A 57,671-nucleotide genomic window follows, 5' to 3' on the forward strand; every position below is an offset into this window, starting at 1 on the left:
CGCCCCGACGACCGGTGCGGTCAGCGCAGCCAGCGCGGCCCGGTGCCGTCAGCGCGGCCGGTGCCGCCGGTTCGGCCAGGGCAGCCACTTCGGCAGGGGGAGTGGAACGCAGCCCCCCGTAGCCTTGTACCGTCTCCCTCTCGCCGACCGTTCCGCCCCGGAGGAGCCCGATGACCGGCCAGCACGGCGACCACCACGCCGACCGCCCGCACGAGGTCCGGGCGTTCTTCGCGCCACGCGCCGCCGGCTGGGACGCGAAGTTCCCCGGCGACGGTCCCGCCTATGCGGCGGGCACCGCCGAGCTGGGCCTCAGGGAGGGCGACCGGGTGCTGGACGCCGGCTGCGGTACGGGGCGTGCGCTGCCCGCGCTCCGGGAAGCCGTGGGAGCGCGCGGGACGGTACTGGGCGCCGATCTCACGCCCGAGATGCTGCAGGCCGCCGTACGGGCCGGGCGCGACCGCTACGCGGCACTGCTGCTCGCCGACGTGACCCGGCTGCCGCTACCCGACGCCGCGCTGGACGCGGTCTTCGCCGCCGGGCTCATCTCCCACCTGCCGGACTCGGCGGGCGGCCTCACCGAACTCGCCAGGACCGTACGTCCCGGTGGCCGGCTGGCGCTCTTCCACCCCATCGGGCGGGCGGCCCTCGCCGCCCGCAAGGGCCGCCCGATCACCCCCGACGACCTGCGGGCCGAGCCGAATCTGCGGCCCCTCCTGGCGGAGTGCGGCTGGGACCTGATCCGGTACGAGGACCGCGACTCCCGCTACCTGGCGCTGGCGGTACGCCGGGCGTAGCGGGCCGCCAGACGTACCGGTTCAGCGGGCGTACCGGGCCAGTGGGCGTACCGGGCCAGCGGGCGTACCGGGCATACCGAGCCACCCGGGGGAACTGCCCGGGAACCGGCTGCCCGGCGGAGGGGCCCGGGTCCCTGCCGCTCAGGACGCCGCCGGGCCCTCCCCATGGGGCACCGGGCAACTGCCCGTGCGGCGGGAGGGGAAGGTGCCGAGCTCGGCCACCCGGAAGCCCTTCGGGTAACCCTTGATCTCGGGATTCTGGCGGGCGTAGTGGGGAGTGCGGCGAGGCGGCAGCAACCGCACGGCCTTGGCGCGCAGCTTCAGAGCGGTGCGTACCGCCTTTTGGACCGCCGGCTTGGGCCGCTCGTACCGGAACGCCTCCAGCAGTGCGTCGTCCAGGAGGGCCATGCTCGCTCCGCGCACCACCGGAGCGAGCGGGCCGTACCACCCCGCCATCAGGTCCAGCGTGGCGTCCGACACCCTTCGCGCGCCCTCGTCCCAGCCGAAGTGCGCCTCCTCGTAGGCGTCGAGGCACCGCTCGAAGTCCTCGTAGGTCTGCGGGAGTCCGGTGATTCCCATATGGCGGCCCAGGGTGCGGTAGTAGACGGCGATGGCATGCCGTTCCCGCGCGGTCAGCCGTCGCCAGCCGAAGGCGTCGAGCCACCGCTTGGGCGTCACCACGAACGTGCAGAGGACATAGCGCATGTCCTCGTTGCTGATGTCGTAGCTGCGGTGCATCTGGTTGATACGGCGGATCGCCGTCCGGCCGTCCTCCCCGTCGAAGCCGTGCTCGACGACGGCGTCCAGGAGGAGCGCGGTGTCGTCATAGCGCTTTTGCGTACGGCCGGTCAGTTCGGCGGTCTCGGCCAGCAGCCGGCCGATGCTCGGCACGGCGTAGGTGCGGTAGAGCGCCAGCTCCAGGGCCCTGGTGATGTCCCAGGGGAACTCATGGGTCGCGATGATGCGGTAGATCCGCAGGAAGTCACGCTCCGGGTCCAGCCGCCGGATCTCCCTCAACCAGTCGTAGCGCCGCACCTGATATCCGTCCCTTCGTTCGCCGACGTGCGCCGACGTACGCCGACCCGCCAATTTTAGGGGCGTGGGCGGTTGTTAAGGGGTGTGACGGGCGTCAGATCGCGCCGTGCGGTGGCCGGATTCATGGTGTTGCTGTCAGGAGATCTCGCGTGCGCGGCGGGGCACACCGGTCGCGCGCTGTGCGGTGCGGGTGCCGCGCCCCGGGGTGCGTGCGTCGACGCCGTAGCGGTCCGTGCGTGTGGGATCCGCCACGGCCAGCGCCTTGTTGAGCGGCATCCCGGTGCGGCCGGCGAGCGCCAGCCGTTCCCGGACCTCGCGCGGGGTGCGCGGGCGGTAACCGGGCCCCGTACCGCAGCAGCCGCCGTGGAAGGTCAGTCCCGCACGCAGGACGGCCTCCAGAGCCCGCCAGCCTGCTGTGTCGCGCCGCCTGGGGACCGCCAGGTCGGCGCCCGCGTCGATCAGCTCGGCGCGGCACTGCGGGCAGCGGCCCGGTCCCCGTGAGGTCACCGTCTTCTTCCACGCGGCCCGGCAACCCAGGCACACGAAGTGCATCCGGCTGCTGTAAAAACACATCTGCGCAGCGTACGGCTGGTGACAAGGCCGTACCAAGCCAATTAAGGTGCGCCGACATACTCCGCGATGGATTGGATGGGGAGGCTCGCGTGCCCACGACCGAGAGCGCCGACAACGACCAGTTGTTCGTGCTGACGGCGGTGCTGCTGACGCCCGCGCAGTTCCCGAGCGTACTCGGCGACGACTACCCCGAGGTGTGTGCGGGCCTCGGCCTCGAACCGTACGCGGAGGGCTACGGGCTGGTCCTCGGTCAGGACAGTGACGGCGCGCGCTGGACCGTGGCGACGGAGGACGTGTCGCTGGTGGCCTGTGCGATCGCAGCCTGGGACTGCGGGATGGAGTACGACCTCTCCCCCGGGGAGCACAGCATCGTCGGGGCGCTTCCCGGCTGGCCGCTCTCGCTCGCGGTGGCGGCCCCGGGGGTGCCGCAGCCGCACGATCCGGAGCCACAGGAAGGCGACCCCGCGCCGCTCACGCCGCCGGATGCCGAGGAGTGGGGGCCTGCGCAACGGCGGCTCGGCGCGGACGAGATCGCCATGCAGTGGGCGGCGTGGCGCGAGCAGGTGGATGACGAGGACACCTTCGCCGAGCCGGGGGATCATGCACACAAGGGGGTGCGGAGGGTGCTGGAGGAGGCGCGCGGCTATGTGAGCGAGCCGCCGCCGCCCGGGCGGGTGCGGTCGTCGTTCGCGGCCGGTAAGGCGCGGACCCTGCGGGTCGACGGCCCTGGCTGGAGCATGGTCGCGCGTACCGATGACATTGCGTTCGTGCTGCTGGACGACGAACCGGGTGAGGTGCATCCGGTGGGGCGGGGGCCTGCGCTTCCCGCGCTGCTGTCGTCGCTCGACGAGTTGGCGGCGCGGCCGGTCTGAGGCGGACCGCTTCGGTGGACCGTTGCGCGAGGGGACGGGGGGGGAAGGACGGGACAGGGGGGACGGGACGGACGGCGGCGGGAGACGAAGGGAGACGCCGGAACGGGCCAAGGCCTCTTCCCTCCCGCCAGGGCCTGTGCCCCCTCCCGCCAGAGCCGTTCCCCTCCCACCAGGGCCCTTCCCCTTGCGCTGGGGCGAATGCGCCGCCGGTCCCGGTGCCGCGGGGCACGAGGAGGACGGACGGCGCGGCGCGGGAGTCCGCTCGGGCGCGGTCAGCGGCCGATCTGTTTGCGGCTGACGCGGCGGAGCCGGCGTCGTTGGGAGGAGTCGAGCGTCAGATACGCGACGGCCGGGACCCCGACCATGACCAAGAGGGCCGCCCAGAAGGGCAGCAGCCACAGCAGGATCACTCCCACCGCGACGCCGCCGACCGCGACCTTCGCCTGTGTGGACATCCTTCACGCCCCTTCCGCGGCCTGCGCCGCGCTCTGTGTACTCCATTGAACGCCGTTTTTGCGCAACAGGTTCCAGGTATCCGTGTGCCGTCCTGTACTCTCGGGCGCTTCAGACGCCAGTAGTCAAACTTGAGGAGCCATGTTCGGTGACACCACTCCCGGCGATCACGCCCGCTCGGATCTCCGCCCTGTCCCGCTGTGCGGCGGTTTTCCTGCCGTCGGATCCGCCACGTGCCGGGCGGGTGGCCTTCTGGCGCCCCGATGGCGGACCCGTGGAAGAGTCACACGGCGCGGACGGTGCGACGGACGGCGAAGGCGGGGCTCCGGGCGGCGACGGCGGCGCGGCGGACGGGGAGGGCGGGGCGGCGGAACGGCTGGCGGTGGTCCTGCCGGACGAGGGCGGCGGGGTATCCCTGTGCGAGGTCCCGGCGCTGGTCCTGTCGGTTGCCGAGGCGGTGCCGGTGCTCACCCGCGCGCGGGCCGCCCGGGGCACCCATCCGGCCGCCGCCTTCTGGGGGGCCGCGTCCGTGCTGGCGCTGCAGCTCGCGGCACGCGGCCGGCTGCTGCCGGGGGTGAGTCCCGGCGGGTATGACGCCTGGCGGCTGGGGCCGCTCGACCCGGTGGACGTCGAGCGGCTGCGCGATCTCGCCGCCGCGATGCCGCCGTACGCGCACGCCGTCCCGCTGCCGGATTCCGCACCGCCAAAGCTGCCGGACCCCGAGCGGCAGGTCCGGTCCTTCCTCGACGCGGTGGCGGACGGGCTGCCGCGCTCCCCCGGGGCGGCGCTGGTCACCGGAGCGCCGGCCTTCGCGGTGCAGGCACCGCAGCACATCCCCGAACAGCGCGCCTGGGCCGCGGAGGTCGCCGCGGGCCACGACGCGGGCGTACGGATCTCGCTGCGGGTGGAGGTGCGGGGCATGGAGGACGCGGGGAGCACCGAGACCTCGGGGGCCGCCCAGGCCACCCAAGCCACCCGGTCCAGCCACACCACCGAAAGCGCGGACCCCACGGACGGCCCCGACATCACCTTCACCGGCGTGCTCCAGCTGCACAGCCTCACCGACCCGACGCTGGTCGCCGATGCCGCCGAGGTGTGGGCGGGGGCGTCGCCCGCCGGGCAGGCCTTCGGGTCGCAGGCACGGATGGACACGCTGCTGGCGTTGCGTCGTGCGGCGGATGTCTGGGCGCCGCTCACGCCGTTGCTGTCCGCCGCGGTACCCGGGGCGCTGGATCTGGCCGAGGAAGAAGTCGCCGAACTGCTCGGTCCGGCCGGTCGTGCGCTGGCCTCCGCCGGGGTGCAGGTGCACTGGCCGAAGGACCTGGCGCGCCGGCTGACCAGCCGGGCCGTGGTGGGCTCGCCCGAGGCGGGCGACGGCAGCGGGTGGCAGAGACCGGAGTCGGGGCTGCCTTCGCTGTTGTCGGCGGATGCCTTGCTCTCCTTCAGCTGGCGGTTCGCGGTGGGCGGCCAGGAGGTGGACAGGAACGAGCTGGACCGGCTCGCCGAAGCGGGACGGCCACTGGTGCGGCTGCACGACCAGTGGGTGCTGATCGACCCGGAGGCGGTGCGGGCCGCCCGGGACCGGCCGGACCGTAAGATCACGCCGCTCGACGCGCTCGGCGCCGCGCTCACCGGATCCGCCGAGACCCCGGACGGCGACCGGGTGGAAGTGACGGCCTCCGGGTGGCCGGCCCGGCTGCGCGAGCTGCTCGCCGACCCGGAGACCAACGGTGCCGCACCTGTCCGGCAGCCGGCGGCGCTCACCGCGACGCTGCGCGACTACCAGGTGCGCGGACTCGGCTGGCTGCACCGGATGACGTCGCTGGGGCTGGGCGCCTGTCTCGCCGACGACATGGGGCTGGGGAAGACGATCACACTCATCTCCCTGCATCTGCACCGGCAGACCCACCCCGCCTCGGCCGGCCCCACACTGGTCGTGTGCCCCGCCTCCCTCATGGGCAACTGGCAGCGCGAGATCGAGAAGTTCGCGCCGGGCACGCCGGTGCGCCGCTTCCACGGCGGGCGGCGCAGCCTGGCCAAGCCGGCGGACGACGAGTTCGTGCTCACCACCTACGGAACGATGCGGCTCGACGCCGGGAAGCTGGCGCAGGTGGGCTGGGGGCTGGTCGTCGCCGACGAGGCGCAGCACGTCAAGAACCCCTTCTCCGCGACCGCCAAGGCACTGCGCACCCTGCCCGCCAAAGCCCGGGTGGCACTGACCGGCACCCCGGTGGAGAACAATCTGTCGGAACTGTGGGCGATCCTGGACTGGACGACGCCCGGATTGCTGGGGCCGCTCAGCCGGTTCCGGACGCGCTATGCGCAGGCCGTCGAGGGCGGTGCGGCGGCGTCCCCGGAGGCGGGCGCGGCGGCCGAGCGGCTTGCCCGGCTGGTGCGGCCTTTCCTGTTGCGCCGCCGTAAGTCGGATCCGGGGATCGCGCCGGAGTTGCCGCCCAAGACGGAGACCGACCGTGTGGTGGCGCTGACCAGGGAGCAGGCCGGGCTCTACGAGGCCGTGGTGCGCGAGGGGCTTGCTGAGATCGCCGGGACGGACGGGTTCGCCCGCCGCGGGCTGGTGGTCAAACTGCTGACCTCGCTCAAGCAGATCTGCAACCACCCCGCCCAGTACCTCAAGGAAGGCGGCGGCCCGGCGGACCGGGGGCAGGCGGCAGCAGCGGTGCGGATCGCGGGCCGTTCGGGGAAGGTCGAGCTGCTGGACGAACTGCTCGACACCGTCCTGGCCGAGGGTTCGAGCGTGCTGGTGTTCACTCAGTATGTGCAGATGGCGCGGCTGCTGGAGAGCCATCTGGCGGCGCGTGGGGTGCCCACGCAGTTCTTGCACGGCCAGACGCCGGTGGCCCGCCGCGAGGAGATGGTGCAGCGCTTCCAGGACGGCGCGACGCCGGTGTTCCTGCTGTCGCTGAAGGCGGCGGGTACCGGTTTGAACCTCACCCGGGCGTCGCATGTCGTCCACTTCGACCGGTGGTGGAATCCGGCCGTCGAGGCGCAGGCCACCGACCGCGCGTACCGCATCGGGCAGACCCGGCCGGTGCAGGTCCACCGGATCGTCACGGAGGGCACGATCGAGGACCGGATCGCCGACATGCTCGCCCGTAAGCAGCAGTTGGCCGACGCGGTGCTGGGATCCGGTGAGGCCGCGCTGACCGAACTCACCGACGCCGCGCTGGCGGACCTGGTCGCACTGCGAGGGAGTGAGCGATGACGAGGCCCGGAGGGGAAGAAGCGATGGACCCGGCCCAGGAGTTGTATCCCGACGAGAGGGAATCGGCGCAGGAGAGGCATCCGGACGGCAGGGACCCGGCGGCCGGTGAGCGGACGTTCGGCGCCTTGCCCCCGGCACGCGGGCGGGCCTTTGCGCGGAGTTGGTGGGGGCAGGCGTGGCTCAAGGCGCTGGAGGACACCGCGCTGGACGGCGAGCAGCTGAAGCTGGGCAGGCGGCATGCGCGGGCCGGTGCGGTCGGCGCGGTCTCGGTGCGTTGCGGCCGGATCACCGCGGTCGTCCAGGACCGCGACCATACGCGGCACCGGTCCGACGTCCTGTTGCAGCAGTTGGGCGTGGCGGACTGGGACCGCCTTCTCGACCTGGTCGCGGACCGGGCCGGGCATATCGCGGCGCTGCTGGACCGTGACATGCCGCCAGTACTCGTCGGGGACGCGGCAGCCGCCGGGATCGAACTGCTGCCGGGCATCGGTGACCTGGAGGCGGAGTGCAGCTGCGGCGCATGGGACCACTGCGCGCACACGGCCGCGCTGTGCTACCAGTTGGCCCGGCTGCTGGACCAGGATCCGTTCGTCCTGCTGCTGTTGCGCGGCCGGGGTGAGCGGGAACTGCTCGACGCCTTGCAGGCACGCAGCGCGGCGCGGGCGCAAGGGCCGGCGGGCGAGGCCGGAGCAGCGGGCAGAGGCGGGGCAGCGGGTGGGGACGGGGCGGCGGAGCGTCCCGGTTCGGGGGTGCCGGCGGTGGAGGCCTATGCGGCGCGCGACATTGTGCCGCCGCTGCCCGCGGCACCGCCGGTCGCCGCACCGGGCGTCCCGCCGGTGCTCGCCGGCGCCACCCCGCCCGCGCCCGGGGTGGCGGCGGCGGCGCTGGAGTTCCTGATCGGGGACGCGGCGGGGCGCGCCCGGGGGTTGCTGGCGGATGCGCTCTCCGCCGGGCATCCGGACGCCCCGCTGCAGCCGGTGCTCACCCCCGCTCAGGACGCGGTCCGGCTGGCGGCGGCCGGCCCCGGGGAGGCCATAGCGGCGCGGCTGGCGGCCGGTTCGGGGCGTGATGCGCGGGCGCTGTCGCTGGCCGTACGGGCCTGGGAACTGGGCGGCCCGGCCGGGCTCGCGGTCCTGGAGGAGGACTGGACACCGGAACCGGAGGAGCTGGCGCGGGCCACCGGGCGGCTCGCGGCCTCCTGGGAGGACGGCGAGGCCCGGCCGCGGCTGCGGGCCACCCGCAACCGGTGGACGGAGGCCGGCGGCGAGGTCCAGCTGCGCTACGGGCGGGACGGCCGCTGGTGGCCGTACCGCAGGGAGAGCGGGCAGTGGGCGCCCGCGGGCACGGCCACGGACGATCCGGCGAGCGCCTGGGCGGCGTTGTCGGCCGAGGGGTGAGGGGAGGGAGGGGGCGGAGCCCGGGGGTGCGGGGGAAGGGCCCGCCAGGGCGGCGGCGCGGGTCAACGCCCGCTGCTGACGGCTCAGTTCCGCCGCCGGGGTGGGCGCTGATTCCTGGTCCGGGCGGCCGGCCGGGCAGCACTCCCCCGGCGCTCCGGCCCCATCCTCCGCATCCGGCTGCGCCGTGCCGCCGCACATGATTCGCTGAACTGATCCCCCCACGGCCAGGCACGTCGCCCGCAGCAGGAGGACCAGTGACCGGCACCTCGCCGCACGCGCCGCACCACACGTCGTACGGACCGCCACCCCGGACCGCCGACGCACCGCCGATCCGCGCCGCCGACGCACCGCCACCCCGGAGCGCCCACGGTACGGACACCGCCGCACCCGCAACCCAGCGCGCAGACGGGACGGAGAACGCACCGCCGCCCCGGACCGCCGACGGGACGGAGAACGCACCGCCGCCCCGGACCGCCGACGGGACGGGCAACGCGCCGCACCACCCCGGCCAGGACCAGCACCCCCCGTACTACGAGGACCGCTCACCGGGAAGCGGGGCCCTGCCGCCGCGCGCCTGGTACCCGAGGTCGGATGCCGTCCGGCTCTCGCTGCACGGCCGCTGGCGGTTCCGGCTCTCGGCGAGCGCCACCGCCGAGGACGACTCGTTCGCCCGCCCGGACTTCGACGACGCGCACTGGCCCCAGCTGCGGGTGCCGGGCCACTGGGCGCTCCAGGGACGCTTCGCCTCGGAAGGCTCCTACGAGGGCCGCGGCACCGCGCAGCCGATCGGGGCACCCGCCTACACCAACACCGCCTACCCCTTCCCGGTCGATCCGCCGCGGGTGCCGGACGAGAACCCGACGGGCGATCACCGGCAGGTCTTCGATCTGCCCGGGGGATGGGGCGAGGGCCCCGCGGTGCTGCACTTCGCCGGGGTGGAATCCTGCGCCCGGGTCTGGCTCAACGGCCAGGAGCTGGGCCACTTCAAGGGCAGCCGGCTGCCGCACGAATTCGAGGTCGGGCCGCTGCTGCGGCCACGCGGCAATGTACTGGCGGTACGCGTCCACCAGTGGTCGTCGGGCAGCTATCTGGAGGACCAGGACCAGTGGTGGCTGCCCGGCATCTTCCGGGAGGTCTCGCTGCACCGCCGTCCGGCGGGGTCGGTTGCCGACCACTTCGTCCACGCCGGCTTCGATCACGTCACGGGCCGGGGCACCCTGCGGGTGGAGTCCGAGCCGGAAGGCCGGGTGACGGTCCCGGCCCTCGGCCTCGATCTGGCGACCGGTCAGAGCGCGACGGTGCCGGTACGCCCCTGGACGGCCGAAGCGCCGCACCTCTACGACGGGGAGCTGGTGACCTCCGGTGAACGGATCCCGCTGCGCATCGGATTCCGTACGGTCCGCGTCGAGGGCGGGCTGCTGAAGGTGAACGGACGCCGGATCCTGCTGCGCGGCGTCAACCGCCACGAGTTCCATCCGCGTTACGGACGGGCCCTCGACCCCGAGACGATGCGCCGCGATCTGCTGCTGATGAAGCAGCACAACATCAACGCGGTGCGCACCAGCCACTATCCGCCGCACCCCGCCTTCCTCGACCTGTGCGACGAGTTGGGCCTGTGGGTCGTCGAGGAGTGCGATCTGGAGACCCATGGGTTCGGCGGGCAGGGCTGGCGGGACAATCCGGTGGATGACGCGCGCTGGGAGCCGGCGTTGCTCGACCGGGCCCGGCGGATGGTCGAGCGGGACAAGAACCACCCCGCCGTCGTGCTGTGGTCGCTGGGAAACGAGTGCGGTACGGGGCGCGGGCTGTCCGCCATGGCCACCTGGATGCGCGAGCGCGACCCGTCCCGGCCGCTGCACTACGAGGGCGACCCCAGCTGCGCCGACACCGACGTCTACTCCCGGATGTATGCCGACCACGCCGAGGTGGAGCGCATCGGGCGGCGCGCCGAGGCGCCGCTGTCCGATCCGGAGCTGGATGCCCGGCGGCGTCAACTCCCCTTCCTCCTCTGCGAGTACGCGCACGCGATGGGGAACGGGCCGGGCGGGCTGAGCGAGTACCAACGGCTGTTCGAGCGCTATGCACGCTGCCAGGGCGGCTTCGTCTGGGAGTGGATCGACCACGGGCTGCGGCAACGGACGCCCGCCGGTGAGGTGTTCCACGCCTATGGCGGAGACTTCGGGGAGGAGTTGCACGACGGGAACTTCGTCTGCGACGGCCTGGTCTTCCCCGACCGGGTGCCCTCCCCGGGCCTGCTGGAGTTCAAGAAGGTCGTCGAACCGGTACGGATCGAGGCCGGGACAGACGAGACCGGGGACGGGGCAGGGACCGGTACCGGGACCGGGACCGACGAGGACGGCGGGGCGGGCGCGGTCCGGATCACCAATCTGTACGACTTCGCCGGCCTGGACCGCCTCGGCTTCCGGTGGAGCTACGAGGTGGACGGTCAGCTGCGCGGTCACGGCCGGCTCACGGTGCCGCCGTTGGGGCCCGGCGAGTCGGCCGTGGTGCGGCTGCCGGCGCCGCCGGTCGAGCCGGACGACAAGGACCACGAGAGCCACGCGGGCCACGAGGGGGACGAGGGCGAAGCGCTCTGGACGGTCCGGGCGGTGCTGGACGAGGACACCCCCTGGGCATCCGCCGGGCACGAGATCGCCTGGGGCCAGCTGCCGGCCGCCCCGCGCCCGGCCTTCACGCCCCCGGCGGCCACCGCCGCTCCGCGCCGTGGCGAGGGCAATGTGATCGTCCTCGGCGCTGGGACCTTCGACGCGGGGACGGGGGCGCTGGCCTATCTGGACGGGGTCCGGATCGGCGGCCCCCGGCTGGACGTCTGGCGGGCGCCGACCGACAACGATGAGGCCGCGCCCTGGCAGCCGGGGCCGCGGCCCGCCACCGAGTGGCGGCGGATCGGCCTGCACCGGATGCGGCACCGCGTCGATGCCGTCGAGACCGGTCCGGACACTGTGGTCGTACGGTCCCGGATCGCCCCGGCCGGGTCGCCGCTGGCACTGCGCACGGTCTACCGATGGACGGCTCAACGGGATCTGCTGCGGCTGGAGTTGTGCGTCGACCCCGAAGGCGACTGGCCGGTTCCGCTGCCCCGGCTCGGAGTGCGGATGCGGGTGTGCGGCAGCCTGGTCCTGGCCCGGTGGTTCGGCGGCGGGCCGGGCGAGGGCTATCCGGACACCCGGGCGGCCACCCGGGTCGGCCGCTGGTCGATGCCGGTGGATTCGCTGCAGACGCCGTATGTGCGGCCGCAGGAGAACGGTGCCCGGGCCGGCGTGCGCTGGGCCGAGCTGACCCGTTCGGACGGCTCGGGCCTGCGGATCGAGGGCGATCCGGACTTCTTCCTCACCGCCCGCCGGTGGACGACCGAGGAGCTGGCCGCGGCCCGCCACACCACGGATCTGCGGCCCGGCGAGGATCTGTGGCTCCATCTCGACCATGCGCAGCACGGCATCGGCAGCCAGTCGTGCGGACCGGGGGTGCTGCCGCAGCACCGGTTGGAGGTGGCGCCGGCGCGGTTCTCGTTCGTGTTCTCGTCGCTGGGCTGAACCCCGCGCCGACCGTGCGCCGGCCGCCGTGCCGTGGCGGCCGGCGCACCCCTGCCGCACGTCGGCGCCCCGCTGCGGCCAGGGGTGTTGTCACCGGCCGGCGATACGATCCGGGGTGAGGCGTGAGCACCCACGCGTCCCGCAGCACGAGAGGCTTTGCACCATGATCAGCACGTCCCCGCCGCTCGCCGGCGCCCTCGCCGCGGGGCCGGTCGTCCTCGACGGCGGGCTGTCCAATCAGCTGGAGGACGCCGGGCACGACCTCGGTGACGCGCTGTGGTCGGCGCGGCTGCTGGCCGAGGAGCCGGAGGCGGTGGTGCAGGCGCATCTGGCGTACTACGAGGCCGGGGCGCAGGTCGCGCTCACCTCCAGCTATCAGGCGACGTTCGAGGGGTTCGCGCAGCGCGGTATCGGTGCGGAGCGGGCCGCGGCACTGCTGGGCCGGAGCGTGGAGCTGGCCCGCGAGGCGGCCGGGCGGGCGCTGGCCGGCGGGGCTGCCGGGCCGCTGTACGTGGCCGCGTCGGCGGGCCCGTACGGGGCGATGCTGGCGGACGGGTCCGAGTACCGCGGCCGGTACGGCCTGTCGGTGGACGAGCTGGAGCGTTTCCACCGGCCGCGGCTGGAGGTGCTGGCCGCGGCGCGGCCCGATGTGCTGGCGCTGGAGACGGTGCCGGATGCCGAGGAGGCCCGGGCGCTGCTCCGGGCGGTACGCGGACTGGGTGTGCCGGCCTATCTGTCGTACAGCGTGGCCGGTGACCGCACCCGGGCCGGGCAGCCGCTGACGGAGGCGTTCGCAGTGGCGGCCGAGGCCGATGAGGTGATCGCGGTGGGGGTGAACTGCTGCACACCGGACGATGCGGACCGGGCGGTGCGGCTGGCGGCGCAGGTCACCGGCAAGCCGGTGGTGGTCTACCCCAACAGCGGGGAGAGCTGGGACGCGGGGGCGCGGGCCTGGTGCGGCGAGGCGGCGTTCCGCGCGGACCGGGTCGCCGCCTGGGCCGCGGACGGTGCCCGGCTCATCGGCGGCTGCTGCCGGGTGGGTCCGCAAGCCATCGCCGAGCTGGCGGCGGGGCTCGGCCGCTGAAGGGGCGGCCCGGGGGCGGCGGCCGGGGTGGCAGCAGCGGCGCGTGAGCGGCGGCCGGGGCGCCGGCACGGGCGTGTGAGCGGCGGCCGGGCGCGGGCCCTGCCGCCCGTTCACGGTCCCGGATGCGGGCCGAAGGCGTTACACAGACGCAACCGCCGCGGCGGCGACAGAGCCCAGGACCGGTGGCAGGATGCAGCCACATCGCAGCACGCACGGCTTGGTTGATGTTCATCCTGCCCCTGGAGGGCCTGTGTCCGCTCGCTCCGCGTTGCCTGTCATAGCCGTCGCCGCAGCCACAGCCGTCGCCGTTCTGGCGGGGTGCAGCAGCACCACGTCCGGCGGGAAGAAGGGTTCCGGTGGCCTGGAACTGGTCTCCTCCGGGACCTTGAAGACCTGCACCCACCTTCCCTACGCGCCGTTCCAGGTGAAGAAGGACGGCAAGGTCGTCGGGTTCGATGTGGATCTGGTGGACCTGGTCGCCAAGGGACTGGGCGTCAAACAGGAGATCGTCAACACCCCCTTCGAAGGCATTGAGACCGGCCAGGATTTCACGATCCGCAAATGCGATCTGGCCGCCGCCGGTATGACGATCACGTCCGCGCGGGACAAGGTCATGGATTTCTCCGACCCGTATTTCAATGCCACTCAGGCGCTGCTGACGAAGAAGGGCAAGCCCTTCAAGAAGGTCGAGGACCTCAAGGGCAAGAAGCTCGGCTACCAGAAGGCCACCACCGGCGGGATCTACGCCAAGAAGCACGGCAAGGGCGTCGAGCTGGTGGAGTTCGAGGATCTGGGGCTGCTGCTGACCGCCGTGAAGTCCGGCCAAGTCGATGCCGGCATCAATGACAACGGTGTGCTCTTCGACTATGTGAAGCAGAACCCGGACACCGCGGTCACCGCGGAGTTCAATACCGGTGAGCACTACGGCATCGGTGTGCGCACGGGGAACGACGCACTGCGGACGAAGATCAACGCAGCGATCAAGAAGGCGAAATCCGACGGGAGTTACGACCGGATCTACAAGAAGTGGTTCGGCACCACCCCGCAGAGCTGAGGACCGCCGTCATGTCTCTGTCGAAACGACAGCGCGCCCGGGTGATCCGCGGCGTGCAGTACGGCGTGCTGGTCCTGGCCGTGGTGGTCTTCGCGCTGATCGCCGACTGGCATCAGCTGCGGATGGCGTTCTTCGACGTGGAGGTCGCGAAGGCGCTGTTCCCCGACATCATCACCACGGCGCTGGTCAACACCGTCCTCTACACCCTGCTCGGCTTCGGTTTCGGTCTGGCGCTGGGACTGGTGCTCGCCCTGATGCGCCTCTCCTCGGTGCCGCCCTACCGCTGGATCGCGGTCACCTATATCGAGTTCTTCCGCGGGATTCCCTGTCTGCTGGTGTTCATCGCGCTCGGCTTCGGTGTGCCGCTGGCCTTCGAGGTCGCACTCGATATGAACGTCACGGTCATGCTGTCGCTCGGGCTGGTGGGCGCGGCGTATATGGCGGAGACCATCCGGGCCGGTATTCAGGCGGTCCCCAAGGGCCAGACGGAGGCGGCGCGCTCCCTGGGGATGTCGCACGGCCGGGCGATGATCTCGATCGTCATTCCGCAGGCGTTCCGTATCGTGCTGCCGCCGCTGACCAATGAACTGATCCTGCTCACCAAGGATTCCTCGCTGGTGTATCTGCTGGGGCTCTCCCTCACCCAGTTCGAGCTGGCCAACTTCGGGCGCGATGCGCTCAATGAGCACAAGAGCCTGACCCCGATCCTGATCGCCGGGCTGCTCTATCTCGTGATCACCCTCCCGCTCGGCCAACTGGTCCGTCGGCTGGAGGCCCGTACGGCGAAGGCCAGGTGAGCGGCGTGACGACCGACCAGGCGGTACCGGGGACGACGGACGCGAAGGCCATCGACGTACAGGGCCTGCGCAAGGCGTTCGGTGAGCTGGAGGTGCTGCGCGGGATCGACTTCTCGGTGGCGCGCGGCGAGGTGGTGTGTGTCATCGGGCCCTCGGGGTCCGGGAAGTCGACCTTGCTGCGCTGTGTGAATCTGCTGGAGGAGCCGAGCGCGGGCCGGGTCATGGTGGCCGGCACCGAGGTGACCGACCCGGACGTGGACATCGACCGGGTCCGGCAGCGGATCGGGATGGTCTTCCAGGCCTTCAACCTCTTTCCGCATCTGACCGCGCTGGAAAACCTGACGATCGCCCAGCGGCGGGTGCTGCGCCGCGACCGGGACGAGGCGGAGCGGATCGCCCGCGCCAACCTCGAACGGGTCGGGCTCAGTGACAAGGCGACCGCCTATCCGGCGCAGTTGTCCGGCGGGCAGCAGCAGCGGGTGGCCATCGCCCGTGCGCTGTCCATGGACCCCGAGCTGATGCTCTTCGACGAGCCGACCTCGGCGCTGGACCCGGAGCTGGTCGGCGATGTGCTGGCGGTGATGCGGGCGCTGGCGCAGGAGGGGATGACGATGCTCGTCGTCACCCACGAGATGAGCTTTGCGCGGGAGGTCGCCGACCGGGTGGTGTTCATGGATGGCGGGGTGATCGTCGAGCAGGGCACTCCGGAGCAGGTGGTGGGCGCCCCTCGGCACGAGCGGACCAGGACGTTCCTGGCGCGGGTGCTGGATCCGGCCGCCGCCGAGGTGGGTGAGGTCACGGACACCGGCGCGGCGGGCAAGCGCATCGATCGCTGACCTACCGCTGCCGTCGGAGGTCGTGGGCGGGCGCCGGCGGGTGTCGGCATGCGGCTCTCGAAGCCGCCGTCACCGGTGCCGGCCGGGCCAAGCCCCATCTGAACCGTCCCGCCCGTGAACACCGCCTGCGACAGGCAGCAGCCACCTACGGCTCGGAGGTTTTCTGTGTTCACCGACCTGCCCCTGGACGAGTTGCACAACTACCGCCCGCCGCGCCCCGAGCCGGCCGGTTTTGACGCCTTCTGGCAGCGCACCCTCGACGAAGCCCGTGCCCATGACCTCGATGCACGCTTCACCGAGGTCGACGCGGGGCTGACGCTGCTGCGCACCCATGATGTGACGTTCTCCGGCTTCGGCGGGCACCGTATCCGCGGCTGGTTCCTCTTCCCGCGCGCGGCCGGCGGGCCGCTGCCGTGCGTCGTGCAGTACCTCGGGTACGGCGGCGGCCGGGGGGCGGTGCACGACTGGCTGCTGTGGCCTTCCGCGGGGTACGCCGCCTTCGTCATGGACACCCGTGGGCAGAGCGGCCCCAACCGGCCCGGTGACACCCCCGATCCGGTCGGCTCCGGCAATCCGGGTGTGCCCGGCAAGATGACCCAGGGGCTGCTCGATCCCGAGGGCTACTACTACCGGCGGCTGTTCACCGACGCCGTACGGGCCGTGGAGGCGGCGAGGGGGCACGAGGCGGTGGACGCCGGCCGGATCGTGGTCGCCGGCGGCAGTCAGGGGGGTGCCGCCGCGCTGGCGACGGCGGGGCTGGTCCCCTCTCTGGCGGGGGCGTTGATCGATGTGCCGTTCCTGACCCACATCCGCCGGGCCGTCGACCTCACGGATTCCGGGCCGTACGGGGAGCTCACCCGCTACTTCGCGGGGGCCCGCGGCCATATCGACACCGCCTTGCGCACCCTGGACCACTTCGACGGCCTGAACTTCGCGGCCCGCGCCACCGCGCCCGCGCTCTTCGGCACGGCATTGCGGGACGAGGTGGTGCCGCCGTCCACCGGCTTCGCCGCACACCACCACTACGCGGGCGAGAAGGAGCTGAAGGTGTGGCGGTTCAATGCCCATGAGGGAGGTGGCGGCGAGCAGCGGGCGGCCGAAATAGCCTTTGTGCGCCGGCTGTTCGGCGGCTGAGTCTTCCGGCCGCCCGGTCCGGCCGGAAGGCGCCGGGCCAGGTCGGCCGGAAGGCGCGCCGGGCCAGGTCGGCCGGATGGGGCCGGGCCGGTCGGATGGGGCCGGGCCGGTCGGCGGTTCTCAGACGGTCCCCAGCAGGTGCTCCAGCGCGAGCTGGTCCAGATGCTCGAAGGCCATCCCGCGGGCGGCCGCCGCCTCGGCGTCGAAGTTCTCATAGGCGGTGCCGTCGGCGAGCAGCCCGGCGAGGCCGTCCTCGGCGGTGGGCCGGCTCAGCTGGTCCAGGCGCGCGGCGTGCAGCGCGTCCTGGACGGCCGGGTCGGCGCGGAAGGCCGCGGCGCGCTCCCTGAGGATCAGATAGTTGCGCATACAGCCGGCCGCCGAGGTCCAGACGCCGTCCAGGTCCTCGGTACGCGGCGGCTTGAAGTCGAAGTGCCGCGGCCCGTCGTATCCGGCCGTCTCCAGCAGGTCGACCAGCCAGAAGGCGGACCGCAGATCGCCCGCGCCGAAGCGCAGGTCCTGGTCGTACTTGATCCCGCTCTGGCCGTTGAGGTCGATGTGGAAGAGCTTGCCCGCCCACAGCGCCTGGGCGATGCCGTGCGGGAAGTTGAGCCCGGCCATCTGCTCGTGCCCCACCTCGGGGTTCACGCCGTAGAGCTCCGGGCGCTCCAGCCGCTCGATGAAGGCGAGGGCGTGGCCGACGGTGGGCAGCAGGATGTCGCCGCGCGGCTCGTTGGGCTTGGGTTCGATGGCGAACCGCAGGTCGTAGCCCTGCTCGACGACGTACTGGCCCAGGAGGTCGAAGGCCTCCTTCATCCGGTCCAGGGCGGCCCGTACGTCCTTGGCCGCGCCGGACTCCGCGCCCTCCCGGCCGCCCCAGGCGACATAGGTGCGGGCGCCCAGCTCGGCGGCGAGATCGATATTGCGGAGCGTCTTGCGCAGGGCGTAACGGCGGACGTCGCGGTCGTTGGCGGTGAAGGCGCCGTCCTTGAAGACGGGGTGGGTGAAGAGGTTGGTGGTGGCCATCGGCACGATCAGGCCGGTGGCGTCCAGCGCCTTCCGGAAGCGGGTGACGGCCGCCTGGCGCTCGATGTCCCCAGCCCCGGACGGGATCAGATCGTCGTCGTGGAAGGTGACGCCCCACGCGCCGAGGCCGGCGAGGCGGTGGACCGATTCGACGGGGTCCAGGGCGCGGCGGGTGGCATCACCGAACGGGTCACGGCCCTGCCAGCCGACGGTCCACAGACCGAAGCTGAACTTGTCCTCGGGCACGGGCTGGTGACTCATCGCGACTCCCGGTGATTTCGTCAACGCACTTTACAAATTACGCCGCGGCCAAACTAATATGCGGCAGCACGCCGGGGAACCCCCTGGACCCAGGCCGTGGAGCAGGGCCACCGAGGGAGAGAGTGCACGATGGGCACACAGTCAGCGGGACCGCTGGTCGTCGGGGTGGACAGCTCGACACAGTCCACCAAGGCGCTGGTCGTGGACGCGGCGACCGGTGCCGTCGTCGCCCGGGGGCAGGCGCCGCACACGGTCGGCGGCGGCGACGGCAAGGAGAGCGACCCCGCGCAGTGGTGGCGGGCGCTGGGCGAGGCGCTGGCGCAGTGCGGCGACGCGGCGCGGCAGGCCTCGGCGGTGTCCGTCGGCGGACAGCAGCACGGGCTGGTCACCCTGGACGCGGCCGGTGAGCCGGTGCGCCCCGCCCTGCTGTGGAACGACGTCCGTCCCGCGCCCCAGAGCGAGCGGCTGATCGCGGAGCTGGGCGGCGCGCGGGCCTGGGCCGAGCGGGTGGGGAGCGTGCCGGGGCCGGCGCTCACCGTGGCCAAGTGGGCCTGGCTGCGGGAGCACGAGCCGTCCGCGGCCGCCGCCACCGCCGCGGTGCGGTTGCCCCACGACTACCTCACCCAGCGCCTGACCGGCGAGTCGGTCACCGACCGCGGCGATGCGTCCGGGACGGGCTGGTGGGCGTCGTCCACCGGGGCCTACGACCCGGAGATCCTGGAACACGTCGGGCTGTCCCCCGAGGCGCTGCCGCGGGTGGCGCTCCCTGGCGAGGCCGCCGGGACGGTGCACGCCGGTGATTTGCCGTTGCCGCAGGGCGCGTTGGTGGCTGCCGGGACGGGAGACAACATGGCCGCCGCCCTCGGGCTGGGCCTGCGTCCCGGGCAGCCGGTGCTGAGCCTGGGCACTTCGGGGACGGTCTATGCGGTCTCCACCCACCGGCCCGCCGACCCGACCGGCACCGTGGCGGGGTTCGCCGATGCCCGCGGCGACTGGCTGCCGCTGGCCTGCACCCTGAACTGCACCCTCGCCGTGGACCGGGTGGCGGGACTGCTGGGGCGCGAGCGGGAGGCCGTGGAAGGGGGCGGCGAGGTGGTGATGCTGCCGTTCCTCGACGGGGAGCGCACCCCGAACCTGCCGGGTGCCTCGGGCCTGGTCCACGGGCTGCGGCACGACACCACCGCCGGGCAGTTGCTCCAGGCGGCGTACGACGGCGCGGTGTTCGCGCTGCTGCAGGCCCTGGACCGGGTGCTGGACGCGGATGCCGCGCCCGATACGCCGCTGCTGCTGATCGGCGGCGGAGCGAAGGGCCGGGCCTGGCGGGAAACCGTCCGCCGGATGTCGGGCCGCCCGGTGGTGGTGCCCGAGGCGCAGGAGCTGGTGGCGCTCGGCGCGGCGGCGCAGGCGGCCGGGCTGCTGCTGGAGGAGGACCCGGCGGCGGTGGCCCGTCGTTGGGGGACGGCGCGCGGCGCGGAGTACGAGGCGCAGCCGCGGGACGGCGCCGCCTGGGACCGGCTGGCGGCGACGCTCGCCGACGGCGAGGCACTGCTGCGGCGGTGACCGCGCCACCGCAGTCGTCCACCGGGAGGGACCGCGCTCCCGCCCGCACCCCGAGGAGACCCCTGTGACCGAGCCCGGCGGCGACACCCAGCACGGCATCCGGCGGCGGAATCTGGTCCGGGTGCTGCGGACCGTGGCCGCGCAGGGGCCGCTCTCGCGTCCTGCGGTCGCGGCGCGGATCGGGCTGACCCGGGCGGGGGTGGCCCCCCTGGTCGACGAGTTGCTGCGGGCGGGCCTGCTGGTGGAGGCGGGGCGGGCGGCCACCGGTGGCCGGGGCCGGCCGGGCAGCGAGCTGGCGGTCAGCGACCGTGGCCCGGCCGGGCTCGGTGCCGAGATAGGCGTCGATCATCTGGCGGTGTGCGCGGTCGATCTGCGCGGGCAGGTCCGGGCCCGGGTGGCGGCCGGTGCGGCGAACCGGCACAGCGCTCCCGGGCCGGTGCTGCGGCGGCTGTCCACGCTGCTCGCGGAGGTGACCGACGCGATCGCCGCCGAGGGGCTGCGGCCGGCCGGGCTGGCGGTGTCCGTACCCGGTCTGGTGGCCCGCGGTGCGACGACCGTGCTGCACGCCCCCAACCTCGGCTGGCGGGCCGCCGATCTCGCACCGGGGCTTGCCGGGGCGACGGCCCCGCGGGACGGCTCCCCGGCCCTTCCGCTCACCGTAGAGAACGAGGCCAACCTCGGTGCGCTGGCCGAACTGCGGCTGGGCGGGGGCGACTCACGGCCGGGCCCGCCCCCGGACTTCGTGCATGTGTCGGCGGAGATCGGTATCGGTGCCGCGGTCGTCGTGGACGGTCAACTGCTGCGGGGGGCCCGGGGGTTCGCGGGCGAGCTGGGGCATGTGCCGGTGTATCCGGACGGCCCGGTGTGCGACTGCGGCGGCCGGGGCTGTCTGGAGCAGTACGCCGGGGAAGAGGCCGTGCTGCGCGCGGGCGGGCTCGTCCCCGGGCGGGCGGCGGCCGCTCATCCGGGACCGGGTGCCCGTACCGGACTGCTGGCGCGGCGTGCCGCCGACGGGGACACGGCCGTCGTACGGGCGTTGCACGAGGCGGGGACGGCGCTCGGTATCGCGCTCGCCGGGGCGGTCAATCTGCTCGATCCCCGGGCGGTGGTCCTCGGGGGCGCGCTGGCCGGGCTGGCGCCTTGGATTCTGCCGTCCCTGGAGCGGGAGTTGGCGCTGCGCACGGCCGTCGCGGCGGATCCCGGGCGGACCGGCGGGCCGTTGGTGACGGTGTCCCGCCTGGGCGCGGACGGACCGCTGCTGGGGGCCGCGCACGCGGCGCTGCAGGCCGTGCTGGACGATCCACTCCGCTCCTGCGCCCCGGCACACTCTCCCCGGAATGGAACCCGCTAAACCTATCCATGGAAAGAGAATTCCATGCCACTCCATCGAGCGATTGTGTCGATAAAAACAGCACCACTATCTTCGGTTCGGCGGGCTGCCGCGGAACTCCCGTGAAAGGGTGCTTCGGAGGCGGTCCGCATCGCGCCCTCCGAAGAGACAGGTGGCATTGTGACGATTGCCGACGAATCACTGCCCGGCAGTGCGGAAGAAGCTCAGAATTCCAGTCTGAGTACCACCGCCGCGCGGAATCTGGCGACCACCACCAAGACCGCGCCGCAGATGCAGGGCATCACTTCCCGCTGGCTGCTGCGGCTGCTGCCCTGGGTGCAGGTGTCCGGTGGCACCTACCGGGTGAACCGCCGGCTGACGTACACCCTGGGCGACGGGCGCATCGATTTCGATATCAGCGGCAGCGATGTCTCGATCATCCCCGACGAGCTGCGCGAGCTGCCGGCCCTGCGGGACTTCACCGATACCGAGGTACTGGCCGCGCTCGGCGAGCGGTTCACCCAGCAGGACTACGCACCCGGTGAACTGATCGCCGAGGCGGGTACCCCGGGCGACCGGCTCGTGCTGATCGCACACGGCCGGGTGGACCGTATCGGTACCGGCAAATACGGCGACGAGTCGGTGCTCGAGGCGCTGGCCGGCGGCGATCACCTCGGCGACGCGCCGCTGACCGACCCCGGGGCAACATGGGAGTTCAGCTATCGCGCGGTGACCCGGGTGACCGTGATGGCGCTGTCCCGGCAGGCCGTGGCGGAGATCACCGACCGCTCCCCCGGCCTGCGCGACCATCTGGCGGAGGCCGGGCAGGACGCCGCACTGCCGACGAACACCACGGGGGAATCGGCGGTCTCCATCACCTCGGGCCACCACGGCGAGCCGTCCCTCCCCGGTACCTTCGTCGACTACGACGTAACGCCGCGGGAGTACGAACTCAGCGTCGCGCAAACGGTGTTGCGCGCCCACAGCCGGGTCGGCGACCTCTACAGCGACCCGATGAACCAGGTCGAGGAGCAGCTGAAGCTGACCGTCCAGGCGCTGCGCGAGCGCCAGGAACACGAGATGATCAACAACCCCGGCTTCGGGCTGCTGCACCACGCCGACCTCAAGCAGCGCATCCACACCCGCACCGGCCCGCCCACCCCCGACGACCTCGACGACCTGCTGGCGACGGTGTGGAAGGACCCGGGCTTCCTGCTCGCCCATCCCCTCACGATCGCCGCGATCGGGCGGGAGTGCAGTGCCCGCGGTCTGTATCCGGCCGCGGTCGATTTCATGGGGCATTCGCTGCCGTCGTGGCGCGGGGTACCGATTTTCCCGTGCAACAAGATTCCGGTGACGAAGGAGCGGACGAGTTCGATTCTGCTGCTGCGCACCGGCGAAGAAAAGCAGGGAGTTGTCGGTCTGCACCAGACCGGAATTCCTGATGAATACGAGCCGAGCCTTTCGGTGCGTTATATGGGACTCGACGATCGCGCAGTTATCAAATATCTCGTCAGCGCCTACTATTCGGCGGCCATTCTCGTGCCGGATGCGCTGGGCGTTCTCGACGACGTACAGATCGGCCACTGACCGGCCCGCACAACGTCACGGCGCGCCCGCGGGCGGCCCGATCCCCGCCCGGCCGCGCCGCCCGTACGCACCTGCAGGCCTCGCACGCACAGCACAGCACGCACCGACAAGAACAGGTGAGCCTTCTCCATGACCACATCGGTGGATCCGACGTCCGGCCCGCAGTCCCCGGTCGAGCAGAGCCGGTCCAGCCTGGACACCGCGGCCGCCCGCAAGCTGGCGACCACGACCAAGACCGTGCCGCAGATGCAGGGGATCTCCTCCCGCTGGCTGCTGCGCATCCTGCCCTGGACGCAGGTCTCCGGCGGTACGTACCGCGTCAACCGCCGCCTGACCCACACCCTCGGCGACGGCCGGGTGGAGTTCACCTCGACCGGCTCCGAAGTCCGGGTGATCCCGGCGGAGTTGCGGGAGCTGGCGCCGCTGCGCGGGTACACCGACGCCGCGACATTGCGGACGCTGGCGGACCGCTTCGTCCAGCGGGAGTTCGCCCCCGGCGAGGTGCTGGTCCGGAGCGGCGCGCCCACGGACCGGGTCATCCTGATCGCCCACGGCAAGCTCGACCGTATCGGCGCCGGCAAGTACGGCGACGAGACGGTCCTGGGGGTGCTGGCCGACGGTGACGCCCTCGGCGCCGCGGCGCTGCTGACACCGGACGCGGAGTGGGAGCACTCCGTGCGGGCGGTGACCCGGGTGACCGCGCTGACCCTCTACCGCAGCGACCTCGAAGAGGTGCTGGGCCGGTCGGAGTCGCTGCGCAGCCACCTGGAGGAGTTCCGCGAGGCGCTGGTCCCCGCGCAGAACAAGCACGGTGAGGCGGCCATCGAGCTGACCGCGGGCCATGTCGGCGAACCGGCCCTGCCGGGCACCTTCGTCGACTACGACCTGGCGCCGCGGGAGTACGAACTCAGCGTGGCCCAGACCGTGCTGAAGGTGCACTCGCGGGTGGCCGATCTCTACAACGACCCGATGAACCAGCTGGACCAGCAGCTGCGGCTGACCGTGGAGGCGCTGCGCGAGCGCCAGGAGCACGAGATGATCAACAATCCCGAGTTCGGGCTGCTGCACAACGCCGACCTCAAGCAGCGCATCCACACCCGCAGCGGCCCGCCGGCCCCCGACGACCTGGACGAGCTGATCTCCCGGCGCCGTAAGACGCAGTTCCTGCTGGCGCATCCGCGCACCATCGCGGCGATCGGCCGGGAGTGGAACGCCCGGGGGATCTACCCCACCACCGCGGAGTGCGAGGGCACGGCGGTGCGTGCCTGGCGGGGCATCCCGCTGCTGCCCTGCAACAAGATCCCCATCACCCCGGACCAGACCAGCTCGATCCTGGCGCTGCGGGTGGGCGAGGAGAACCAGGGCGTGGTGGGGCTGCACCAGACCGGCATCCCGGACGAGTACCGGCCCGGGCTGTCGGTGCGCTTCATGGGGATCAATGACCAGGCCGTCATCAATTACCTGGTCAGCGCCTACTACTCGGCGGCCGTGCTGGTGCCGGACGCGCTGGGAATCCTGGAGGACGTAGAGATCGGTCACTGACCGGCGGGGGACCTCGGTCCGGGTGCCACGCCCGCGTTCGGCCGTCAGGGCCGGGGGCGCGGCACCCGGGTGACGTCCGATCAGGTATCTCCGCTCTCCTGACCTGCGCCGTTCCTGCCTTTGGTCGAGCCATTGGCGAAGCGGCCATTCCCTTGGCAGGGCGTGCCCTGTTGCGCATCATGAACGCACCGCAGTGTGTGACATGTACGCGACCACGCCCCCCATGGTCCCTGTCAGGAGTTCATATGGAGCCCGACCGCCGCTGCCCGGACCGCCGTCGCCTGCTCACCGGTGCGGCCGCGCTCGCCGCGTCCGCCGCACTCGTTCCTCTCACCGCGTCCGGGGCCGGGGCCGCCGCGCACCGGCAGGCTCCGGGCGGCGGCGCCTACCCCCCGCACCAGTGGGTTCCGGCCAGCTCGTCCAACTACACCGCCGCCGACCGCCCGACGCAGTATCCGGTCGAGAAGGTCGTGGTGCATGTGACCCAGGAGACCTACAAGGACACCCTCAAGCTGTTCCGGGACCCCCGGCACAAGGCGGCCGCGCACTATCTCGTGCGGTCCGCCGACGGCAAGCTCGCGCAGTGCGTCAGGGAGCGGGACGTCGCCTGGCACGCCGGGAACTGGGACTACAACACCCGCAGCATCGGCATCGAGCACGAGGGCTGGATCGACGACCCGACGTGGTTCACCGACCCGCTCTACGAGCAGTCCGCCAAACTCACCGCCGCCATCTGCGACCGCTACCGGATCCCCAAGGACCGCGAGCACATCATCGGCCATGTCGAGGTGCCGGGCACCGACCACACCGACCCCGGTGAGTTCTGGGACTGGGCGCGCTATCTGATGCTGGTCCACGAGGCCTCCTGGCGGGGTGTCGGATGACGCGGGCGCCCCGCGGCACGCCCGGCGGCACGCCCAGCGGCACGCCCAGCGGGACGGGTGTCCGGGTCGGCGCGATCCGGCCCCCGGCGGAGACGGCGACACGACGGCCGTGGTGCGGGTCTACGGATTGATGACATCTCCGGGTCATAGTGAACGTCTCCGGCACCTGGGACAGTTGGCACGACGTCAGGGGGGATCGTGAAGCGGCGATTCGGTCGAGTGCACGCGGCGCTGACGGTGCTGGTGACGTGGGGGGTGCTGGCCGGCGGAGGGATGGCGGGCGGGGCACGGGCCACCGCCGCGGACAGCGCTCTGCGCCGCTCTTCCACCCGGCTGGTGGCACCCGGTGTGGCCTACGGCGAATTCCGGATGACGGTGCCCCGCGGCCTCGTGCACGGGCATCTGCTGACGGTCGATCTGGCCGATCCGCGGGTGTCGGTCGATCTGCTGTACCCGGGGGCGGTCGGCGCGCGGTCGCCGGTGTCCGTGCTGGCGGCCGAGCGCGGCGCGGTGGGGGCCGTCAACGGCGACTTCTTCAACATCACCGAAACCCAGCATCCGGGCGTGCAGGCGACCGGCGCCTCGGTCGGCCCGGCGGTGGCCTCGGGGCGGCAGCTCAAGGGCGCGGTGCCCGATGGTCAGCGGTTCGGTCCCGCCATGCCGCCGGGCGCGACCACCGAGGACGTCATCGGCGTCGGCTACGACCACCGGGCCCGGCTGGACCGGCTCACGCTGCGCGGCACGGTGCTGACCGCCGAGGGGACGCTGCCGCTGCGCGGTCTGAACCAGTACGCCCTCCCCGTCGGCGGCATCGGCGCCTACACCCCGCGGTGGGGCACGGTGTCCCGGATGCGCGCCACCTGCGGCACGGACACCGACCGGGCGGCACCGTGCAGCAGGGACACCACGGAGGTGACCGTCCGGCACGGCCGGGTGACGGCGGTGGAGGACGTCCCGGGCAGCGGTGGGGTGCCCGGGGGCAGTGTGGTGCTGGTGGGCCGGGAGGAGGGGGCGCGACGGCTGCGTGCCCTGGAGCCCGGTGAACCGGTACATCTCGTCTCCCGCCTCGTCGGCCGGGGGCCCTCCCCCCTGCGGTTCGCGGTGGGCGGCTTCCCGATCGTGCGGGACGACGAGCCGGTGGCCGGTCTGGACGGCGTCGCGGTGGCGGTGCGTACGTCCGCGGGGACCGGGGACCGCGGGCGGCTGCTGTATCTCATGGCGCTGGACGGGGCACCCGGCCAGACCGGGCTGACGGTGCGCGAACTGGCGGACCTGATGGTGGAGTTGGGCGCGCGGGACGCGATGGACCTGGACGGCGGCGGGTCATCGACGCTGGTCACCGGCGACAGGTACGGGGCCACGGTCCGCAACCATCCGTCGGGCGGGGCGGAGCGGCCGGTGCCCAACGCGATCGGGGTGTTCTCCGCCGGGTGAGCGCCGGGGCAGCCGCCCGCGGCACCCGGCCGCAGGCCGCCACCGTCACGGTCGCACGCTGCTCACCACATCCGCGGCGCCGGAGAGTCCCTGGTGGATGTCCGGCGCGAGGCTGCTGTTCGCCAGGTAGAAGCCGAGCAGCGCGCACACCAGAGCGTGCGAGATCTTGAGCTTGCCACTGCGCAGGAAGATCACGGTCAGGACGACCAGCAGCAGGACGACCGAGATGGAAATGGCCATGGGACGCACACCTCCTCAACCGCCGCCCGAACGGGCAGCAAGGGGTGGCCAGTTTGGCGTATTTCGGGGTATGTCAGGTTCTCCTCCGGGTGCTCCGATCAGGTGATCACTGCGGGTCACCGCGGGACACCGGGCGGACGCCGGCGGGGCGCCGCGGGCAGATGCCAGAGGCGGGGCAGGGGCGGCCGGCGACCGGCCCGTGCGGAATCAATCGCCTATATCACCGCAAGCTCCCGGCGCCGGTCCGCCACCCCGCACCGCCACGGCCGGTCCACCACTGTGCCGTGGATCACATCACTCCCTGCAACGAGGTATGGCGATTCCTCGTCTTAGCGGCCGACAGTGCCGCCCCTCCCCCCACGCCCCCACGCCCCCCACGCCACCCCCTCCCCACCGCAGACGGAAGCACCCGACATGAGCCAGCCCCCCTACCGCCGCCGACGGCCCTCCCGGCCGCGGCGCGTCGCACTCGCGCTGCTCCCGGTGATCGCCACCGGCACGCTCACCGGGTGCGGGGGCAGCGCGGAGGCGTCCCCGCAGGGCGATCCGGTGCAGGTGGCGCTGGGCGCGGCGGACGGGGCCAGGACCGTGCAGGCCGGCGACCGCCTGCAGGTAACGGCGGAGGGCGGCGTCCTGACCGAGGTGTCCGTCACCGAACCCAGCGGACGGCAGCTGCCCGGCGGACTCGGCCACGGCGGGGCGAGCTGGACGTCCAGGGCGAAGACCGCACCGGGCACCAAGTACTCCGTCGTCGCCAGGACCAGGAACGCACAGGGCGGTGTCGGTGCGGTCAAGGAGTCGCTGACCACCGCGACCGCGGCCAGGCACAACACCCTGATGCTCGATCCCCGCTCGCCGGACGCGGCGGCCGGCGCCGTCCGGCCCCTTACGGTCCTCTTCAACTTCCCGGTGGCCGACAGGTCCGCGGTCGAGCGACGGCTCAGCGTCACCGCCGACGGCCGGATGACCGGGTCGTGGGAGTGGGGACAGGACCGCGACGGCGGCGACCGGGTGGACTGGCGGCCCGCGCGGCCCTGGAAACGGGGCACCGAGGTCACGCTGCGGGCGGCTCTCGACGGCGTGGACTCCGGCGGCGGCCGCTACTTCGTCCGCGACTATGACCTGAAGTTCACCATCGGCCGGAGTTGCACCGACTCGGACCTGGAGCCGGTTTGTGGCAAGGTCCACAGGAGTGGCCCCATAGAGGCCACCGCACCCTCCGTACGAGGGGAAGACAACAGGGCCATCGGGATCGGAGACTGGAATGACGGCTGATCCCCGTGGCAGAGTACCCGCGCCGCGCGGCGCGCAGCTGAACCCTTTCCAAGCCTAACGTGACGGAATGAGCACCGTGCAGGACCAGGATCAACTCACGGGGTGGCAGCGCTTCCGGCGCCGCGTCCCCAATGGCTTCGCCATCATCTTCAGCGTGTTGGGGCTCTTCTGTGCCCTGATGGCGCTGATCGGGCCCCTCCGGCGCGGATTCCACCCGGTGATCTACTGGCTGAACACGCTCACCATCCCGGTGGTGCCGAACTTCGCCTATGCGGTGTTCCTCTTCCTCCTGGCCGCGGCGATGACCGCTCGCAAGCAGGTGGCGCTGTGGTTCGTGGTGACCTACATGGTGTTGGTCGCCCTGGCCGACGCGCTGTTCCTGGCCGGGGGGTACTGGGAGTACGCGTTCTCCCTGGTGCTGTGCGCCGGGGCGCTGGTGCTGCTGCTCGTGGCGCACCGCGAGTTCTATGCGATCACCCGGCGCGGTGCGTTCCTGCGCGCGATCCTGGTGCTGGTCGGCGGGCTCGCCGGGGCGGTGCTGATCGGCTGGGGCCTGGTCTCGCTGGTTCCCGGCACGCTGGAGGCCGGCGCCGGCAACCGGCTGCTGTGGGCCGCCAACCGCGTCTGCGGCGGACTCGTCGGCGGTCGGCTGATCGAGGGCCATCCGCCGCACTGGACCAGCGCCGTGCTCGGCCTGCTCGGGGCGCTGGCGCTGCTGAACGCCGCGGCCACCCTGTTCCGTTCGCAGCGCATGGAAGCCGCGCTGCACGGCGACGAAGAGGCCCGCATCCGGGCGCTGCTGGACCGCTACGGCAGCCAGGACTCGCTCGGCTACTTCGCCTCCCGCCGCGACAAGGCCGTGGTCTTCTCCCGCAGCGGCAAGGCCGCCGTCACCTACCGCGTCGAGGCCGGCGTCTGTCTGGCCAGTGGCGACCCGGTCGGTGACCGGGAGGCATGGACCCAGGCCATCGAGGCCTGGCTGGAGGTCGCCGGACGGTACGGCTGGCAGCCCGCCGTCATGGGGGCCAGCGAGAGCGGCGCCAAGGCGTTCGCCCGCAGCGGCCTCGGGGCGCTGCAGCTCGGCGACGAGGCGATCTTGCACGTGAAGGACTTCGACCTCGACGGCCGGGAGATGCGGGTGACCCGCCAGGCCGTCAACCGCGTCGAGCGCACCGGCGCGACCTTCCGCGTACGGCGCCACTCCGCTCTGAGCGACGAAGAGATGCAGGAGGTCATCCGCCGGGCGGATGCCTGGCGGGACACCGAGACCGAGCGCGGCTTCTCGATGGCGCTGGACCGGCTGGGCGACCCGGAGGACGGGGACTGCCTGCTGGCCGAGGCGTTCGACGGCGACGGCAACATGATCGCGCTGCTGTCCTTCGTGCCATGGGGCAAGGACGGCATCTCGCTGGACGTCATGCGCCGTGACCGCACCGCGCCCAACGGCGTCATGGAGTTCATGGTGGCCCGGTTGTGCGCCCAGGCCGGTGCCATGGGCGTGCGCCGGATCTCGCTGAACTTCGCGGTGTTCCGGTCCGCCTTCGAGGAAGGCGCCCGGATCGGTGCCGGGCCGGTGCTGAAGTTCTGGCGCCGCCTGCTGCTGTTCTTCTCCAAGTGGTGGCAGCTGGAAGCCCTCTACCGTTCCAACGCGAAGTACAACCCGGAGTGGTACCCGAGGTTCCTGTGCTACGCGGACGCCGGTGCGCTGGCCCGGATCGGTCTGGCCTCCGGTATCGCCGAGGGCTTCGTGGCCGTGCCGAGCCTGGGCAAGCTGTGGGGCAAGGGCCACCAGAAGCGGGTGCTGGCCCCGGCGAGCACCGCGGGTCTGCCGTCGCTGGACGAGCTCGGCCTGGTGCAGACCGGACCGGCCACCGAGGAGGAGCTGCACGAGCGGGAACTGGCCGCGCTGCCCGAGCAGGTGCGGGTGCGCCACCGGAAGCTGGAGCGGCTGCGGGAGTCCGGCACCGACCCGTACCCGGTGGGCGTGGAGCGTACGCACACCCTGGGCGAGGTCCGCGACGAGTACCCGGACCTGACGCCCGGCGCGCGGACCGGCAAGACCGTCAGCATCGCCGGGCGGGTGCTGCTCACCCGCGACCACGGCGGCGTGCTCTTCGCGGTGCTGCGGGACTGGTCGGGCGATCTGCAGATCGCGCTGACGCGGGAGGGCAGCGGCAAGGAGCTGCTGGAACGCTTCGGTGCGGACATCGACCTCGGTGACCATGTCGAGGCCGAGGGCGAGGTCGCCACCAGCGACCGCGGTGAGCTGACGGTGTTCGTGACCCGGTGGCGGCTGACGGCCAAGTGCCTGCGGCCGCTGCCGGACAAGCGGCGCGGGCTGACCGACCCGGAGGCCAAGGTCCGCCAGCGGTATGTGGACCTGGTCGTCTCGCCGGATTCGCGGGACAACGTACGGGCGCGCAGCACGGCCGTACAGGCACTGCGCCAGGGTCTGATCGAGCGCGGCTACCTCGAGGTCGAGACGCCGATGCTGCAGCAGATCCACGGCGGCGCCAACGCCCGTCCCTTCCAGACCCATATCAACGCCTACGACCTCGATCTGTATCTGCGGATCGCGCCGGAGCTGTATCTCAAGCGGCTGTGCGTGGGCGGTATGGAGAAGGTCTTCGAGATGGGGCGGACCTTCCGCAACGAGGGCATCTCCTACAAGCACAACCCCGAGTTCACGATGCTGGAGGCGTACCAGGCGTTCGCCGACTACGACGTGATGCTCGACCTGACCCGGGAGCTGATCCAGGGCGCGGCGGTCGCCGCGTTCGGCAGCGCCACCGCCCGTAAGGCGGACGAGAAGGGCCGGCTGGTCGAGCACGACATCTCGGGGATCTGGCCGGTGAAGACCGTATACGGCGCGATCTCCGAAGCGCTCGGCGAGGAGGTCGACGCGGACACCGCACCGGAGGCGCTGCGCCGGCTGTGCGCTGCCTCGTCGGTGCCGGTGAAGCCGGAGATGGGCCGGGGCGACATCGTGCTGGAGATGTACGAGCGGCTGGTGGAGGAGCGGACCGAGCTTCCCACGTTCTACAAGGACTTCCCCACCGATGTCTCGCCGCTGACCCGTCAGCACCGGCGGGACCCGCGGCTCGCCGAGCGCTGGGACCTGGTCGCGTTCGGCACCGAGCTGGGCACCGCCTACTCGGAGCTGACCGACCCGGTGGAGCAGCGGCGGCGGCTCACCGCCCAGTCGCTGCTGGCGGCCGGCGGTGACCCGGAGGCGATGGAGCTGGACGAGGACTTCCTGCAGGCCCTGGAGTACGCGATGCCGCCGACGGGTGGTCTGGGCATCGGCGTGGACCGGCTGGTCATGTTCCTCACGGGGCTGTCGATCCGCGAGACGCTGCCGTTCCCGCTGGTGCGGCGCCGCTGACGGCAGCGCGGGCCCGCTCCCTGCGGGCATGACGGCGAAGGCCGCCCCCACCGCACGGTGGGGGTGGCCTTCGCCGTTCGCGCGCGCCTGCCACGTCCGGGCCCCCGATTCCGGCGGGGCCGAAGGGGCTTGCCCGCCCGCGGGTCAGCCCGCCTCGGGGGCTGGGCACCCGGCCGGGGTCGCCGCCGCCTGCTGGGAGTACTTCCACTCCGGGTCGAGCAGTTCGGTCTTGAGCTGCTTCGCCGCGGCCGGGCTCTCGACGATGTAGCCGAAGTCCTGCAGCCAGGCCGGGTAGAGGTTCTTGGAACCGATGTAGAACGCCGAGTCGTCCACCGACACCAGCTTGTGGTGCAGCGCGTACGGCTTGCCGTCGGCCCACTTCGCGGCATCGGAGCTGCGGAACGAGGCGAGCTGCAGGTTGCCGCACAGCGCCCGCGACGCCTTCTCGTTGTCGCCGGTGAGCGCCACCAGACGCTTGCGGAGGGTGTCGCTGATCTCGTCCAGGGACTTGATCTGGGAGTAGCCCCCGCTGCCGACGGCTCCGCGGTTGGCGGGATCGCTGACGACGATGCGGACCTTCACCCCGGCGGCCAGCTTGCCCGCGAGGGTGTCGTAGGTCCGGATGTCGTAGCGCGGCAGCGGCGGACAGGTGCCGTTGAGGTCCTGCTGCGAGATCTCGACGTGGCTGCGCGCGCTCGCGAGGAGCGAACGCAGGGCGTTCTCCTCGGGGTTGACGGTGTCGTAGTCGCGGTCGCCGTTGGTGTGGTCGTGCAGCCCCACGGTGCACTTGGTGTCCGGGGCCGTGGGCAGGTCCGGGTGGTATCCCGAGGAGGGGTCGGATTCCTTGATGCCCACGCCGAGACCGCCGACCGCGATGACGGGGACGTCACCGGTGGGCTCGGCGGGGACGGAGCCCGCCTCCTCCTTCTCCATCGACGGCATGCAGGAAGAACCGTTCGACGTGGCGAGCCACACCTTGGCCGGGTCGGACGCATTGCTGCAGGTCCAGTCCCACAGCGTGTCGAGGTACTTGCCCGCCGAGCGGGCGGCCGGCCCGCTGAGCGCCATGTCCACGTCCGACACCGGGTGGGCGGTGTCGAGGTAGTCGTCCTTCCAGCCGTTGATCCCGCCCGTGATGGCCGTCTTCCCGTCGACCACAAGGAGCTTGGAGTGATTCCAGGAGAGCGACGTCTTGGACGTGGTCATCGAGGCGACGTTGAGCGTGACCTTGCCGGCCGCCGCGCCGAGCTTGTCGATCAGGTCGTCCCGGTAGCGGGACGGCACCACATTGAGGTGGTAGATCGGGGCGGCGCCGACCAGGATGCGCACCCGCGGGGAGTGTCCCGCCTTGACGGACGCCTTGAGGCCGGCGACGACGGCTTCCTCGAACCCGCCGTTGGGGAAGGGGGCCAGCGAGGAGATGTCCACCGTGCGCCGGGCGCCGGCGATGTTGCGGGTCATCTTGTCGAGCAGTTGCCGGGTGCCCGCGCGCTCCTTGCAGCCGGCGTCGCCCCAGCAGCCGGGCGTCTGCAGCAGCCAGCCGGAGGGGTTGTCCGCCGGGGCGTCCAGGCGGTTGCCGTTGGTGCGCTCCCAGACCGAGCCTTCGAGGCCGGGGGAGGTTTCGCGGAGCGACCGCTCGATGGAGTCGAGATGAGGGGTGGACGGTGTGTCCGCGGCGTATGCCGCCGAGGTCGGCAATGTCGCGCATACCGTCGTCAGGGCGACGGACACCGGTATGAGCCGGTGGAGCCGGTGGGGAGCCAAGAGCTTGCCTTCTTTGGATGATGAGGCGAGCCGGGCGCTGATCACATGGCACCGACCGCACGCCCGGCTGCGGTTGCCCTCAGAAGGTATCGGGCTCCCTCCTGTGCGTTTCGCGCAGGAGACGATCTCCGCTACAACTGCGGCTCCCCTGTGGCGGCGTCCGCGGCCCCCCTGTCGCGGACGCCGCTTTCCGTGGATGTTGCTGTCGCGGAGGCAGCTGTCGCGGATGCCGTCGGAAGACGCGAAGGTGCGGATGCTCAGAACCAGTTGACGGTGAGCGGGAAGGCGGTGGTGGCCGTGGCGCCGCGGGAGTCGGTGACGGTGGCGGTGATCTGGAAGGTACCGGTCTGCCAGGGTCTGCCGCCGATCCGGCCGCCGGAGGCGTCGGCGCCCAGGCCCAGCGGCAGGCCGGTGGCGTGGTAGGTGAGCGGGGGCGTGCCGCCGGTGGCGGCCAGCTGGACGGTGCAGTCCTGGAGGAAGCGGCAGGTCCGCGGGCCGGGGGCGGTGAGCTTCAGGTCACCGCCGGGCGGCTCGGTGCCGCCGGTGTCGAACACGCCGGTGACGGGGGTGGCGGTGGCGGCATTGCCCGCGTGCCCCGTGCCGTACATGTCCTCGACCGTCCGCAGCAGGCTGTAGTGGTTGTAGGCGCCGCTGAGGCTGCCCGGTGCGACATGGGCTCCGTGGAACACGGTCGCGATCCGGTTGGAGCCGAGGTAGTTGTCCTCGTCCCAGGTGACCATCAGCAGGCTGTTGTGCTCCTTGGCCCACCGGGCGTAGGAGGCGAGGTTGTTGCTGAGCCAGGTGTCTCCGCTGCCGACGCCGCAGTCGTGCATGTCGTTGCACATGTCCGGGATGACGAAGGAGACGGTCGGCAGCCGGGTGAAGTCGTCCTGGGGGAACTGGGCGAAGGTCTTTCCGGTGCTCACGGGCACGTTCTTGAAGGCGAACCAGGGGTTGTGCTTCTGGGCGTAGCGGCCGTCGGAACAGGTGGTGGAGCCCTCGTCCGGCAGGCCCTCGTTGTAGCTCGCGAAGGTCTTGCCGGCGGCGAGCAGTTCCTGGCCGAGGTTGGGCGCGGTCATCGACTGCGCGGTGTAACAGCCGTCGCCGGTGATCCCTTGGGTGGCGCCGGAGAAGAGGTTGAAGTAGTTCGGCTGGCTGGGGTGGGTCAGCGCTTGCATACCGGTCAGGTCGGCGCCCTCCCGGGCGAGTTGGTTGAGGTAGGGCGCGGCGGCGTTGCCGATGATCTCGCCGTACTGCTTGTTCTCGAAGACGACGATCACGACGTGGTCGTAGTTCGGCAGGGCGGCCCGGGTGCCGGTGCCGCTCGCGTGGGCCGCCGTACCTTCCGGGGTGGTGCGGGCGTCGGCGGTGGTGGCGGCAAACGTCAGGCCGAGCGCGCCGAGCACCGCCACGAGCGCCCTGCGCAGATGGACGGCTGTTCGCTTCATCAGGTCTCCCTCCGTTCCGGACGTGCCGAGGCCGGGCCGGGGTGGTGTGCGTGGTGGTGGGCGGGGTCGGTGACGGGGGCGTGATCGTGCATCGTGAACTCAGGGGCGGGGGCGTGCTCGTGGTCGTGGTCGTGGCGGTGGTCGTCAGGCTTCGCGGCGGGCCGCGTCCACGACGTTGATCCGCAGGAGGCGGGGTACGGGCAGGTCGCAGCGGCGGAAGGCCTCGGCAGTGGCGGTACGGACCGCCGCGCGCCGGTCCGGGGGCACCAGCAGCAGCACGCTGCGGCCCGGGCGGGTGCCGGGCCACCAGGCGGAGCAGGCGCCGGCGCGCAGGGCCTCGCGTACCGCGGTGGCGAGTCCGGTGGCCTGGGAGGAGGCGGGAGGAGTGATAGCGGTTGGGGTGGCGGGGGTGGAAGTGGCGGGGGTGGAAGTGGCGGGGGTGGCGTCGCCGGTATCCGCGTCGCGGGCCGCGGTGGGACGGGCCGTCAGGAGGAGCAGGCAGGCATCCGTGGCGCCGTCAGGGGCGCACAGCGGCAGATGGGTGTGGCCGTCGGGCGCGAGGAGGTGGCCGGCCCGGGCGAAGAGCACGGCCCGGCGCAGCCCGTCATCGCCGGGCACGGCGGAGCCGAGGAGGCGCGCCAGTTGCGGGCGGGTCGGCGGGTCCCCGCCCCGGCCGGCGTGCACACCCGAGACGGCCAGGGCGACCGCACACTCCAGCGGTTCGGCGACGGGCAGCCCCACGGCCTCGGGCAGGGGGGCGTTCAGCTGCAGATCGGCGCCGCCCCGGCCGCAACCGGCGGCGGCGAGGCTGCGCAGCACGGCGTACGGGCGGGCGGCCCAGTCGGGGGCGCGGGCGGCGGGTCCGGTGAGGGGGAGTTCGGCGGTCTCCGCCGGGTGGTTGAGCGAAGCGCAGCGCAGCATCCCGTCGGCGCGCGGGGCGACGGCCACATCGACATAGTGCCCGGCCGCCCCGAACCAGTCGGTCCCCGCCGCCGGCCCGGTACCCGGCGGACCGGGCGGGACGGCGGACGCGGAGACCCGGAAGGCGTACGGAGCCCGCCACACCGCGTCGGGCGGGCGGCGATAGCCCATCGAGAAGCCATGGGAGAGCAGGCGCAGCAGCGGGTCCGCCGTGGTGCGGCGGGCCAGGTCCGCCGCGCTCACCCGAGCTCCTTGCGGGCGAGCAGCCGGTAGGCGTTGCCGCCGTCGGTGACCCGGGCCACCGCGGTGCGCACGCTGTCGAGGGCCAGCGCGGCGGCGAAGCAGGGCACCGCCATGGCCTGTACGGCGCTTCGGGCGGCACGGCGGGCCGGGGTCGCGGGAACGGTGGACCAGGGGGCGTCCGGGTCGGGGACGAGACTGTTCGTGGCGAGGGCGGTGGCGCCGAGGAAGTCGCCGTTGGGCTGGTGGGCCGCGCCGTGCTGCTCGACGAGAACGGTGAAACCCCGTGCGGCCAGGGCCTGTTTGAGGTTTCCTACGGGCATGAGGTGCTGGTGCTGGGGCTGGAACCAGGGCAGCCAGTAGCGGCCGAACAGCCGGCCCGCCCGGGACTCGGGATCGGGGAGTTCGATCAGCAGATGGCCGCCGGGAGCCAGGACCTTGACGGCGGCGTCGAGTTCGGCGCGCGGGTCCCGGGTGTGTTCGAGGTAGTGGTGCATGCTGACCGTGTCGTAGCGGCCCGCGAGCCGGTCGGCGAGGTCGGGGAACTGGCCCTGGTAGGCGGTGTCGATCCAGCCCCGGCGTGCGGCCTCGTGGACCCCTTCACCCATGTCCAGCCCGTCGAAGCGGGTGTCGGGCCATACGGCACGGGCGGCGTTGCAGAAGTGTGCGGCGGCGGTTCCGACGTCGAGCCAGGCCCGGGGGGTGGTGAAGGGCCGGAGCAGTTCGGCACGGTCGCGGTAGGTGCCGCTCATCCGGCCCAGGACCAGGGCGGTGCCGTCACCGCCGAGGCCTTCGTAGAAGTCGCGGTAGTAGAAGTCGAGTCCGTCCGGGGTGAGCCGCGGATTCTGGAAGATGTGGCCGCACTGACGGCACTCCTCCAGGGTGAACCGGCCGGGCTTGCCCTGCATCAGGTCGGGCGTGCGCACTCGCACCACGGGGTCGGGTGCCGAGCACCAGGGGCAGTCCGTGCGGCGCGGCTCGAAGAACCGGTCCGTGCCGCGGGCGAGTGCGCTGGTGTACGCGGCCCGGCGCGCCGCAACACCGGCGGCACCGGACTCTTCCGTGGCGCTGGACTCTTCGGCGGCGCCAGGTTCTTCAGCGGCGCCAGGTTCTTCGGCGGCCGGTGTGGCGAGGGTCCGCAGTGCGGTCGACAGGGCGCGCAGCGGACGCAGGGCGGTGGCGCGGGCCAGGCCCGCGGGGCGCGGCCCCCGGACCGGGCCCAGGACGGCGGCGGGCTGCAACCAGTACAGGGCGGTCGCCGCCATACCCCAACGCGGCGCGGAGACCAGGCACTTCACCAGCAGCGCGAGACCGGCGAGCTGGGCCGCGGACAGCAGGGCGGGCGGCAGACCACGGGCGCGCAGTTCCTCGGCGTGCCGCGCGGGGTCAGGGGGCGGGCCGGTCAGCCCGGGGGCGAGGGCCCAGCCGGTGGCGTCGGGAGCGTACTCCTTGAGGGTGCGGACGAGGCGGAGCAGATCGGCCACCGAACGCGGCGGGGTCCCGGCGTCGAGTCCGGCCCGCCGGTGGACGTCGTCGGCCACCAGCAGGGCATGGCCCGCGCCGTGTCCCGGGGCGCACCGGTCGGTGCGGTGGGCCGTGGGGTCGAGCAGCCGGAGCAGACCGAGGGCGCTCTCGGCGTCCAGGCGTGCCGGAATCAGGTCCACGACGCGCAGACCCTCGCGTACGGCATGGTCGGCCGCGGCACGCAGGGTCGCCGCGTCGGCCGTGACACCGGGCGCGGTGATCAGGTGCCAGCCGGGCAGCGGCGGCCGCGGGGCGCCCTGGGCCGGGGCGGGGTCGAGCACCGGCAGCGCGGCGAGCCTGCGGCGGGCGCGCACGGTGCCAGCCCCCAGGGCCGTCACGGCGGCGGCCGCCACCCATCGCGTGCGGGGTCCCGAACGGTGCGCTCGCGTCATCGGGCTCACGGTCCCTTCTCGTTCTCGGTCTCGGGCTCGGGCTCGGGCTCGGGCTTGGCCTCGTTCTCGGGCTTGGCCTCGGTCGCGGCCTTGGCCTCGGTCGCGGCCTTGGTGGGGGCGGTGCCTGGCCCGGGCGGGCGGGGGTGCCGGGCGACGGATGCGCCGGGGTACCGGCCGGTGGATGTGCCGGGGTCCGTGGCGCCGGACGTACCGGGGTGCGTGGCTCCCGGTGAACCAGCGGCCACGGCGCCGGCCCGCAGCTTCTCCAGACGGTCGGCCGCGGTGCGGGCGCCGCCCGCCGCGGCGAACGACGCCTGGATACGGCGGGCCGCACGGCGGTGCGCCGGATCGTCCAGGACGGCGGCCAGCGCCTGGTGCAGCTCCTCCGCACGGGCCCGCCCGAACCGCACCCGTACCCCCGCTCCGGCCCCGGTCACCTGACCGGCGACGATCGGCTGATCGTCGCGGACCGGCGCCACGACCAGCGGCAGCCCGTACGCAAGCGCCTCGCACACGGTGTTGTGGCCGCCGTGGCACAGCACCGCGTCGAGGTGCGGCAGCAGGGCGAGCTGGGGGACGTACTCCTGGTGCACCACATGGTGCGGGACGGTCCCGGCGAGGTCCGCGGGGGCGGCCAGGATCAGTTGCGCCCGGTCCGCGAGGGCGTCCGCGGCGCGCAGGACCGCGGGGTAGAAGCGGGCGCCCGCCTCGCGGTTGAGGGTGCCGAGGGAGACGAGCACCCGCGCGCGTCCCGGGTCCAGACGGTGCCACGGGAAGTCTCCGGGGGACGGCCGGGCGCCGAACGCGGGCCCGACGAAGGCGTAGTGGGGTGGATACCGCCGTTCTGCGGGACGGGACACCGCACCCGTTCGACCGGCGGCCGGTGCGTGCGAGCGGGCCTCGGCACCGGGCGGCCCGCCTGCCCCGTCCCCGGCCGGTCCGCCGTCCCCGAGGAGCGCAGGGGTGGAGAAGACCAGGACGAGGTGCGGGGAGAAGCGTGGGTCCCAGCCGCTGGGCGCGCCGCATTCGGCGAGCAGTGCGGCGATGCGCTGTGCCACCCACTCCCCCACCTTCGGGACCCCCTCGAAGGGCCGGGTGAACTCGGCCGTCGTGGTCGCCGAGGTCGCCCAGGGCAGACCGTGGCGCCGTGCCACCAGCGGTCCGGCCAGGGCCTGTTGGTCGGTCACCAGCACGTCGGGCGCAAAAGCTTCGACGGCGGCGTGCACGCCGGGCAGCATCGCGCGGGCCAGGGGCAGCAGGACGTCCGCCCACAGGAAGCGCAGGGCGGCGATACCCCGCAGAGCGCGCCACCGCCCGTGCAGGACGTCGATGCCGTCGCCCCCGCTCCGGTCTCCCGCCGGGTACAGGAGGGAGCCCGCGGGGAGCAGAGTCGTGAGGGCCGCGGCGGGTCCGGTCCAAGCGACCCGGTGGCCCCGCGCGGTGAGTTCGGCGGCGACGGCGATGGTGGGGTTGACGTGCCCGGCGAGCGGCGGGACGACGAACAGCACTCTCATCGGACCACCGCCCCGGCCCGGTCGCCGAGTCGTTCCAGCACGGCGGCGCAGAGCCCTTCGGTGGCTTCGTTGAGCACGGTGTGTCCCACGCCCGGAAGCACGCACAGCTCGCAGTCCGGCGCGCCGGCCGCGAGGTGCCGGGCTCCGGGGAGGAGTTCGGAGTGCTCTCCGTAGACGGCCAGGACCGGGCACCGCAGCCGGGCGAAGTCGTGGGAGGTGAAGGCGGCGCCCGCCGCGATGTCCTCGATCAGAGAGGTGCGGTTGAGCAGGGCGTCGGCACCGGCGGTCAGCCGGGCCTCCTTGCGCCGCCCGAGCGCGGCAAGCTGCTCGGGCAGGCGGCGGTGTTCGAGGCCGAGGGCCGCGACGGAGAGCGTGTCGGTCATGTCCTCCACCCAGTCGCCGGTCAGTTGGGCGTCGATCAGCACCACCGAGGCGACCAGCTCGGGCCGGACGAGCGCGGTGTGCAGGGCGAGCACTCCGCCGTAGCTGTTGCCGACCAGATGGACCGGGCGGCGGTCGAGGCCGAGGGAACCGAGCAGGGCGACGAGGTCGGCGACCGCGGTGTCCCGGTCGTAGCCGCCGGGCGGGCGGTCGCTGCGGCCGTGTCCGCGCTGGTCGTAGAGGAGCACCGGGTGACCGGCGCGGGATACGGGGCCCGCGAGGGTGCAGTAGAAGCTCGACAGGTTGTCCATCACGAGGCCGTGGAGGAAGACGACCGTGGGGCCGTCGCCGCGGCCCGGCAGCCGCTGGGTGTGCAGGCGCAGCCCGCCCGCGGGGGTCAGGGACATGGGTGCGCTCAGCCCGCGCAGGCCTGGTCGGCGGCGGTGACCGTGTCGATATGGACGGCGAGTTCGCCGACCGTCATGGCCAGGATCTGGTCGATGTCCTTCTCCGCGAGGAGGCCGAGGAGGTCCACCGCGCCGCCGTAGCGCTGTTGCAGCAGCTCCGCAAGGGCGACGAACTCGATGCTCTCCAGCGCCAGATCGTCGTTGAAGGTGGTCGCGGGGGTGACCTCGCCCACGACGAGCAGTTCGTCGCCGACGACGCTCACCAGCATGTCGGTGATCTCGGCCAGGATCGTCCCGGTGCGCTCGGGGAGCGGGTCAGCTGCCATGGGTGGCCTCCGTGGAAGTGGGGGTGTCGGTGTCCGTACGGGGCACGGGCGGCGGCCCGGTCCAGGCGACGACATGGTGCGCGGACAGGTCGTGGACCGAGTCGAGGTGGACGAGGTGGTGCCGGCCGTCCGGGGAGTCCACCCGCAGCGCGCCGCCCGGTGCGGACGTCACGGCCCAGTCCAGCGGCCGGCCGCCGAGACCGCTGCCCGCCGCCTCGGCCGCGGCCTCCTTGGCGCACCACAGGGCGGTGAGCCAGTAGGCGCGGCCCGTTCCGCCGGTTGCTTCGCGGGCCTGGAGGCCGTCCGCCAGGCGGCGTTCGGCCGGGGTGAGGGCGATCTGTTCGAGGGCTCGCGGATCGTCGGTGACCGGCTCGATGCCGATACCGACGGGGCCCGACCGGTGGGTGAGGGCGACGGCGACGTGGTCCCGGTGAGCGAGCGAAAGGTGGAGGCCGGCGGCGAGCGGGCCCTCGGGCCTGGGGCGGCCGTGGGGGTCGGTGCCGACCGGGACCTCGGCGGGGAAGACGGGGCCTGCTCCCGACTCCCACAGCAACTCCCGGACCGCGTCCTTGGCGGCGATCCGGCCCAGCAGCCAGCCCGCGCGGGCGCGCGGCGCGCACCGTTCGTAGCGTGCGCGTTCGGCGGCGCCCAGATAGCGGCGCATCACCAGTTCCTGCGAGGCCGGGTCCGTCCAGCGGCGCCGGGCCAGACACCAGCCGCCCGGCCGGGGTTCGCCGACGCCGCACACCTCCGGGGTGAATTTCATCGGCCACACCCGTTCGTCGGCACCGAAGCGCCGGTACGTCCAGCCCTCCAGCCGCGCCCAGACGCCGCCGTCGGCGCCGCGCAGTTCCACGTCGCCGCGTACCGAGCCGGGGCCCACCTCGCGGATCCGGGCGGTGGCCGCCAGCAGCGCGCCCTCGGGGGGCGGGGGCCCGTACAGCCGTACTCGCTCCAGGGTCGCGGGGAAGACCAGCCGGTCGCCGGTGAGTTTGAGCTGCATCCAGTGGCCGAGGAGCTGGCCCGCGGCGTCCAGGAGGGCGCCGGGGGCCGGCAGTGCGCGCAGCGTTCCGCGGATGCCGTCGGCGGCGAGCGTGCTGACCTCGTGGACCCCGGCGAACTCCGGGCCGTGGAACATCCACCGGTCCCGGTACAGGGCCTCGGCGCTGACGGGCGCCGGTCCGCAGGCCGTCAGGGCCGGGGGACCGGGGGGCGGCGGAGGCGGGTGGTGTGCCGCGAGATGGACGGTGACGGTGGCGTGGTCGCCGAGGCTCACCCGTACCCGGCCGCCGTCGGCCGGGGTCGCGGTGACACCGAGGTCGACGGGCGGGGCGACGGGCAGCCAGCGCAGGGCCCGGACGTCGGAGTAGCCGGTGACGGTGAGCCCGGGGCGCACCTCGTGGGCCGCCTCGGCGGCCAGTTCCAGCAGTGTGGTCATGGGGACGACGGGGAAGCGGTCGGCGGGCTCCGGCCAGTCGTCGGGCTGGAGGTAGACGCAGTGGTCGCGGACGTAGGGGAGGGTTTGGAGGGAGAGGTGACGGGTGGTGCGGCGGGCGCCGGGGGCCGGGGTGGGGCCGGTGGTGTGGCGGGGGGCCGGTGCGGGGGCGGGGCGGGTGGTGTGGCCAGGGGCCGGGGCGGGCGCCGGCTCGGCGGTGCGGCCAAGGCCCGGTACGGGGGCCGGCGTGGGCCGGGCGGCGGCCGTGGCGACCGTGCGGGTGGCAGCCGCGGCGACCGTGCGGGTGGCGGCCCGGGCTTCGGCAAGCACGGCGTCCAGAGCCTGCCGTACGGGGTCCCCGACGGACGGCCGGGGGCGCGGCAGCGCTCCCCCGCCACCACCGCCTCCTCCTTCGTCCGACAGCGCTCCCCCGCCCCCTCCCCCTCCTCCCCCTTCGGGGGAGGGGGCGGGGGGTGGGTTCGGGGGTGGGGGAGGGCCCGCGGATGCGAAAAGCAGTCCCCCCGTCGCCGCCCCGTCCAGGCGGACCAGCGGCGACCCGAGATCGAGCCGGACCGATGCGCCGGATCCCTCCCGGCCCACGGCTACCACCGGGCCCGAGGCGCGGTCCTGGCCCGTGGCTTCCGCAGCCGCGGCGCCATCCGCGGCCAGAGCACGCTCCACGGCGCGATCCGCGGCCGTGGCACGGTCCGCGGCCAGAGCACGCTCCGCGGCCGGGACGCCGCCGACGGGAGGAGCCAGCCGCTCCCAGCGCGGAGTAAGCCCCTCGGTCCACAACGCGGCCGCGGTCCGCAGCAGTTGCGCCCCTCCCCCGGCGCGGGTGCCTGCCGCCGCCACGGCGAGATGGTCCTCCCCGTGGAGGGTGTCACCGATGAAGCCGGTAAGACTGCCGGCGCCGATCTGGACGAAGGCGCGTACACCCATCTCGTACAGCCGCCTGGTCAGCTGCTGGAAGCGGACCGGTTCCAGCAGGTGCCGCAGCACCAACGCACGGACGTCCGACGGGTCTTCGGGGAAGGGGGCGACGGTCGTCGCCGACCAGACGGGGACCTCCGGGCCCCGCAGCGGGAGGGCCGCGAAGGCCGCCCCGACCTGGTCGAGGTAGGGCGCCCACATCGGTGTGTGGAAGCCTGAGCGAAAGGGCATCTCCTGGGCCGACACACCCTGTGCGGCAAGTCTGCGGACGGCCTCGGCCAGCGGCCCGGGAGCTCCGCAGATCACCGACTGGTGCGGGCAGTTGTCGTGGCTGACCGCCACCCGCTCCAGGCCTTCCAGCGCCGCGGCCGCCTGCGCGGCACCGCAGCCCAGGGCCGCATAGACCAGGTCGGGCACCGCGAGGGAGCCGGGCCGCAGCGAGCCGAGGAAGGTGTCCACGGCCTGCGGCGGGTACATTCCGGCGACCACCATGGCCGTCCACTCCCCGAGGCTGTGGCCGGTCAGCAGATCGGGGGCGATGCCCAGTCCGGCCAGGGCGCGGGCGAGCAGCCGGCCGACGGCGAGGGAGTCGACGGCCCGCTCGACCAGGCCGCTGCCCCCGGAAACCACGGGGCGGGTCAGGGACATCCGGTCGGCGATCTCGTCCACGCGCGGCGGCGGCTCCGCTTCCAGCCCCGGAAAGACAAAGGCGAGCCGCGCTCCCGCCTCCCGGGCGTACGGCCCGAAGAAGGGGCTCGGGGTGAACCACACCTCCCCGCGTCCCCGCCAGGGCAGCCCACGGGCGAGGATCTTGGCGGCCAGGGCGCGGCGCTGCGGGGTGGGACCCAGGAGAGCGAGACGGCAAGGGCCTTCGCCCACGGGGACGCCGGTACCCGCGCCCCCCGCTCCCTCCCCCGCTCCCTCACCCTCGCCCTTTCCCCCGCCCCCTCCCGCATTCCTTAATTTCTCCGCCAGTTCGGCGGGAGAGTGCGCGGCGAGCAGCACGGTGCGCTCGGGCTCCGCCGTCCGTAGCGGGGAGGTGTGGGGCACGGATGGCACGGCGGCGGGCCGGGTTCCCGGGGCTTCCTCCAGGATGACGTGGGCGTTGATCCCGCCGAAGCCGAAGGCATTGACGCCGGCCCGTAAGGGTGCCCGTCCGGCGTCCCAGGGCTCTGCCTCGGTGACCGGACGCATCCGGGTCCGCGCCAGGCCCTCGTGCGGCTCGTCCAGGTGCAGGGTCGGCGGCAGGGTGCGGTCGTGCACCGCGAGGGCGGCCTTGATCAGTCCGGCGATCCCGGCGGCCTGCATGGTGTGGCCGAGCATCGACTTCACCGAGCCCAGACCGACCGGCGCCCGGCCGGCGCCCGGAGGCCCGAACACTTGGGCCAGGGTGTCCAGTTCGGCGCCGTCACCGACCGGTGTCCCGGTACCGTGCGCCTCCAGCAGGCCGAGCGCGGTGGGGTGTTCCGGATCGAGGCCGGCGCTGCCCCAGGCCTGCCGCAGCGCCCTGGTCTGCCCCTCCGTCCGGGGGTTCATCAGGCTCGACGCGCGGCCGTCCCCCGCCACTCCCGCCCCGCGGATGACCGCGTAGATCCGGTCCCCGTCGCGTTCGGCGTCGGCCAGGCGTTTGAGGAGGACGACGCCGGTGCCTTCGGACAGCAGCGTGCCGTCGGCCCGGCGGTCGAAGGGACGGATGCACTGGCTGGGACTCAGGGCGCGCAGCTGGGTGAAGACGCTCCACAGGGTGGCGATATGGCAGTGGTGCACGGCTCCGGCGACCACGCTGTCGCAGCGCCCGGCGGCCAGCAGATCGACGGCCTGGGCCACGGCCAGCAGCGAGGAGGCGCAGGCCGCGTCGAGGGTGTAGGCGGGGCCGCGGAAGTCCAGGCGGTTGGCGGTCCGGGCGGCGGTGAAGCTGGGCACCAGGCCGATGGACGCCTCGGGCCGTTCGGGACCCAGGCTCTCCTGGAAGGCCTCGCGTACCGCAGTGATCTTCGGCTCCCCCAGTTCCGGGGCGAGTTGGCGCAGGGTGGCGGCGAGCTGGTGGGCCGTACGGACCCGCTGGTCGAGCCGGGCGGTGGCCACGCCCATGAAGCCGCCGCGGCCGAGGATGACCCCGATGCGGGAGCGGTCGGCGGGCAGCCGCTCCTGGCCGCCCGCGTCGGCGATGGCGTCGGCGATGACGCGCAGCGCGAGCAGTTGGTCGGGCTCGGCTCCCGGGACGGTGGCGGGCATGATGCCGAAGCGGGTGGGGTCGAAGGCGGCGAGCTCGTCCAGGAAGCCGCCCCGCCGGCAGTAGAAGCGGTCGCTGCGGGCGGGGCCCTCGGCGCCGTGCGGGTCGTAGTAGATCTCGGGGTCCCAGCGGCCGGGCGGCACCTGAGTGATGCAGTCCCGGCCGGCCAGCAGGTTGCCCCGGTACGCGGCGAGATCACCGGCACCGGGGAAGAGCGCCCCCATGCCGACGATCGCGGCGTCCGCGGGGCGGGGGCCGGTCCGCCCGGCAGCGGTGTCACTCATCGCCCGCCGCCTCCCCGCCGGCCGCCGCCGCCAGCACGACCTGGGGCGAGGTGCCGTGGGCGAGTTCGGCCAGCAAGGCGTCGGCCGCGGCGCCGGGGTCCAGGAGCGGGATGCCCCGGCGGGCGTAGGCGCGCTCCAGCTCCGGGGTGACCATGCCGCCGCCGTCGGCCGCCCAGGGCCCCCAGTCGACGGCGAGGACGCGCCAGGACGTACGGGCCGACCAGGCCCTGGCGAGGGTGTCCAGGGCATCGTTGGCGGCGGCGTAGTCGGCCTGGCCGCGGTTGCCGAAGACCCCGGCGACGCTGCCGAAGAGGACCAGGAAGCCGGTGTCCTCGCCGGCGGCCTCCAGGAGGTGACGGGCGCCGTCGACTTTCGCGGCGAAGACCCGGGCGAAGGAGGCCGGTTCCTTGTCCCGCAGCAGCTTGTCCTCCAGGGTGCCGGCGCCGTGCACGATCCCGTCGAGCCGGCCGTGCCGGGCCCGGATGTCGCGTACCACGGCGCGTACGGCGGCGGCGTCGGTGACATCGGCCGCGTGGTAGCGCACGGAAGCGGCGTACGGTGCGAGGGCGGCGAGGGTGTCGCTGATCTCGCGGCGGGCCAGGACGCGGGTGGCCGCCGCCTCGATCTGGGCCGGTCTGCGCAGCCCTTGGGCGAGGAGGGCGGCGCGCAGCGCGATGCGGTCGTGGGCATGCGCGAGGGCCGGGTCCTCGGGGGGCTCGTCCAGGGGGGTGCGCCCGAGGAGTTCGAGGTGGCAGCCGTGGGCGCGGGCCAGGGCGTGCGCCGTGCGGGCGGTGATGCCGCGCGCGCCGCCGGTCAGCAGCACCACGGAACCGGCGTCGAGCGCCGGCCTGCCGGTGGGAGGCCGGTCGTGCGGCAGCGGTGTGGGAACGGTGCGCAAGGTGGTGCGGGTGCCGTTGGTGCGGCCGACGACGACCGGTTCGCCGGGGGCGCAGAGTTCGGCGAGGAGGTGGGCCGCGATGCGTTCGGGGCGGTCCTTCGGGTCGATGTCCACGGCGCGGATCAGGACGCCGGGGTATTCGAGGGCGGCCGTACGGGCAAAGCCGCGCAGCCCGGCGCCTGGCAGGGGGTCGGGGGCGTCCTCGGCGGCGTCCTGTCCGAAGGTGCCGCCGGCCGCGGTGGCCAGCAGCAGCCACCGGGCTCCGCCGGTCAGGGCGGTGCGCAGCCCCGCGTACTGTCCGGGCAGTACCGCGCCGCGGCCCGCCCGCAGGGCGCTGAGATCCACCAGTCCGCCCACCCCGTCGGCGGCGACCTCGGCCAGCCGCTCGGCGGGCACGGTACGGACCCGGGCGCCATGGCTCTCCAGAAGGGCGGTGAGGGCGACCGCCACGCCCTGGCCGTCCTCCACCACGGCGAAGTCGCTGCCCGCCACCACCTCGGCGGGTGGCCGGCTCGCCGGCGGGCCGAGAGGCGCTACCTGGACCAGGTAGCGGGTGGGGGGCCGGGGCACGGGGGCGGCGTCGGCTTCGGCCGGGGCCGCGGCCCCGGCCCCGGCGGGTGGGCTCGGAATGACGGGCGGGTGCGCGGAGGTGGGCGGCGCGGACTCGGGTGGCTCGGATGGCTCGGATGGCTCGGATGGCTCGGACAGGGAAGGCGCTCGTGCGGGACCGGCCGCCCCCGCGAGGGCCGCTGCAGACTCAGGTACAGGAGGCGTCTCCGCTGCGGTCTCGCGGTGGGCGGCGGCGATCCAGTCGACGATGCCGCTGATGGTCTTGACCCGGGAAAGCTGCTCCACCGCCGACTCCATGGCTCCGTCGGCGTCCTGGGGCAGTCCGATCCGGTCGGCCAGCGCACCGATGATCTCCACGCGCTTGATGGAGTCCACCGAGAGGTCGGCCTCCAGGTCGAGCCCCGCGTCAAGCATCTCGTGCGGATATCCGGTGCGGGTGTGAATGACCTCCCGTACGGCATCGAGGAGTTCCGCGGGACTCAGCCGCCGTGCCGCGGTGCCGGGCACCTGCCCTGCGACGGCGCCGGCGGCCCCGAGCCCGGCGTCGGACCCGTCGTCGGCGTCGGCCGCGTCCCCGGCGCCGGACCGGACGGGCGCGGCATACGACGCGGCAGCCCACTCGGGCACGGGCGTTGAGGGTGCGACCGCAGGAGTCTCCCCCACCACCCCCGAATCACCCAGATATCGCAGCACGACGTCCCGTTGGGCCGCGATCAGCTCTCGCGAAACCCGCAGGTACTCCAGCACCGCATCCTGCCGGGCGACGCCACCGAACGCGGTGGAGCCACCGGAGGCGGTCGAGCCACCGGACTCGGCACCGGAGGCGGTCGAGCCCCCGGACGCGGTCGATCCCCCGGACGCGGTGAAGTCACCGGATGCCGTGAAGCCCACGGAAGCGGTGGCGTCCGCGAGTGCGGCAGAGCCCTCGGACCCCGCACCCTCCCCGGCCCGCCGCCCCGGTTCCACGCGCCGTGCGGGGCGCAGTCCCCCCGGCAGGCAGGCGCCATCGGCGGTGCGCACCAGATGCCCGTCGACCAGCCATCCAGGGCGGCGCGGTGCGACCGCGGGCAGCGTCTCCGTACGCCCGTGGAACAGGGCTTCCGGGGCGATCGGGACCCCGGCCGCCGCGAGCTGGGCCAGCACGTGCGGCAGCCGGGCCAGGCCCGGCTCGCCCGGGACATCCAGCGCCACGGCCGTGTGCGGCCGGCCGTCCAGGATGCGCCCGACGAGACCGGTCAGCACCCGGCCGGGCCCGGCCTCCACAAAGGTGCGCACCCCGGCGGCGTACATGTCCTCGATCTGCTCCACGAAGCGCACGGGCGCGGCGACCTGCTCCGCCAGGGTGGCGCGGACCGCGGACTCCGCGCCCTCGTAGGGGCGCGCGGTGGCGCTGGACCAGACCGGGAAGGCGGGCACGGCCACCTGCGCCGCGGACAGTTCGGCGGCGAGCGCGTCACGGGCCGTGGCGAGTTGCGGGCTGTGGAAGGCGCAGGCCACCGGCAGGCGGCGCGCGTCCAGGCCGGCTGTGCGCAGCGCTGCCACCGCCGCTTCCACGGCATCCGTGGGCCCGGAAATCACGCTCTGTTCGGGGGCGTTGTGATTGGCGACGACGACACCGGCCGCATGGATCAGCTCCCTGACGCGCTCCGGAGCGGCCACGACGGCGGCCATCGCGCCGGGGTCGTCCCCGGCAGCCCCGAGGATGGCCTCGCCACGGCGGGCGCTGAGGCGCAGCAGCGTCCCGGTGTCGTAGGCGCCCGCGGCCCACAGCGCGGTCAGCTCGCCGTAGGAGTGCCCCGCCGTGCAGTCGGGGCGCACGCCGAGCGTGGTGAGCAGCCGGTGCGCGGCGGCGGAGGCGAGACCGAGCGCCGGCTGGGCGACGCGGGTGTCGGTGAGGGCGGCCTGCTGGGCGGCCCGCCGCTCGGCGGTGAAGGCGGTGGGCGGGAACATGGCCGCGACCCACTCCGGTTCGGCGTCCTCCAGAAGGCCGCGCAGGGCAGGGAAGGCGAGGAACAACTCCCCCATCATTCCCGGTCGTTGGCTTCCCTGGCCGGGGAAGAGGAAGGAGACCAGCCCGGGGTCGGTGTCCCGGCGGCGGGGATACACGCCCTCGACGGCATCGAACCGGCGGGCGGCCGCCAGCTTGACGGCGAGATCGTCGAGGTCGTCGGCCACCACGCAGAGCTGGACCGGCCCCCGCGCCGCCGCGGTCTCGGCGGCCAGGTCGCGCAGCGGCCACGGCCGTCCGGCGGCGTCGTTGTCCGCCAGCCGTGCGGCAAGACGGTCCATGGCCCGTACGGCGGCGGGGCGGTCACTCCCCCGGAAGCAGAAGAGTTCGGCGGGCCAGTGCGTCAGGGCGTGGGCGGGCTCGGGCGCACCGTCGTAACCGGCCAGCACGGCGTGGTAGTTGGTGCCGCCGAAGCCGAAGGCGCTCACCCCGGCGAAGCGCCGCCCCACGGGGACCGGCCAGGGCCGGGCGCTCCCGGTGTCGAAGCGGAACGGTCCGGTGTCCGCGGCCGGCCGGGTCAGATGCAGGGTCGGCGGGCGTACGCCGGTGTGCACGGCGCGGGCGGCCTTGATGAGCCCGGCCAGGCCGGCCGCGCATTTGGTGTGCCCGATCTGCGACTTGACCGAGCCCAGCGTGCAGCTGTCCGGGGTGGCTCCCGCGGCCTCGAACACCTCGGTGAGGACACCGAGTTCGGCGGTGTCGCCGACGACGGTTCCGGTGCCGTGGGCTTCGAGGAGCCCGACCTGCGCGGGGCTGATCCCGGCGCGCCGGTAGGCGCGTTCGAGGGCCCGCCGCTGGCCCTCGGGCCGTGGTGCGGTCAGCCCGAGGGACCGCCCGTCGCTGGAGGTGCCGACGGCCTTGACGACCGCGTAGACCCGGTCGCCGTCGCGTTCGGCGTCGGCGAGCCGCTTGAGGACCAGGGCACCGACGCCCTCGCCGAGCGCGATGCCGTCGGCCGCCGCGTCGAAGGGGCGGCAGCGGCCGGTGGGCGACAGGGCGCGTACCGAGGCGAACATCAGGTAGTCGTTGATGCCGTTGTGCACATCGGCGCCGCCGCACAGCGCCATATCGCTGTCGTGGTCGCGCAGTTGGCGGCAGGCCAGGTCGAGGGCGGCGAGCGAGGAGGCGCAGGCGGCATCCACGGTGCAGTTGGCGCCGCCGAGGTCGAGCCGGCTCGCGATGCGTCCGGCGATGACATTGGCGAGGACGCCGGGGAAGGAGTCCTCGGTCAGGCGGGGCAGTTCGGCGTCGAGCGCGGGCGGCAGGTCCCCCAGGTAGGCCGGGTGGAGTGCGCGCAGGCCGTAGGCCCCGGCCAGTTCGGTGCCCGCTTCGGCGCCGAAGACGACGCTGGTGCGGGCGCGGTCGAAGTCGCGCTCGGCGTATCCGGCGTCCGCCAGGGCCTTGGCGGCCGCGTCCAGGGCGAGCAGCTGCACCGGTTCGATGGCGGCGAGGGAGGCCGGGGGGATGCCGTGGGCGAGGGCGTCGAAGGGGACGGCAGGCAGGAAGCCGCCCCAGCGCGACGGGGTGCGTTCGCCCGCCCGCGCGGGGTCCGGGTCGTGGTACGTACCGGTGTCCCAGCGCCCGGCGGGTACCTCGGTGACGGAGTCGACGCCGGTGACGATGTTGGACCAGAAGCGGGCGGTGTCGGCCGCGCCGGGATAGCAGCACGCCATGCCGACGATGGCGATGTCCAGTGGCTCCGCCTCCCGTTCCCGGTGTCCTTCCCGCTGCCCGTCGGGCGTCGCGAACTGCTCCGCCCGGGCCGTGAGCTGGGCGGTGGCCCCCTCGGTCACGGCGGTGTGCAGCGCGGCGACGGTGGTGGTGGCGCTGTGGGCGGTGGCGGCCTGGCCCAGCATGTACAGGCCCTCGCGGCGCTGTTCCCGTTCCCCGACCGGCGCGGGCCGCCCGCCGTCCGTATGGCGCAGGCCCTTGCTCGCCAGGCGCAGCCGTCCGAGGTTGCGCCGCTCCAGCTCCTCCCACCGGGCCCGCGGGTCCGTGCCCTGGGCGGCGAGGCGCCGCTCGGCGGCCGTGAACTCCTCGGCGTAGGCGGTCTCGGCGCAGCGGGTGGCATGGCCCGGTGCGGTCCGCAGCAGGACGGTCCGGTCGCAGGCCAGGGCGGTGTCCTGGAAGCCGGGCAGGACGGCGCCGGTGGCCACGGCCTCCTGGGTGAAGAGGTAGGCGGTGCCCATCAGGACGCCGACGCGGGCGCCGAGTCCGGCGAGCGGGGCCGCCGCGGCGGCCGCCATGGCGGCGGTGCGGGCGTCGTGGATGCCGCCCGCGAAGAGCAGGTCCAGGTCGTCGGCCGTCCCGCCGTACGTCCGGGCGTGGGCGGTCAGCCGCTCGATCTGCTCCTCCCACAGCGGGAAGCTGGCCCGGGGGCCGATGTGGCCACCGCACTCCTGGCCCTCGAAGACGAATCTCCGGGCGCCTTCGGCGAGGTAGCGCTCCAGCAGGCCGGGGGCCGGGACATGGAGATAGGTCCGGGTCCCGGCCGCTTCGAGCGGCGCGGCCTGGGCGGGCCGGCCACCGGCGATGAGCGCGTACTCGGGGGCGAACTCGGCCACGGCGGCGAGCTGTTCGCGCCGCAGCTCGGGCGGGGCGAAGCCCAGCAGGCCGACGCCCCAGGGCCGCTCGCCCAGGCGCCCGGCGGTCTCGGCCAGCAGCCGGCGTACCTGCTCCCCGTCCATGACGGCGAGGGCGAGAAAGGGCAGCCCGCCCTCGGCGGCGACCGCGGCGGCGAAGGCGGACACATCGCTGACCCGGGTCATCGGCCCCTGGGCCACGGGGAGAAGGCGGGCACCGGGGCGCGGCGCGAGCGGCCGGGTGCGCGCCGCCACGGCAAGGTGCTCGGCGAGGGCGGCCCGTACCGCCTGCACGACGCCGCCGGTGGTGCGGTGCCGCGCGGCGAGCCGGACGGCGAACGCCCCGTCCTGGCCGATGGGGAGCAGCTGAGTCTGCAGGTCCCGGGCACCGAGGAGGGCGGCGATGCGGACGGCGGGCCCGGTCCCCGCCCCGGCGCTCCCGGCGTCGTCCCCTCCGTCGCTCGCGGCCCCGTCCCCTGCGGTGCCCGTGGCCGCCGCGGGGGCGGCAAGGTCAGGGCGGGCCAGGACCCGGTGGCCCGCGACGAGCGTGGTCTCGCTGCCGTCCATGGCCCGGATGGCGTCGGCGACCGCGCGGGGCAGCCGGGCCGCGCCCTCGGTGGTGAGCGCGAGCTGGGAGTCGAGCAGCACCCCGGCCGCACCGCCGGCGACGGCCGCCGCGGCGGTGTGCGGGCCGATTCCCCCGGCGGCGAGCACGGGGACCGTCACGGACGGGTCGGCCAGTACGCGGGAGAGCAGGACGCAGGTGGTGAGTTCGCCGACCCGGCCGCCCGACTCGTGGCCCCGGGCGACGAGCGCGGTGGCGCCGGCGGAACACGCCGCCGCGGCCTCCTCGGGGCTGGTGATCTCGGCCCATACGCGGCGCCGCCCGCCACCGGCCCAGTCGTCGGGGCCGGGGACCGCGCCCCCCGGGCCGGGGACCGCGCCCCCCGGGCCGGGGGCCGCGCCGTCAGGATTGGGGGCCGCGCCGTCAGGACCGGGATCCGCGCCGTCCGGACCCGGAACCGGGACCGGGACCGCGCCCGGGCCGGCGCCGTACGCCCGCGGGTCGGCGAGCAGCACGGTGTCGGTCCCCTCGGGCAGCTCGGCGGGCGTGAGCGGACACCCCACCGGTACCCGTACACCGTGGCGTAGTCGCCCGAGCCGGGCCAGCGCCTCGCGCGCGGCACCGGCGTCCCTGCCGAGGTCCAGCAGGCCGAGCGCGCCGGCGCGTTCGGCGGCCACGACGATCCGTTCGCCCGGTTCCTCGAAGGGCGAGAGCGCAACGACGAGGTCACGGCCGGAGTGGGGGGTGCCGGAGAGTGGGGGCCAGGGGGCCACGGGCGCTCCTTCTGCTGGGGGCGGACACGCTTACCACTGCCACCTGCGGTAACCAGCGGTCGGACCCGAAGGGCAGGCCCCGACCCGCTGATGCCGCGTTGCATGGTGGAGCCACCCCCATGCACTGTCAACGCACGTGCATCAGGCGGTAGTTGATTCCGCCAAGGTCACAAAGGTGCCGTGCCACCTCCGCCACCACCCCATCACCTGGGCGAACACGCACTCGAACGCCGGTTTTCGGGATCTCACCTGGCCTGAAATACACCAGGGTTGGCACAGTGCACCAACGGCTCGCCGCGCAGATAGCGGCCGGCCTCCGCGGCGGCGATCCGTGCGGCCTTGTGCGCGACTTCCTGGCTGCCGCCCGCGATGTGCGGGGTGAGCACCACGCCGGGGGCGGTCAGCAGCCGGGAGCCGGCGGGCAGCGGTTCCTCGGGGAAGACGTCGAAGCCGGCTCCGGAGAGCTGTCCGGAGTCCAGGGCATCGCAGACCGCGTCGTAATCGAGGAGCGCTCCGCGGGCACAGTTGACCAGGATCGCGCCACGGGGCATCGCGGCGATCTCCGCGCGCCCGATCATGCCGGTGGACTCCTCGGTCACCCGGGCGTGCAGGGAGACGATGCGGGAGCGGGTCAGCAGCGTGTCGAGCGAGACCTGTTCGGCGAGGCCGGCCAGCGCCTCGGGGCGGACGTAGGGGTCGTGGACGAGGACCTGGGCGCCCATGGCGGCGAGGACCTTGGCGACCCGGCTGCCGATGGCGCCGAAGCCGATCAGCCCGACGGTGGCGCCCTCGATCTCGATGCCGCAGTTGTCGTAGTCGTAGTAGTCGCCGCGCCAGACGCCCCGGCGCAGAGCGGTGTGGGTGTCGCCGACGCCGCGGGCGGCGGCCAGCATCAGGGTGAGGGTGTGCTCCGCGGTGGCGGTGGCGTTGCGGCCGGGGGCGTAGCAGACCGCGACCCCGTGCCGGGTGGCGGCTTCGACGTTCACGTTGACCGGGCCGCCGCGGCTGGTGCAGAACAGCTTCAGACCGGGGCAGTGGGCGAGAATCCGCTCGGTGAGCGGGCCGTGCTCGGTGACGCAGATCTCGACGCCGCGCAGAGCCTCGATCATCTCGTCCTCACTGCCGGAGGCCTCGATGACCTCGGCGACCGGCCCGAAGGGGGTGTGCGGCCAGTCGAACTGGATCTCGCGCACCTCCAGCGGTGTGTCCCCGGCGGCCTCGTGCACGGCCCGGGTGAACAGACCCGGGCGGATGAAGTGGTTGCCGGCGGCAAGGACGGTGGTGCTCATGAGGGCTTCTCCTGAAGGCGGGAGCGGTGGTGCCAGGGGGCGGCCGGTGCGGTGGCCGGACGGTCAGTGACGGGCGCTCAGTGGGGGGGCGGTCAATGGCGGGCGGTCAGTGGCGGGCGGTCACTGGAGAGACGGCCCGCGGAGGACGTCACTGGAGAGACGGCCCGCGGAGGACGTCACTGGAGAGACGGCCCGTGGAGGGCAGGGGCCCGGTTCAGGGCCGGGGTGTTGAAGCCGATCAGCGCGGTGCGCCCGTTCTCGATGCGGATCTCGGTGAGGGCGCCGTTGTGCAGCACGGGGAAGACCCGGCGGTAGTCGGCGAGCGGGATGCCCAGCAGATGGCAGAGCAGGACCCGGATGAGGGTGGAGTGCGCCACGACCAGGATCCGGCCGTGCGGCTGCTCGCGGGCGAGGTCGGCGAGACAGCCGGCGGCGCGCTCGGCGGCGCGGCGCGGGTCCTCCCCGTCGGGAAGGTGGTTCCCGACCGGGTCGGCGAGGAAGGCGGCCAGCCGCTCCGGGAAGCGTTGGCGCATCTCGTCCCTGGTCAGGCCCTCGCCCTGGCCGAAGTCGAGCTCGTAGAGCCGTTCGTCGGTGTGTGCGGCCAGGCCGCAGGCGGCCGCCGCGGGCGCGGCGGTGAGGCGGGCCCGGGAGAGCGGTGAGCTGTGAACGGCGGTGAGGCCTGCGGTGGCGGCCCAGGTGGCGAGGGCGGCGGCCTGCTCGCGGCCGTGGTCGGTGAGGGGCACATCGGTGCGGCCGGCGTAGCGGTTCTCCGCATGCCAGACGGTCTCGCCGTGGCGTACGAGGAGGAAGTCGGTCACGGTGCTGCCCTCCTGCGGGCGTGGTCGGCCACGGCCGGGTCGAGCCAGCCGCGGCGGGTGAGTGCGTCGATGAAGCGGAGGTGGACGGGGGCGTAGTGGGCGGTGCGGGCAGGTTCGGGCGCGAGCTCCCGGTCGATGCGGACCATGGCGGCGGCCGCTTCCCGGAGGCCGGCGCCGGAGGAGGTGGCGGCGAGGACCGCCATGCCCAGGGCGCCCTCGGCCTGTTGCGGCAGCCGTACGGGACGGCCGAGGACATCGGCGCGCAACTGGCACCAGTAGGCGTTGCGGGCGCCGCCTCCGGTGAGGGTCAGCGGCCCGTCGATGGGCGCTCCGAGGTGGTCGAGGTAGTCGAAGCAGAGCCGTTCGAGGCAGGCGACACCGAGCAGACAGGCATGGAACTCGTGTGCCCGGGTGGGGACGTGGCCCAGGACGAAGGGTTCGGCGTCAGGGGCACGGAAGGGGAAGCGCTCGCCGCCTCCGGCGACCAGGGGGTAGGCGACCGCGTCCGGATCGTGCAGGGCCGCGGCCTGCGCGGTGAGCGCGTCCAGGTCCTCGTCGCCGAAGTGCCGGGAGATGACCCCGGCACCGCTGCTGGAGGCGCCGCCCGGCAGCCAGTTGTCGCCCGGTCCGCGGTGGCAGTAGACGACGCCCGCCGGGTCGCGGACCGGATGCGGGCTGCTTCCCTTGAGGACGAGGGTGGTGCCCAGGACCGAGTTCCAGGCGCCCGGCGCGAGCGCCCCGGCGCCTATCTGCGCGGCACAGCCGTCGGTCATCCCGGCGACGATCGTGGTCCCTTCGGGGATGCCGGTGGCCTCGGAGGCGGCGGCGCACACGGAGCCGAGCACACTGCCGGGACGTACGACCTCGGGCAACACCCCCTCGGGCACGCCCAGTTCCGCCATCACCCGGTGCGGCCAGCGCTCCTCGACGAGGTGGTAGCCGGTCTTGAGGGCATGGCTGGCGTCGGCGGCGACCTGACGGCCCGCAAGTCGCCAGGTCACCAGGTCGACCTGGTGCAGCAGCCGGACGCCCGGGCCGGGGGCGGGGCCGTCGGCCAGCAGGTGGACGAGTTTGGGCAGTGCCCAGGACGGCTGCATGCTGCGGTAGCCCAGCTCCTGCCAGACCGCCTCCCCGGCGGCGTTGACGGCCGCGGCCTGTGCGGCGGCGCGCCCGTCGTCGTACATCACTCCGGGGGTGAGCGGGGTGCCGTGGGCGTCGGCGAGCAGGATCGTTCCTGAGGTCCCGTCGATCGCCAGTCCGCGGACGCGCCGGGCGTCGATCTGCCCCAGGGCTTCCAGGCAGGCGGCGGCCAGGGCGCTCCACCACTCCTCGGGGTCCTGCTCGTGCCGGTTGCCGTCGCGCCGGCCGGTGAGCGGGCGGGCGGCGGTGGCCAGGACCTGCCCGGTGCCGTCGACGGCGACGCAGCGCGCGCTCTGGGTGCCCAGGTCGAGGCCGAGCCAGATGCCGTCGAGGGCGGAGGCGGGGGTGCCGCGGCTTCGGCGCGGGTCAGTCACGGGGGTCTCCAGGGGTGGTGCCGGTGGTTTCGGTCGGCCGGCCGGGGGCCTCGGCCCGGTGGCGGGCGCTCCCCCGCCAGACCGCGCCGCCCCGCCAGCCGGCCTCCCGGGCGCGCGCCCGCCACCCGAGGAAGTCCTCGTACAGCGCGGCATAGAACTCCGTGCGCTCCGGATCGGGCTCCCAACTGCGCTGCATCCGGACGTACTTGGCGGCGGCGCTGTGCATGCTGGTCTCGGCGCCGGTGCGGACCAGTCCGGTGAGGAAGGCGCCCTTGGCGCCGAGTTCGGTGTCGCCGGAGCGGGCGGTGGGCACCCCCGTGGCATCGGCGATCAGCGCGCACCAGGCGTCGCTGTTGGCGCCGCCGCCGCACAGCCGCAGCTCGCTGACGTCGGTACGGGCGGCGGCCAGCGAGTCCCGCAGGACCAGCGAGAGCCCGTCGAAGACGGCGCGCGCCAGATCGGCGGGGGTGTGTTCCAGGGACAGGCCCCAGAAGGTGCCGCGGGCGCCCGGGTCGAGGAAGGGGGCCCGCTCTCCGGCCGGGGAGAGGTACGGCAGGAACATCAGCCCGCGGGCGCCCGGCTCCGACTCGAAGGCCAGCTGTGCCAGCTCCGGCGGCCCCGGCAGATGCAGCAGCCGGGCCGCCCAGCCGAGCACCTCGGCGCCGTTGAGCGTGGGGAAGGCGCGCAGCACCCGCTCACGGCCCCGGTAGGCGATGTGGATACCGGATGGTTCGCCGCCGGTGTCGACATCGGTACGGACGATCTCGGTGCACAGCGTGGTCCCCAGGATGCTGCAGGCCTGGCCGGGGTTGACGACGCCGACGCCACGGGCGGTGGCGGCGATGTCGTAGGGGGACATCACGACCGGGAGCCCGGCCGGCAGCCCCAGTTCGTCCGCCGCCGCGCCGGTGATCTCGGCGATCCGCTGCGACTCCCCGAGGACGGTGGGCAGCAGCCGCTCGTACTCCCCGAGGCCGAACAGCTCCAGGATGTACGGATCGTAGTCACCGGTGGCGTGGTCGAGGAACGGCGCGGAGGCGTCGGACTCATCGCTGGCGCGCACGCCGGTGAAGCGCAGGAAGAGCCAGCCGGCGGCGGTGAGCGAGGTGGCGGAGCGGGCCAGCCGGTCCGGGTCGTTCGCGGCGAGCCAGCCGAAGAGGGCGTTGGGCATCCCCGCGCAGGTCAGCGAGCCGTTGCGGCGGAAGGCCGCCTCCAGGACGCCGCTGCGCCCCCAGCCGGTGAGCAGGTCCCCGGCACGGCCGTCGGACCACAGGAGGGCGGGTCCGGTGGGCCGGCCACGGTCATCGACGAGCCAGGCGCCGTCGCCCTGGGCGGTGAAGGACACCAGCCGGACCGGGTCGGTCAGCCCGTCGAGGACCATGCGGACGGTGTGGACGACGGCGTCCCAGACGGCGTCCATGTCCTGTTCCGCCCAGCCGGGGTGCGGACGCAGGACCTCGGTGGCCCGGCGGGCGACGGCGATCTCGGTGCCCTGGTCGTCGAAGACCACGGACTTGATCAC

Annotated in this window: 36 protein-coding genes (1 of these 36 running past the window's edge); 18 read left to right on the forward strand and 18 right to left on the reverse strand. The window is 73.7% G+C overall.

From position 1 onward, the window contains the following. The first annotated feature begins 170 nt into the window (after positions 1–170). Positions 171–794 (forward strand): class I SAM-dependent methyltransferase, encoded by a 624-nt coding sequence (locus ACGFR7_RS24690; protein ID WP_393323147.1) that lies wholly within the window; start codon positions 171–173, stop codon positions 792–794. 141 nt (positions 795–935) lie between these two features. Here ACGFR7_RS24690 and ACGFR7_RS24695 read toward each other — a convergent pair whose 3' ends face one another. After that, the gene (locus ACGFR7_RS24695; protein WP_393323150.1) at positions 936–1,829 is read right to left on the reverse strand and encodes an oxygenase MpaB family protein; all 894 of its coding nucleotides are present in this window, start codon (positions 1,827–1,829) and stop codon (positions 936–938) included. Between the two features lie 135 nt (positions 1,830–1,964). Next, a complete protein-coding gene (locus tag ACGFR7_RS24700) occupies positions 1,965–2,402 on the reverse strand; it encodes a hypothetical protein (RefSeq protein WP_393323153.1) in 438 nt (145 codons plus the stop codon). An 89-nt stretch (positions 2,403–2,491) separates the two neighbouring features. On the opposite strand from ACGFR7_RS24700, the gene ACGFR7_RS24705 reads away from it, so the two are divergent. After that, the gene (locus ACGFR7_RS24705; protein ID WP_393323156.1) at positions 2,492–3,274 is read left to right on the forward strand and encodes a hypothetical protein; all 783 of its coding nucleotides are present in this window, start codon (positions 2,492–2,494) and stop codon (positions 3,272–3,274) included. A gap of 272 nt (positions 3,275–3,546) precedes the next feature. Here ACGFR7_RS24705 and ACGFR7_RS24710 read toward each other — a convergent pair whose 3' ends face one another. Then, entirely contained in the window at positions 3,547–3,729 is a 183-nt protein-coding gene (locus ACGFR7_RS24710; protein WP_030077786.1) for a hypothetical protein, read from the reverse strand. A gap of 146 nt (positions 3,730–3,875) precedes the next feature. Here ACGFR7_RS24710 and ACGFR7_RS24715 point away from each other — a divergent pair, with 146 nt between their 5' ends. From ACGFR7_RS24715 to ACGFR7_RS24750, 8 genes are all read left to right on the forward strand, one after another. Next, entirely contained in the window at positions 3,876–6,950 is a 3,075-nt protein-coding gene (locus ACGFR7_RS24715) for a DEAD/DEAH box helicase (protein WP_393323158.1), read from the forward strand. After that, the gene (locus ACGFR7_RS24720; protein ID WP_393323161.1) at positions 6,947–8,347 is read left to right on the forward strand and encodes an SWF or SNF family helicase; all 1,401 of its coding nucleotides are present in this window, start codon (positions 6,947–6,949) and stop codon (positions 8,345–8,347) included. The genes ACGFR7_RS24715 and ACGFR7_RS24720 overlap by 4 nt, the downstream gene beginning before the upstream one ends. A gap of 254 nt (positions 8,348–8,601) precedes the next feature. After that, positions 8,602–11,901, forward strand: a complete 3,300-nt coding sequence (locus ACGFR7_RS24725) for a glycoside hydrolase family 2 TIM barrel-domain containing protein (RefSeq protein WP_393323164.1) — start codon at positions 8,602–8,604, stop codon at positions 11,899–11,901. A gap of 163 nt (positions 11,902–12,064) precedes the next feature. Continuing rightward, positions 12,065–12,985: a homocysteine S-methyltransferase gene (mmuM, locus tag ACGFR7_RS24730; protein ID WP_393323166.1), complete on the forward strand. Its 921-nt coding sequence runs from the start codon at positions 12,065–12,067 to the stop codon at positions 12,983–12,985. Between the two features lie 250 nt (positions 12,986–13,235). Beyond that, on the forward strand, positions 13,236–14,039 hold the full coding sequence (locus tag ACGFR7_RS24735) for a basic amino acid ABC transporter substrate-binding protein (protein WP_393323169.1): 804 nt from the start codon (positions 13,236–13,238) through the stop codon (positions 14,037–14,039). 11 nt (positions 14,040–14,050) lie between these two features. Then, positions 14,051–14,836 (forward strand): amino acid ABC transporter permease, encoded by a 786-nt coding sequence (locus ACGFR7_RS24740; protein ID WP_129298223.1) that lies wholly within the window; start codon positions 14,051–14,053, stop codon positions 14,834–14,836. Further along, on the forward strand, positions 14,833–15,672 hold the full coding sequence (locus tag ACGFR7_RS24745) for an amino acid ABC transporter ATP-binding protein (protein WP_393323172.1): 840 nt from the start codon (positions 14,833–14,835) through the stop codon (positions 15,670–15,672). The genes ACGFR7_RS24740 and ACGFR7_RS24745 overlap by 4 nt, the downstream gene beginning before the upstream one ends. A gap of 165 nt (positions 15,673–15,837) precedes the next feature. Then, positions 15,838–16,806: an acetylxylan esterase gene (locus ACGFR7_RS24750; protein WP_393323175.1), complete on the forward strand. Its 969-nt coding sequence runs from the start codon at positions 15,838–15,840 to the stop codon at positions 16,804–16,806. 120 nt (positions 16,807–16,926) lie between these two features. On the opposite strand, the gene xylA is transcribed toward ACGFR7_RS24750, so the two are convergent. Beyond that, on the reverse strand, positions 16,927–18,090 hold the full coding sequence (gene xylA / locus ACGFR7_RS24755; protein WP_393323178.1) for a xylose isomerase: 1,164 nt from the start codon (positions 18,088–18,090) through the stop codon (positions 16,927–16,929). Between the two features lie 129 nt (positions 18,091–18,219). Here xylA and xylB point away from each other — a divergent pair, with 129 nt between their 5' ends. From xylB to ACGFR7_RS24785, 6 genes are all read left to right on the forward strand, one after another. Next, positions 18,220–19,650: a xylulokinase gene (xylB, locus tag ACGFR7_RS24760; RefSeq protein WP_393323180.1), complete on the forward strand. Its 1,431-nt coding sequence runs from the start codon at positions 18,220–18,222 to the stop codon at positions 19,648–19,650. 64 nt (positions 19,651–19,714) lie between these two features. Then, on the forward strand, positions 19,715–21,001 hold the full coding sequence (locus tag ACGFR7_RS24765) for an ROK family protein (protein WP_393323183.1): 1,287 nt from the start codon (positions 19,715–19,717) through the stop codon (positions 20,999–21,001). 156 nt (positions 21,002–21,157) lie between these two features. Next, the gene (locus ACGFR7_RS24770; protein WP_393323530.1) at positions 21,158–22,570 is read left to right on the forward strand and encodes a family 2B encapsulin nanocompartment shell protein; all 1,413 of its coding nucleotides are present in this window, start codon (positions 21,158–21,160) and stop codon (positions 22,568–22,570) included. A 129-nt stretch (positions 22,571–22,699) separates the two neighbouring features. After that, the gene (locus tag ACGFR7_RS24775; protein WP_393323186.1) at positions 22,700–24,112 is read left to right on the forward strand and encodes a family 2B encapsulin nanocompartment shell protein; all 1,413 of its coding nucleotides are present in this window, start codon (positions 22,700–22,702) and stop codon (positions 24,110–24,112) included. A gap of 245 nt (positions 24,113–24,357) precedes the next feature. Continuing rightward, positions 24,358–24,996, forward strand: coding sequence for an N-acetylmuramoyl-L-alanine amidase (locus ACGFR7_RS24780; protein ID WP_393323189.1), 639 nt, complete (start codon positions 24,358–24,360; stop codon positions 24,994–24,996). 219 nt (positions 24,997–25,215) lie between these two features. After that, positions 25,216–26,430, forward strand: a complete 1,215-nt coding sequence (locus ACGFR7_RS24785; protein ID WP_393323533.1) for a phosphodiester glycosidase family protein — start codon at positions 25,216–25,218, stop codon at positions 26,428–26,430. A 45-nt stretch (positions 26,431–26,475) separates the two neighbouring features. Here the strand turns inward: ACGFR7_RS24785 and ACGFR7_RS24790 are convergent, their stop codons facing one another. Next, entirely contained in the window at positions 26,476–26,670 is a 195-nt protein-coding gene (locus ACGFR7_RS24790; RefSeq protein WP_086718035.1) for a hypothetical protein, read from the reverse strand. Between the two features lie 414 nt (positions 26,671–27,084). Between ACGFR7_RS24790 and ACGFR7_RS24795 the strand changes: the two genes are divergently transcribed. After that, positions 27,085–27,945, forward strand: a complete 861-nt coding sequence (locus ACGFR7_RS24795) for an Ig-like domain-containing protein (RefSeq protein WP_393323192.1) — start codon at positions 27,085–27,087, stop codon at positions 27,943–27,945. A gap of 67 nt (positions 27,946–28,012) precedes the next feature. After that, on the forward strand, positions 28,013–31,330 hold the full coding sequence (gene lysX / locus ACGFR7_RS24800) for a bifunctional lysylphosphatidylglycerol synthetase/lysine--tRNA ligase LysX (RefSeq protein ID WP_393323194.1): 3,318 nt from the start codon (positions 28,013–28,015) through the stop codon (positions 31,328–31,330). A gap of 144 nt (positions 31,331–31,474) precedes the next feature. On the opposite strand, the gene ACGFR7_RS24805 is transcribed toward lysX, so the two are convergent. The 13 genes from ACGFR7_RS24805 to ACGFR7_RS24865 all read right to left on the reverse strand — a co-directional run. Further along, positions 31,475–33,094: a phospholipase gene (locus tag ACGFR7_RS24805; protein WP_393323196.1), complete on the reverse strand. Its 1,620-nt coding sequence runs from the start codon at positions 33,092–33,094 to the stop codon at positions 31,475–31,477. Positions 33,095–33,351: 257 nt separating this feature from the next. Continuing rightward, the gene (locus ACGFR7_RS24810; RefSeq protein ID WP_393323199.1) at positions 33,352–34,542 is read right to left on the reverse strand and encodes an alkaline phosphatase family protein; all 1,191 of its coding nucleotides are present in this window, start codon (positions 34,540–34,542) and stop codon (positions 33,352–33,354) included. A gap of 144 nt (positions 34,543–34,686) precedes the next feature. Then, the gene (locus ACGFR7_RS24815) at positions 34,687–35,706 is read right to left on the reverse strand and encodes a galactokinase (RefSeq protein ID WP_393323202.1); all 1,020 of its coding nucleotides are present in this window, start codon (positions 35,704–35,706) and stop codon (positions 34,687–34,689) included. Continuing rightward, positions 35,703–37,619, reverse strand: a complete 1,917-nt coding sequence (locus ACGFR7_RS24820; protein ID WP_393323205.1) for a class I SAM-dependent methyltransferase — start codon at positions 37,617–37,619, stop codon at positions 35,703–35,705. The genes ACGFR7_RS24815 and ACGFR7_RS24820 overlap by 4 nt, the downstream gene beginning before the upstream one ends. 5 nt (positions 37,620–37,624) lie before the next feature. Further along, positions 37,625–39,133 carry a glycosyltransferase gene (locus ACGFR7_RS24825; RefSeq protein WP_393323207.1) on the reverse strand — a complete coding sequence of 503 codons (1,509 nt, stop codon included), beginning with the start codon at positions 39,131–39,133 and terminating at the stop codon, positions 37,625–37,627. Then, complete coding sequence (locus tag ACGFR7_RS24830; RefSeq protein WP_393323210.1) at positions 39,130–39,921, reverse strand: alpha/beta fold hydrolase; 792 nt, start codon at positions 39,919–39,921, stop codon at positions 39,130–39,132. Before ACGFR7_RS24830 ends, ACGFR7_RS24825 begins: the two co-directional genes overlap by 4 nt. A gap of 8 nt (positions 39,922–39,929) precedes the next feature. Then, positions 39,930–40,247, reverse strand: a complete 318-nt coding sequence (locus ACGFR7_RS24835) for a phosphopantetheine-binding protein (RefSeq protein WP_393323213.1) — start codon at positions 40,245–40,247, stop codon at positions 39,930–39,932. Then, positions 40,237–45,132: a beta-ketoacyl synthase N-terminal-like domain-containing protein gene (locus tag ACGFR7_RS24840; RefSeq protein WP_393323216.1), complete on the reverse strand. Its 4,896-nt coding sequence runs from the start codon at positions 45,130–45,132 to the stop codon at positions 40,237–40,239. Before ACGFR7_RS24840 ends, ACGFR7_RS24835 begins: the two co-directional genes overlap by 11 nt. Next, a complete protein-coding gene (locus ACGFR7_RS24845) occupies positions 45,125–52,528 on the reverse strand; it encodes an SDR family NAD(P)-dependent oxidoreductase (RefSeq protein WP_393323218.1) in 7,404 nt (2,467 codons plus the stop codon). Before ACGFR7_RS24845 ends, ACGFR7_RS24840 begins: the two co-directional genes overlap by 8 nt. 245 nt (positions 52,529–52,773) lie before the next feature. Then, the gene (locus tag ACGFR7_RS24850; protein WP_393323221.1) at positions 52,774–53,817 is read right to left on the reverse strand and encodes a 2-hydroxyacid dehydrogenase; all 1,044 of its coding nucleotides are present in this window, start codon (positions 53,815–53,817) and stop codon (positions 52,774–52,776) included. A gap of 176 nt (positions 53,818–53,993) precedes the next feature. After that, on the reverse strand, positions 53,994–54,635 hold the full coding sequence (locus ACGFR7_RS24855; RefSeq protein WP_393323224.1) for a histidine phosphatase family protein: 642 nt from the start codon (positions 54,633–54,635) through the stop codon (positions 53,994–53,996). Beyond that, positions 54,632–56,149 (reverse strand): FGGY-family carbohydrate kinase, encoded by a 1,518-nt coding sequence (locus tag ACGFR7_RS24860; RefSeq protein ID WP_393323227.1) that lies wholly within the window; start codon positions 56,147–56,149, stop codon positions 54,632–54,634. The genes ACGFR7_RS24855 and ACGFR7_RS24860 overlap by 4 nt, the downstream gene beginning before the upstream one ends. After that, positions 56,142–57,671 carry the 3' portion of an FGGY family carbohydrate kinase gene (locus ACGFR7_RS24865; protein ID WP_393323230.1) on the reverse strand. It continues 33 nt past the right edge of the window, so the window shows 1,530 of its 1,563 coding nt (coding positions 34–1,563); its start codon lies beyond the right edge, outside the window; the stop codon is at positions 56,142–56,144. The genes ACGFR7_RS24860 and ACGFR7_RS24865 overlap by 8 nt, the downstream gene beginning before the upstream one ends.

Origin of the sequence: Streptomyces sp. NPDC048516 (assembly GCF_043199875.1) — a bacterium.
Classification (GTDB): domain Bacteria; phylum Actinomycetota; class Actinomycetes; order Streptomycetales; family Streptomycetaceae; genus Streptomyces.

Bases quoted from the DNA above. Each gene is read 5' to 3' on its own strand.
- ACGFR7_RS24775 (WP_393323186.1), top strand. From the start codon at position 22,700: ATGACCACATCGGTGGATCCGACGTCCGGCCCGCAGTCCCCGGTCGAG.
- ACGFR7_RS24835 (WP_393323213.1), bottom strand. From the start codon at position 40,247: ATGGCAGCTGACCCGCTCCCCGAGCGCACCGGGACGATCCTGGCCGAG.
- ACGFR7_RS24795 (WP_393323192.1), top strand. From the start codon at position 27,085: ATGAGCCAGCCCCCCTACCGCCGCCGACGGCCCTCCCGGCCGCGGCGC.
- ACGFR7_RS24810 (WP_393323199.1), bottom strand. From the start codon at position 34,542: ATGAAGCGAACAGCCGTCCATCTGCGCAGGGCGCTCGTGGCGGTGCTC.
- mmuM (WP_393323166.1), top strand. From the start codon at position 12,065: ATGATCAGCACGTCCCCGCCGCTCGCCGGCGCCCTCGCCGCGGGGCCG.
- xylB (WP_393323180.1), top strand. From the start codon at position 18,220: ATGGGCACACAGTCAGCGGGACCGCTGGTCGTCGGGGTGGACAGCTCG.
- ACGFR7_RS24780 (WP_393323189.1), top strand. From the start codon at position 24,358: ATGGAGCCCGACCGCCGCTGCCCGGACCGCCGTCGCCTGCTCACCGGT.
- ACGFR7_RS24710 (WP_030077786.1), bottom strand. From the start codon at position 3,729: ATGTCCACACAGGCGAAGGTCGCGGTCGGCGGCGTCGCGGTGGGAGTG.
- ACGFR7_RS24700 (WP_393323153.1), bottom strand. From the start codon at position 2,402: ATGTGTTTTTACAGCAGCCGGATGCACTTCGTGTGCCTGGGTTGCCGG.
- ACGFR7_RS24690 (WP_393323147.1), top strand. From the start codon at position 171: ATGACCGGCCAGCACGGCGACCACCACGCCGACCGCCCGCACGAGGTC.
- ACGFR7_RS24840 (WP_393323216.1), bottom strand. From the start codon at position 45,132: ATGAGTGACACCGCTGCCGGGCGGACCGGCCCCCGCCCCGCGGACGCC.
- xylA (WP_393323178.1), bottom strand. From the start codon at position 18,090: ATGAGTCACCAGCCCGTGCCCGAGGACAAGTTCAGCTTCGGTCTGTGG.
- ACGFR7_RS24850 (WP_393323221.1), bottom strand. From the start codon at position 53,817: ATGAGCACCACCGTCCTTGCCGCCGGCAACCACTTCATCCGCCCGGGT.
- ACGFR7_RS24825 (WP_393323207.1), bottom strand. From the start codon at position 39,133: ATGAGAGTGCTGTTCGTCGTCCCGCCGCTCGCCGGGCACGTCAACCCC.
- ACGFR7_RS24830 (WP_393323210.1), bottom strand. From the start codon at position 39,921: ATGTCCCTGACCCCCGCGGGCGGGCTGCGCCTGCACACCCAGCGGCTG.
- ACGFR7_RS24740 (WP_129298223.1), top strand. From the start codon at position 14,051: ATGTCTCTGTCGAAACGACAGCGCGCCCGGGTGATCCGCGGCGTGCAG.
- ACGFR7_RS24790 (WP_086718035.1), bottom strand. From the start codon at position 26,670: ATGGCCATTTCCATCTCGGTCGTCCTGCTGCTGGTCGTCCTGACCGTG.
- ACGFR7_RS24820 (WP_393323205.1), bottom strand. From the start codon at position 37,619: ATGACGCGAGCGCACCGTTCGGGACCCCGCACGCGATGGGTGGCGGCC.
- ACGFR7_RS24720 (WP_393323161.1), top strand. From the start codon at position 6,947: ATGACGAGGCCCGGAGGGGAAGAAGCGATGGACCCGGCCCAGGAGTTG.
- lysX (WP_393323194.1), top strand. From the start codon at position 28,013: ATGAGCACCGTGCAGGACCAGGATCAACTCACGGGGTGGCAGCGCTTC.